The organism is Mycobacterium asiaticum DSM 44297, assembly GCF_000613245.1.
Classification (GTDB): domain Bacteria; phylum Actinomycetota; class Actinomycetes; order Mycobacteriales; family Mycobacteriaceae; genus Mycobacterium; species Mycobacterium asiaticum.
The window spans coordinates 360,014-417,684 of sequence record NZ_HG964937.1 but is presented as its reverse complement, the minus strand read 5'-3'; the positions used below and the strand labels follow the sequence as shown (position 1 = coordinate 417,684).

Genomic DNA, 57,671 nt, shown 5'->3' with positions numbered 1-57,671 from the left:
GATCGCTTTGCGGAGCGGGTGTTTCGCGATACTCGGGGGCAGGTGGCGGTGATTCTTGTGGCGGGTCAACCACCACTTCTTCGATCTCCGCGGACATGATCGGACTCGGCATCTGCCACGGCGGGGGCGCCGGACGACGGACCGGCGCGACCTTCGTTTCGTCCTCCGCTTCGGCAGGGCCGTCCGGAACATCAGACGCCGCAGGCTCCTCGGCCGTTACAACGGTGGCGGCCTCGGCGCGTTCGTCGTCGCCTACCGCCTGGGCTGACTCCGCGAGATCAGCTACGGCGTCCGACGAAGGATCGACCGGCTCGTCCACCGCGCTGACGAAATCGGAGGACAGCCAGTTCGGTGCCTCAGCGTCCGGTTCGTCGAAAGCCTCCGAGTCCTCGACCGATATCGATTCGATCTCCGTCGGTTCCGGTGGCGCCGAAACTTGTGCTCTCTTGGCGGCCATCTGCTCGAGCAGGGCCGCGGCGCGGGCCTCGATCTCATCGAGTTCACCGGCCCCGGATGGTTGCTCCGACACGGCTGTAGACGATTCCGCCGCGGCCACAACGGGCTTCGGCTGCACCACCGACTCAGTCTCATCAACCGCCGGTGGGGCTGTCGGCGGCGGTTCCGCCGGAACCTCAAGACCCCAATCCTGCGTCGTCGAAGTCGCCGACGGTTCGGGCTCAGCCACAAAAGATTCCGACTCCCCGGCCGGCTCAGCCTCGACGGGCGGTGGCGTTGCAATCGACGACGGTTCCGATGGAGCCTCAAAGCTCCAATCCCGCGCAGTGGAAACCTCTACAGGCTTCGACTCGACCGTCGGCTCACTATCGTCCACCGGCGACTGTTCAGCCCACTCTGCCGAAAAAGATTCGGCCGCTGGCGAAGTCGGCGACAAAGCTGATGGCAGCTCAAAGCTCCAATCCCGCGCGGTCGAAACCTCCACGGGCTCGGACTCGGACACGGGCTCCGACTCGGCGGCAGACTGCGATTGGTCAACCGGCGGCGGAATCCATTCCGGCGAAGCGGACTCGGGCGCTAGTGAAGTCGACAGCGCCTCGTAACTCCAGTCCAGCTCCGGCTCCTCGACCGGCGGTACCACCCACTCGGGGGACAGCGGGTCCGGCGCCGCGTGAGCCGCTGGTTGGGGCTCGGGTTCGTCAATCGGTGGCCCAATCGACTCGATCGAGGTCGACGGTTCCGGGGGAGTTTCGACGTCCGACGCGATAGGCGCGGGTTCCGCCGGAAATTCTTCGGGCTCCCCCGGCGCCTGGGGCTCCGCCGCCACCCGCGGCGGCTCCGCTACCGGAGGCAGGCCAACGCGCGGCGGCGGGAAGGGGGGCTGGGTTGCCCGCGGCCCGGGCGCCGGGTGCGGACCGGCATCGAGTTGCTGCAGCCGCCTGATCCGGTCGAAAGGCACCGCGACCCGTCTCGGTCGACCCTCCTCGGGAGCGTCGGACTGGGGCGGTGACTGCTGCGACGCTGGGGCCACAACGGTCGCGTCCTCGTCTTTTTGTGGCCCGTGGCCGTTGGCGGCCCGGTCGGGCGCGTCGGCTTCACCGATCTCCGGATCGGTGTCCGCCTGCTTGCCGCGCCCAAGATGGACACGGCGCCGCTTTTTCTCACCCGGCAACCAGGGCGGACGTGCCATCGACCCGCGTTCCTCCTCGGCAGGCGTCTGCTTCGGCGGCTGTTTGGCCAATGTCGTCCCCCCTCTCATCACCGTGGGTTACCTTGTCCAATCCTACGTAGCGCCACATCCTTAATCCGCAGATCGCGGCTCCTTTGCGGACGGCCGCGCGCGGCGGCGGCTTCTGGCCGCAGCGACCGCCCCAGCTACCCCGGCCGCCATTACGCACAGCGATGTCACTCCCAGGACGATGACGCGGGCCCGCTGACTGCCCGGATCGAGAACCGGCCGCCCGGCGATGGGTTTTGCCGCGTCTGGGTTGGGCACCTGGTTGGCCGGCGGAAGGCGATAGGTCAACGCCGCGATCGGGTCCACCACGCCGTACCCGGTGGCTTCGTTGGGACCCGCACCGGGCGTGTGGGCGGTCCGTTTTATCAGGTCAATCACCTGCGCGGCATTCAGCTCGGGGAAGCGGGACCTGAGAAGCGCCACCACCCCGGACACGAACGGCGCCGCGAAGCTGGTCCCGTTGATCGGTGCCAGACCTTGCTGGCTCATCACGGCATTGACCAGGCCGGGCCCGGCAGAATCCAGCGAGACGATCCGTTCGCCCGGGGCGGCGACGCCCACCCACGGTCCGCGCAGGCTGAAGTCGGCCGGCTCACCAGACGTCGTCAATGCGCCTACCGTCAGCACGTAGTTGTCGAACCAGGCCGGGCTGGCGACGGTCCGCACCGAGTCCCACCCGCTCGTCAACGGCATGTTCGGGTCGGGCATGGCGTTCTGCGTTTTGCACAAGCCCTGGCTGTTGAAGTTGCCTGCCGCGGCCACGACCACCACGTTGTTCTCAAAGGCGTAGCGAACCGCCCGGCCCAGCGCAACGTCGTCGAGGCCCGCCCCGACCGGGCTGCACGCCACCTCGGACAGGTTGATCACGGTCGCGCCCAGGCTGACCGCGCGGGTGATGGCGTAGGCCAGGGTCAACGTGTTCCCGTAGCCCGGCGAGGTGGCATTCGGGTCGTTGGTCTGCCCCGACCCGCCCTCCTTGACGCCATAGACGGTGCTGTTCTGCCGAATCGACAGGATGGTCGCCTCGGGGGCCACGCCCGAGAAACCGTCCGCGGGACTGGCCGCGCCGGCGATGAGCCCCGCCACCAGAGTTCCGTGCGCGTCGCAGTCCTGCAGGCCGTCGGTATTCGACACGTAATCCCCGCCGCCCTCAAGCGACGGCAACCTTGGATGCCGGTTCACCCCGGTATCGATCACTGCGACCTTTTGTCCGGCCCCGCGCGAGAATCGCCACGCGTCGGAGAAGTTGAGCATGGCTTCGGCACTGGGCTGCAGGGTGAAATCGGTACCCGGGAGCACGCCGGTGGGCACACCGCAGATCGCCTTGAGATCCGTCGGTTCGACCGGACCCAGCGGGCCGTTCGGTGGCGGTCCCGGTTCCACCACCGGCGGGCGGATCGCCCAGGCTGGTGCCGGGTTCAGCGCCGCCAGCAACATTGCCGCGACCAGCGCCCCGGTTCGCCGCCACAACCGCATCAGATTCCCAATCGCTGGTAGACGCCCACCACCCACAGCGCTAACGGGATCAGCGAGCCGACGGCCACGTAGTCCAGGTAGGACAACAGCGTCCCCCACCGACGCCTTGGCGCGTCATCGGAGGACCCGCTCAGCCCGGCGAGCGCCGCGCAAACCGCAACGACCAACAGGACGCCGAGCGCCACCACCGGCATCAGCCCCGGGCCCTGTTGCGCCGCCAAACAGACAACCATCAGGACGGCGACAGATGGGACCGCCACCGCGCCACGCTCGAACCAGGTGTCAACGTTTCGGCTACGCAGCGCCAAGACGGCCGCGCACGCCAGGGCAAACGCGAAGACCGGCCAACCGAGCACGGCACGGCTGTGCGAAAGCAGGGTCACGTAAACCGTTACGGCGGCGGCCAATCCGAACAGCAGCGCCGCGCGAGTGATCGCCGCGCGTTTCGCTTTGGTCCAAACCTCTTCCGCCGTCGGCATCGCAGTGCCCGAATCCGCGTCCCGCTTCTTGCTCGACGCACCGGGCTCGAAGGGATTCTCGAAATCCCACTCCTCCCGGTTGTTTTCGACGACGACGGTCGGTGTCTCGAACCGGCCCAGCCGGGCCGTCAGACGCGGCACCAGCAGGCAGGCAAGTAGGGACCCAACCGCCGCGACGACGAACACGATGTCAGCACGCACCCGCAGCGCCCGGGCCAGCATCGCGACGCCGACCAGGCCGAACAGCACGACACCGGCCAGGTAGGCCCAGCGTCCCGCGCCGACCACCCGACCGTAGACCGCGCACGATGTCAACACGGTCACGCACGCGGCGGCCAGTCCGTAGTGGCCGTATGGGCCCAGGACCGCCAAAGCGACTCCAGCCGTGAGTGGAATCGCTGCCCAGCCAAGTGCAGCGGCGACGTCGTCGAGCCCGTACGAGCGGTGTGCCATGGCAGCCCCGCCGACGAGCGCCAGCACCACCGCGCCGGCCAACCCGACAATCACATAGTGGTTGGCCGCACCCACCCGACCGACCACGCAGTAGACCAGGGCAAGCGCGATCAGGTGAACCCCTGCGAACGCCATCCAGCGAGCCGAAACCGCATCCCAGGCGGCGTACGCGGCCTTGTTCAACCGCCCGACGGCGTCCACCACGTCGTCGTACAACGTGGGCGGTGACAACGCCCGCTGCGACGTCAACCGCAGCAGTTCACCGTTGGCCACCCCCGCTTCACGCAGTGTCCGATCGGGCGGCAACACCGTGTCGTCGGTGAACCGGCTGAGCACCCAAAATGTCCGCCGCTCATCCTTGGCGGCCGTCTCACCGCCCCGCTCGTTGTTCCGGGACCGCACCAACCGCGCCAGGTCCGGGACGAAACTCGACACCGGAACATCTAGCGGCAGTGCGATATCCAACTGGGTGCGCCCGCCGAAGACTGACACCTGGATCTGCTCGGGCGCCGCCGAGATGACGCGGACACGACGCAGTTCGTTGACCCCGGTCACAGATCTGCCATCCTCGACAGCTGGATCACTCCACTCTTGGCGGTCCGGGACACCAGCATGCCACGGCCCGGCGGCATCTCCGTAGCCTTGTAACCGAACAGTGCCCCTTCGTCTTTCGTCCCGCTCATCACCAGGCCGTTGCACGAGAGGTCCTTGAGCCGTCCGATGAACTGATCCATCATGGCCCGGCCCGCGCCGCCGATGCGACGCGTGACGATCACCCGCAGTCCCACATCGCGCGCCTGGGGCAGGAATTCGACCAGCGGGCTCAGCGGGCTGCTCATCGACCCCCCCGCGATCAGATCGTAGTCGTCGATCATCACGTAGATGTCCGGCCCGGACCACCACGACCGGTCCTTCAGCTGCTGCTGGGTGACGTCACTGGGTGGCAGTCGATCCCGCAGGGTCGCGGCGAGCGCCGTCATCAACTCCGCACAGGACTGCGAGGCGGTGGCATATCCACCCAGATAGTCGTTGGCCACCACGCCCAGCATGGAGCGGCGATAGTCGACCAGGACGATCTTGCATTCCTCGGGTGTGGCGTTCTCCATCAACCCGGCCGCGATGTTCCGCAACAAGCCGGTCTTGCCGCACTCGCCGTCACCGAACGCCACCAGATGCGGCTGCGCCTCGAAATCCAATACGACAGGCACCAATTCGGCCTCGTTGATGCCGATGGCCACCCGCGACCTGTTCAGCATTCCGGCGTTGCGGGCCACCCGGACCACCGCATTGCGATCCACATTGTGCGGCAACATCCGGACCCGCGGGGCCTGCCGGTTTCCGTAGCGCGCGCGCACCGAGTTGACCGCGGCCGCAACACCTTCCGGCAGGTCGTCGACCGTCGAACTGGAATCCAGGCGCGGCAGCGCGATCAGGATGTGCAGCCGCTCATGGCTGATCCCGCGACCGGGACGACCGACCGGTACCAGTTCGTTGTACTTGCGCCCCACGTCGCTGTCCAGCGCGTCACCCAGCTTCAGCTCGATGCGCGTGCCCAGCATGTCCTTGACGGCGGCGCGAATCTCCATCCAGCGCGACGCCGAGATCACCAGGTGCACACCGTACGAAAGACCCTGAATCGCCAACGAATTCAACGAAGGCTCGAGCATCTCGAAGTCACTTCTGATCGACGCCCAGCCGTCAATCACCAGGAACAGGTCACCGAACTTGTCCTGGCTCAACGGATCCTTGGCAGCCACCTCGGGGGGCAGGGTGGCCAGTTGCGCTTTGCGTGCCCGGAAGTCGCGCATCGATTCGATGCCCAGGTCGCGGAAGCGCACCTCGCGGGACCGCAGCACTCCCGACACTTCCGCCACCGTCCGGCGGATCGCGTCGGCATCCATCCGGCCGGCCACCCCGCCCACATGCGGCAGATTGGCCAGGCTGGCCAGCGTGCCGCCACCGAAGTCCAGGCAGAAGAACTGCACCTGTTCGGGAGTGTGAGTGGCGGCCGCGGACATGATCAGCGTGCGCAGCGCGGTGGACTTGCCCGACTGGGGGCCGCCGACCACCGCGACATTGCCCTGCGCCGCCGACAGGTCCACGATGAGGACGTCGCGACGCTGGTCGTAGGGGCGGTCCACCACACCCATCGGCATCCACAGCCGGCCGTCGAGATTGGACGGTGCCGACCAGTTCACATCCGGCAGTAGCTGATTGACGGCGGGGCTCTCGTCCAGCGGCGGCAACCACACCTCGTGGGCCGGCCGGCCGTGCCCCCGAAGCCGCGACACCACCACATCGAGCAACGTCGTCTTGGTCGGTGTGGGCGGCACCCCTTCGGCGGACTCGGCGGCTCGGTCCACCGCGGTAGCGACGGGAACGGCGTCCTTCTTCACCGGGGTGGCCGTGAACAGCTTCGGTGCCAGTGCGCCCGGCTGCCTGCGGCCGCTTTGCGCGGTCCGGCGCGGCCGGACATACTCCCCGGAGACGTAGCAGGTGTTGAACCGAATCGGCTCGCCCGCATCGCATTTCAAGAATGCCGAACCGGGGACGCTGGGCAGGTGGTACGCATCGGGCACGCCCAGCACGCTGCGCGACTCACCGGCCGAGAAGGTCTTGAGCCCGATCCGGTAGGACAGGTGCGAATCCAGACCCCGCAGCTTGCCCTCTTCCAGCCGCTGCGACGCCAGCAGCAGATGCACGTGCAGCGACCTGCCCAGCCGACCGATCATCACGAACAACTCCGCGAAATCGGGCTTCTGCGAGAGCAGTTCGGAGAACTCGTCGACGATGATGAACAACGCCGGCAGCGGGGACAGATCGGCGCCGTTGGCCCGGGCACGTTCGTACTCGTTGACGTTGGGGAAGTTGCCCGCTGATCGAAGCAGCTCCTGGCGCCGGTTCAGCTCCCCGGCCAGCGCGTCACGCATCCGGTCGACCAGGATCAGCTCGTCTTCCAGGTTGGTGATGATCGCCGCGATATGCGGCACCCCTTCGAGTCCGAGGAATGTTGCGCCACCTTTGAAGTCGACCAGCACCATGTTAAGCACGTCGGGCGAGTGCGAGGTGACCATCGACAGCACCAGTGTGCGCAGGAATTCCGACTTCCCCGACCCGGTGGCGCCGATGCACAATCCGTGCGGGCCCATGCCCGCTTCGGCGGATTCCTTGATGTCCAGCTCAAGCGGCTGCCCGTTGGGCGTGTACCCGATCGGCACCCGCAGCCGTTCCCGCGGTGAGCGTTTCCGCCACACCTGTTCGGGAACGATCTCAGCGGCGTCGGGAATCTTCAACAGGGTCATCAAACCTGGGTCGGTGGCACGGGAGTCGGCTTCCAGGCTGACGATGTGCGCGGCGCTCGCCAAGCGGTAACGACCGATACGACGGGCCGTCGCCTCGGCTTCGGCGACCGTGATGGTGTCCGGCGTCGCGAACCGCTCGACGCCGACCGCGGTGCGCGCGCCGACATGCTCACCATCCGCATCACCCTCGACCACCAGCTGCAACCCGCGCCGGTTTGCCGCCGACTCAGACCCGTTCAGGTCCAGCAGCGTCACGCTGTCCAACCCCGCATCGGTCACCAGGCGTTCCGTCCCGGTGACGTAGCCGTCGTCGAGCACCACCACGAGCTGTTTGAGGCCCTTGGCCGGTTCGGCGTTGCGGCTGAACCGGCCCCGCTCCGCCAGGTCCGCGGCCAGCGACTGCTCCAGCAACTCCAACCCTGGAAACAGCAGGCGCAGCGAACCCATGCCGTCGCGGACCGTGGCGTGCTGGGCGTGTGGCAACCACTTCACCCAGCTCCAGTTCTCCCCGTCCGGGTTGGCGGTGACCACGGCGACCTGTACATGATCCGGTCCGTGGAAGGCACACAGCTCGAGGACCATGGACCGGACCAGCTGGCGGGCCAGCTTTCGGTCGCCCTCAAAGGTGATCGCGGGGAATGCCCGCAGCGACACCGCCGTGGGCAGCGCGTGCACCACGGAATGCGTCTTGACGAACCGCCGTAGCGCCACCGTCGACACCGGTTCGAGGTCCTCGGGCGGGCCCGTCTCCGGCGCCAGCAGGCGGGTGGCCAGCCGGTGGGTGCCGATGCCGACCCGCACATGGCAGAAGTCGTTGTCGGTGGGCCGGCGTTCCCACATGCGACGGGTGCCGACCACGTCGGCCAGGGCCCGCGGGTCCGGGTGGCTCCATTCCAGCGCCGTGCGCTGCCCTGCACCGGTCAGGTCGGCGTCGTCGCGCAGGTTGGCCAGATAGCTGAAGTAGTCCTTGCGTTCCTCGTTGAGTTCGGCTGCCGCCTTGCCGGAGCGGGCCCCGCCGCCCATGAACATGCCCGCCATCGACATGACCATCATCATCGGGAAGATCAGGAACATGGGGTTCTTCATCAGATCCCGGCCGCCGACGGTGACCATCAGCGCGATCATCCCGATCACGGCAACGATCATCACGAACGGCAGCAGCCTCATCAGCAGGTTGCCCGGGATCACCCGGGGCACCTCGGGCGGCGGCTGCAGGTTGACCTCACCGCCCGGCATGCGCGGCGGCGACACCCGCAGTCGGCGCACAAAACCCTGCGTACTCAACCGGTCATCCCCCGAACTCCAAACAGGCGACTAATTGGGCCTGAATGCCTGGGTAATGTCACCAGCGAATGACACAAACCTGCAGGAGGCCGATAGCGATGACTCTACCGCCGTCGCTGTCTGAATTAGACGCCGAATCCGAGGCCGAGCCGACGCTCAGCCGGGTCACGCTGGCGGTGGGTGACCTGCGGCTCGACGTCGGCCTTCCGGCTAACACCAGCATTGCCACGTTCATCGACGACGTCATCGACATCGCCAACGAGCAAATCGCCACGCACCCGGGGCACGAGGAAGTAGCCTTCGACACCACCGAGGGAAAGTGGACCCTGGCGCGGCTGGGCGATGAGCCGATCGATCCCAGCCGCTCGCTCAGCGAAGCCAATGTCTACGACGGCGACCTGCTGGCCATCCGCGCGATCGACCAACCGCTACGCCCGATGCTGTTCGACGACATTGAGGACGCGGACGAGAACCCGGCTCCCACTTGGCTTTCCCGCGATCCGCGGCTGTTCACCTGCTTCGGGGTGGCGCTGGCCGCGGCCCTGGCCGTCGCATTCCTGCTGCCGCGCAGGACAACCCAGATCTATGTGCCCGCAACAGCACTGGGCACCGGGATCCTCGCCGTCATCGCGGCGTGCGTGATCGCTCATCGTTCGACAGGGGCTCGTCGTTCGGAGTGGTTGGCGGCAGCGGCCATTCCGCTGCTGTTCAGCGGCGCCCTCTACGTGGTGCCGGACGCGTTCGGCGCCAAGTCGCTGCCCATGGCGTTCGCACTGGCCGGGCTGGCGTCGCTGTTGATCCTGCTGGTCACCGGCCGCGGCAGGGCGCTGCACACCGCGGTGATCTCGCTCGCCGTGATCGGCGGCGCGGCCGCCGTTGTCGACCTGCTGTGGAATCCGCCGCCACGCGCGATCGGCGCGGTCCTGGCGACCGTCTCGGTGATCGTGGTCTACCTGTCGCCCCGAGTGACGATCCTGCTGGCTAAGCTGCCGGTACCGAGGGTGCCGACAGCGGGCGAACCACTCGACGACATCGAAACGCAAGGCGGAACCACCGTTGAGGGCGTCAACGCGGTGGGCAAGCAGGTGATCCCCACCGAAGAAGGCATGACGGTCCGGGTTCGCCGGGCCAGCCAGTATCTGACCGGCATCCTGACCGCGGCCGCCGTCACCGCAACGGCCGGCTGCTATCTCGCGGTCGACGTCAGTGGCCGGTTCTATTGGCAAGGCACAGTTTTCGCGGCCGCGGTGGCCACGGTGCTGTGCCTGCGCGGCCGCAGCCATCACGACCTGGTGCAGTCCGCCACCCTGGTCGCCGGCGGACTCTCGATTGCGCTGCTGTCGATCCTGAAAATGGCGGTCGGCCTGAACGATTGGGAGTTCCCCGCGGTGCTGGCCCTTGTCGTGCTGATGGTGCTGGTGATCACCTGCGGGATCATTGCCCCGCGGCTGGAGTTCTCGCCGGTGATGCGCCGGCAGGTCGAGATCCTGGAATACCTCGCCATCGTGCTGATCTTCCCGCTGTGCTGCTGGATTATCCGGCTGTACGCGATGTTTCGCGAGCTCCGGATCTGACGCATCAGGACCTGGGCTGTTCGACCTTCGACCCGCGCGGATCGGCGGCCATGCCGTCATGGGCGACCAGCGCCGCCTCCTGGGACAGCTCCGGTCCCGCCGGCAACAGCGAGACGACCGGCCAAGGTGCCAGCTGCGGAACCTCCGCGTCACCGCGGGGCTCGCGGACACCGGTCACACCCAACGCGGCCGCGGTGGGCAGATCTTTGATGTGGTAACGGATTCCGGCGTCCGAGACATAGAACAGCTGCCCCATCGCCCTGCTGTCCGACTCGGCTCCGGTGGCCTGCACGTACTCGCCGGTGCCCGGCTTGAGGTAAACCGAATCGACGCCGGGACCGTTGCCGTCACCGGTCGCCAGCGCGACCGGTTGCGCTCCGGCCGGAATCGGCAAGCGGTGCCCGACCAGCAACCGGACCGTTGCCTGAGCGGCGGTGTTCGCGCGTTCCCAGGCCATGCACACCACGCGGTCCGGTTCGGGATTGACGATCTGGGGCGACACCCTCGGGTAGTGGTCGATCGGCAGCGTGTGCACGATCGGGACCCGGCTGACCAGTGACGGCGAGACCTCGCGCGCGCCGGATGCGACGTCGTTCGGGTTGCTGTAGCGAATGATGTCCGCGGCGGCCGACGAGACCGGCTGCAGCCCGGTCGGCAGCACCACGTATTGCTGCTCGCCGCGCGAGTCGACGGTCTTCACGATCGATCCCACCGGATACGCCGAGAAGACCGGGTTGGTGGCCCCGGCGGCGTCGATGCTCACCGAGCGGATCGGTGGCACCAGTGCAAACGCGTTGAGTAGTGCGGTCGAGATCGGGCGGGTCTGCGCGTCCTGCAGGTGCAAGGCGTTGATGACTGCCGAGTCCCGGGGGTCGATCAGCGCGCGCACGCCGTCGAAGACCAGATAGACGGCGTCGCCGGATCGGACCAGTAGCATCTGTACGTCCGAGGCTGCGCGGATGTCTTCGCCGAGCGTTAGGCCACCCGCGACGACGGTCGTCTGCACGCTGGCGGTCCCGACGCTGCGGGCCACATCCGGTGTCTGCACGTCGTCACACACCGTCCACCTCGAAGCGCGCATGTCAGCGCCGCCGCGAATGCTGTTGGGAGCGCCGATGATTCCGACCATCGCGCCGCGGGGCAGCTGGTTGAGCCACTTGTCGCTGACCGACTTCGGCGCATCGGGTTTCCCAGTGATCAACCGCGCCGACGCCAAATTCAGCACCGGATGCAGCCGGTCACCGATGCGCACGTAGAGACCGCCGTTGGAGGTACTGAGCAGAATCTGCGCGTCACCGATGTTCGGCGAGGGCTTGAAGAACGCGAGCACACCGGCCGCACCGGTGATCAGGACGGCGACCACCAGGCCGACGAGCAGCGAGCGCATCTGACCACGCATGGGGTCGTGGATCATCCGCGAGTCGGCGCGGATCAGCGCGTGCTCGAGCCGACGGATCAGGAACCGATAGCCGTTGACTTGCGCGCGAGTTGTCACTTGCGCGGGCATGAATCACCCCCATCAGCGCCGGTGAAGCACCGCGCCTGGGTAGCGTATAACAGCGCCACCAGACAAAGGCGCGGTAATTCCTGCGCCCGCGTGAATAGGATTCGAGTGTGCCGCGTCGTACCGCGACGCCCCCGACCAGGGGCGCGTCATCGGAGCCGAACCAGCTGCGGTCGACGATCGAGATCGGCGCGCAGCGACTGCTGCCGCTCGCGGACCTGCTGGTGTTGCAACTGCTGGTGACCGCGGGCGCGGTGGCCGCGCCCATTCTGGGATTCCGCGGCTGGCAGGGCGGCATTGTCGGGCTCGCGATCGCGTGCGTGTTGGTGGTCCGCTTCCGCGGCACGACGCTGCCGCGATTGATCGGGCTGCGGACCGGCTTCTGGTGGCAGCGTCGGAGACGGGCCCGCAAGATCATTCCGGCCGAGCCGTTCGACGTGCCGATGGCTGACGGCAATCTGATCGGATTTCGTTGGGACGGTGGCACGTTGATGTCGCTGCTGAAGATTGAAGAAAATCCGCAAGCCATGACGGTCATGGAGCCGGGCATGACGGTGTCCGGCGAGACCGTGCCGGTGCAGGCCCTGGTCGACTGCCTGCAGCAGTTCGACATCACCCTGGATTCGATCGACATTCTGTCCCAGGGCGCGCGCTCGCAAGGGCACAGCCAGGTGGCGGCGGTGTACGACGCGGTACTGGGTCCGCTGCCCGCAATCGCGCAGCGCAATGTGTGGATTGCCATCCGATTCGACCCGTCCAGGTGCGCGGAAGCGGTGCGCCGCCGCGGCGGTGGGCGCAACGGGATTCTGCGGGCGGCCACGACCGCAACGCGCCGGGTGGCCAACCGGTTGACCGAGGGCGGCCTGCGCACCCGAGTGCTGACGGCCAGCGAAATCGGCCAGGCCACAAACCAATTGACCGACGGGGTGGATCTGAGCACCGTTGAGGAGACGTGGCGCACCTGCCGTGAGGGCCGGTTCCGGCTGCGCAGCTTCGCCATCAAACCGCGCATGCTCACGACTGCGGGCCTCGGTCTGCTGTGGACCATTCCCAGCTACTCCACCACCATGTCTCTGTCATTGCGCCGCGACCGTCCCCGCGGGCCCATTCAGGTTCGTGGGTTGGCCCGGTTCGACACCCACGGTCGGGCCCGGATCCAGCTGCGCGGCCTCATCCACCTACGGGGCTTGCAGTACTCGGCGCTGGCCGCGAGCCTGCCGGTGCCGGCCCCGCCGCGTCGGGTGGACAAGTGGGCCTATTCGAGCGGAACCACCTACGCGGACAGGGACTTTGAACAGCTGGAGGTGCCGGCCTCGGGCTGCGGCCAGGTGGTCGGTGCCGACGACCACGGTCGCGCGGTCGCGCTGAGCTTGTTCGGCCCCCAGATCCGGCGGGTGGAGATCGCTGGGACGTTGCACCTCGCGCAGCAGGTGGTGTTGCGTTCGCTGGCGTTGGGCGCGCATGTGCTGGTGCACAGCCGGCGCCCGGCGAAATGGCGCACCATGGTGGACGAGGTGGACGACCACGACCTGCTGTGGGTCGCCGACTTCAACCGGGGGTCCATGCAGGCCGGAGCGGACCGCAACTACTCGGTCGAGATGTTCGACGGAGTGCCCGAGCAAGCGGTGCGCGTCGGGGTGACCACCATAGTGGTGCTGCCGCCGCGGTCGGCAGTCACCGCAAACGCCGACGTCGCGCTGGAATCACTCGACGTCGACACCGACACCGTCAAGGTCAGCACTCGAACCGGGTCGTCGGTGATCACGATGGTCGCCACCGACGAGGAGATGCGCTACCTGAAAGCGTCCTTCGCTGACTCGGACTAGGGATTCGGACCAGAGCCCGACATTAGAAGCGCACAACATAGGAGTGATGATGGCCTACCCGTCCGGTTTCGAGGGCTACTACCCGGCGGATCAGACCGGCGCGCACAACGGCTACTCGGCGTGGACTCCCGGCGATGCCAAACCTGCGCACCGCCACCTGACCCTGGCGGTCGTGTTGTTGGGGCTAGGTGCTTACCTGGTCAGCTTCGGACCGATGTTCAATACCGGCGGGATCGACTGGGACGTTCGCTTCGCGGTCCTCGCGGGGCTGCTGGCCGCCTTCGGGCTGCTCCCCCGGCAAACGGCCGCTCCCAAAATCGTTGCGGTGCTCGCCGCGATCGGATTCCTGGACGCCTTGTCGCGAGGAATTGTGGTGCCCGACGGCATCGAGCCCGGGTGGGCGCTATGGGTGCTGATCGTGCTCAACGCATTGCAGACCGCCGCGGCGGTCGGCGCCGCGCTGACCCAGCCGAGCGCCACCGACGAACAGCAAGCCTGGTACGCGGCGTACGCCGAGCAATATGCGCAGGCAGCGGCCCAGTATTACGGGCAGTACACCGCATCGGAACAGGCCGACACCGGGTACGGCGGCGCTACCGCGCAGGCCCAGCAGCCGGCGCAGACCAGACCCGCAGCGGCGCCTCAAGAGGCCAGTTACGCCGAATTCGTCGGCGGGCAGTCCCCCGCGCCGGCCGACCCGGTACCCGGGCAACAGAGCGCCCAGCTTCCGACCGGCCTACCGCAGGTGGGGCAGCACGGTGCGCCCGCCGCGCAGCCCACCGACACCGGCCATCCGCCGCAGCACACGTCGGCGCCGCACTGACCGGGCCGCCGGCTCAACCAATGGAGAGCTGCGCGATCAGCGTGTTGATCGTCGCGGCGACATCGTCGGGAATCGGACGCTCTGCCTCCGCATCGGCCAGCAACGACGCGGGCAACCCCGCCGCGGCCGCGGCTTCCTCCAGGCTCAGCTCCGCGCGATGCCCGCGCGCCGTACAGCCGCTGACCCAGCGTGGCCGTGCGGCGATCGGGCGGCGCGTGCCATCACCTCGTTGTACGCGCGACGCACACTGCTCAGGGCCAGCACGATCGACGGCGTGCCTTTGGCATTGCGCGCCGCACTGGCCGCCACATTTTCGAGTTTGCGGAGGTCGGCCAGGATGCTGGTGACCCGCGGCGTGAAATTGGGATCGGACGGCTCTCCCAGCAAGCTCATGGCCGCGCTGATGCTGTGCATGGCGAGCTCTACCGCTTCGGCCATCAGTGGGGCTCGGACGGTGTCGGTGAGCGACTCGGTGGTCTCGTCGCCGGCCGGCGCCGCCGCGACACCAGGAGCTGCCGGGGTTCCGCTGCGGATTCGGGCGATCGTGCCGGGAGGCCACTGCAGCGCCTCCTCGAGCTTGGCGAGCGTCGCCCGGCGCGGCCAGCTACGCCCCTTCTCGAATGCGATCAGCGTGCCGGCATTGATGATCTTGTCCTTGGCCAGGCCGCGCTGAGTGATCTGAAGCTCGTTGCGCCGGTTGGCAACCGCCCGCCCAGCGCGTGCCACGCCAGGGTCCAACTCGGCGTCCCACCATTGATCTTCGTCGGATTCGGGTAGGTCGATGACGCTGGTGACGTCGCCGGATGTATCCCGCGGCACGGCCGGCGTCCCAGCCGGCGTCAAAGAGACCTCGATGCCTTCCGGATCGCCGAGATGAAGAGTGGTGGGCCCGGTGATCAGCACCGAGCTCCGACGCACGCCGTCGAGGTACATGCCGTTCGTGCTGGTGTCGATCGCCTGCCAGGCGTCGTGCCCGGGTTCGAGGCGCACATGTGCCCGGGAGATGCGCTCGTCCGCCAGTCGCACGGCGGCCGAGCTGTCCCGGCCGATGACGGCAACGCCGCCGTGCGGGTCCAGGGTGTGGACCTTGTCGCCGAGTCGCACCGCCATCGCGGGTACCGAGGGCGTCTCAGGTGTCACTGCGTCACTCCCCCGCGCTCAGACCCCCGGATGTCGAGCATCTCCGCTACAGCCTTCCTCGAACCGCGGTTATTGATGCTACATCTTTGTTGGTTCATAACCGCGCACCCCAGGTCACGGATTCGCAGCACTATGCGCCTGACGATCACTCGATACTTGCTACCGGTCTTCTGACCTGGGAGTTTGAGGATGGCCCCACTCCACCGTTCGAGCATTTCCGTAGCTGCTACGTTTTACTTGTTGCATCCGCTGCGGATCTTTGGTTAAAGTCGTCGCATCGGAGGCGCGTCGGCGCCCGAAGTGGAGGGGAAGGCGATGACTGCCACTGCTGCGCAGCTGTTCACACGGCTGGATGAGTACGTTCCGGTGTGTGCCGCCGACCCCGAACGGTGGACGACCAGCGAACCCGACGACGAAGCCAAAGCGCTGTGCCAGGCGTGCCCCCGACGCTGGCTGTGCGCACGCGAAGCATGCCAGGACCCCAACGTCGAAGGGCTGTGGGCCGGCGTCGTGATTCCCGAGTCCGGGCGCCCGCGAGAATTCGCGATACGGCGACTGCGCGCGCTGGCGGAACGCGGCGGGTATCACGTACCGCCGCGCCGGCGGGGCCGACCGCCCAAGGTGATGCCTTGACGGTTCACGGGATGGGGGCCGAACCGATCTGGCACACCAGCAGGTCGCCGTGGCGCACCTGCAGGGTGAACATGGACGCCCCGCCGTCCGCGCGGAAGACGTCCACTGTCCACACCGGTCCGTTACGGGTGAATCTCGCGACGGCATCCACTGGCAAAGGGCGTATCAACCCGTCGCCTTTGATCTCGTCGATCTCGGCGGCCAGGACTCCCTCATGAGGCTCCGGGCACGACAGGGCTTCCACGTTCGCCAGCCGCCGCGCATTTCGTTCGCGCATCCACACCCGCACGGTGTTCGTGGCGACGGCATAGGCCTGCTCATCCGACATCGCCTCACTGGCCGCCATTGGCCGCAGGGTGGCACCGCCATGGTCTTCACCGCGGTCGCGGCCCGCGATCGCGACGAGCAGCACCGACACGGATGCCAGGGCCGCAAAACCCCACGCGCCCAACCGAATCCACCCACGGGCGGGCCTGACGGAATTGCCGGCCACGATCACACCAGCGGCGGCGAGTCGGCGTCACACACCTTCAGCTCGCCGCCCTCCTGCACCAGCGTGTACTCATCGGAGAAGTAGCCGCCGTGTTGTTGCGCCTCCTGCACCAAACGCGTCTGACGTTCGGTGATCGGGTGCACCCGCAGCATGAAGCGGCCCCACACCCGCTCCCCTTCGTCGCGAAATCCGACGACCGCCTCGACGTGGATGATCCCCTGGACGGTGCTGTTCTGCTCGACGCCTTCGATCTCGTCCGCGACGTTCTTGCCGGGGCTCGCGCAGGCCAGCGCCCGTAATGTCGCACCATCGCCGTGGTTCTCCGCGTCATACCAGCGTTTGAGCACCTCGAAGGCCTGTTGCTGGCGAGGCGACGGGTCCGGCGCGGCCAACATGGCCGCTCGTGGCGGCGGGGGCGCCGATCGCCACCCGACGGCGAACACCACCACCGCGGCCGCCGAACACAGCGCCGTGAGGGCCGCCAGTACCCGCACCGGCCACCGCCGCGGCCCATCGGAAAGTTTTGCCGCATCGGTACGCTCCGACAATCGGCCGTCGGAGTGGCAGTCGATCACCAGCGTGTGCCACGGTGTTCCGCCCGCGGCGCCCTGCGCGCGGTAATCGTTGAGCTTGTCGATTACCTCATCGGGCACGTCCAACCGCGCCGGCGCCGACGCGGGCGATGTCACCGTCGCGACGACCGGCACCGCGGCCGACGGGTCGAACTCGACTCGAAGATGCGTCCAGCCCACCGGAGCCCGGCTCAAGAGCGTCGTCACGGCGTCCTCGACCAAGCGCCGACCACCCGAACCCACCCGGCAAGACTAGCCAGGGGGGCGCAGCCAGATCATCGTGTTGCGGTCGCGGTCGCGTTGCAGCAGGCCGGTGCCGACCTTCCAGATCGCGACGTGCGCGTCGTCGGGGGTCTGCCACATCGTCTGGCAGGTCGTCATGTTGACCGCCGCATAACGTTCGCCGAGCATGCCGATGCCGCTGACGATGGTGGTGCCGTCGGAGGCGACGTAGGTTCCGTCGGGGAAGGTTCCGTGCAGGTCCAAACCGCTGCAGGTGGCGCCGGCCTGGCCGGTCAGCAGGTCGAACTGTTGCCAGCGACGTTCGCTGGGCTCGCCCAGCCCGACGTAGATTTTGGAGCCGATGGTGCGGACGTCGGTGACCGGTTTCGGCGCCGCGAACTGCGTCACCGGAGCGCCGGCCGCCGTGTAGACCGCGATGTTGCCGTCCACCGACACCGCCGGCATGGGCGGATTGTCCAGGAAGGTGACCACCGACCGTCCCATCGGCCGCTGCGCCGCCAACCGCCCCCTGGTGTCGTAGAACAGAACGCCGGTCTCGCCGGTCTGGGAGTTCCGGTAGGCGTAGGCGAAGCCCTCGTTGTAGACGACCGCGCGATGCAGCGTCAGGCCGGCCGGAGCCGTCGGCGTCCGGTCCGCTCCGTCGGTCACCGAGAAAACCCGGTTCGGATCGCCGCCGGTTGACACCGCCAACGTCGGCGCGGGGATGTCGTTGGCCACCCGATAGTCCATCGGCGTGAAGAATCCGTCGCCCGGGACCGACCAAGTGCGCTCGCCGTGCGATCCGACGCCGAAGACGCCCTGGCCCTCCACCGCCGCAATCAGCCAGGTCTGACCGAAGTGAGTGCCCGCCGGATGCGCCTCGGGGCGGCCCGGAAAGGCGGCGAAACCCACGTCGGTGGGACCGGTGGAACTCAGCGACCCGTGGGCCAGGTCTAGCACCCACGCCGTCAGCCGCGCGCCGGTTTTCAGGCACACCGCCACTCCCGGCCCGTTACCGAAACACTCCGCGTCGTAGCTGTACCCAGGCAGGGACACCGGGTCGAACAGGCGCACGCCGGTCCTGGTGTCGACCCCGTAGACCCACGCCTGCTGCGGCCGGCACGAGGTTGTACAGAAGTTGTCGACGAATTGGGACAGGAAGTAGGCCTTTTCGCCATTGGTGGCGAACAGCTCACCCAGCGGCGCATAGTCGGGCAGACCCACATCGGTCGGGCGGACCTGCCAGCCCGCCACCGGTTGCCGATCCAGCGGGAACCCCACCAACAAGTCCTTCGGGGTACCGATCGGCGGCTGCCACGGTTGCCCGGCGTCGCGCCCGTGGTGCCTGCCGCCCAGCAAGCCCGTCCGCCACCCCGCTACACCGCCGGCCAAAAGCACCACCGTCAGCAGTACCGCCCCAATCCACCACCACCGACGTCGAGGCGGTGTGGATTGCTGGGGCTCGACCCATCGATACCCGCCCTGGGGAGCCCCTCCACCACCCGCTACCACGCACACCCCCACATCCGGTCGATGCAACACGGCCAGGCTAGTCAGCCGACCAGCCCAGGCTGCCCGACCGCGGGCAATTATCCGTGCGCAATACCCAAAACCGTGTCTTAGGCTGAACGGAACGGGTCGTCGCGACCGGGTGGTTTGGGTCGCGGATGTGCGCTCGGGGGAGGAACGACATGAGCACAGACGATCGCACCCTTGCGGATCTGACTGCGCAGATGAACGGCTGGAAGTCGGGCACGGGCACCGAACTGTTGCTGGAAGACACGCACGCGGCGGCATTCCTGGACCGCGTTCAAGCGGCCAAAGCCGATTTGCAGCAACAACTCACCGGAGCCAATGGTCTGCAAGCCTGGCTATCGGGCGCGGACGTCGGCACCTACGTCTCGGCGACGACCACGCGGCAACACCTCGAGGAAGACATCGCCGAATTCATCGAGGCGGTCAGCAACTACATCCACTACCTCGACGCTCTTACGCAAACCGCCGCTGCCGCCTGTCAAAGCATCCGCAATGCCGACCAGCCTCATTCCTGAGCTGCCGACACCGCCGGACTCCGACATTGGCTACCTATGAGGATCTCGAAGCCGCGGTAGCGGCAATCCAGCAAGCCCATCCGCACTGGCAACCGCCCCAACTCGTACAGACGGCCCTGAACATGGCGGGGCTGTCGCCGATCGTCCCCAACAGCGTCTTTGACAGCCTGCGCACGTCGGCCCCGCCCGGTGTGTTCGACGCGAACGGTCAGATCGCCAACCCGCAGCCGGGTACCCCGCAGCCTGTACTGCCGCGCCCCGGCACGACCACCCTGCCCCCACCGATGAACATCCCGGGTCCGGCAACTGGCCAGCCGGTCGACAGGAATCTGGCGGCGCCGAAAAACGACTTGGATTCGTTGCGGGCGACCGGGCATCCCTGCAAGAACAAGAGCGTTCCGCACGACCAGATTCGTACCTTTATCGACGGCTACAACGGCATCATCGGAGCCACCGGCAGCGGACCGGCCAATTCACACTGGAACGCAAGTATCGACCGCGCGAAAACTGGTCTGCAAAAAGCGCTGGCGGGTCTCAGTAGTGGAATCCGCGGCCAATTCGCCGATGCGCTGAACCTGAACCTGCAGCGGTCTTTTCAAGTGCTGGACGATATGAGCAACCATGCGGCGACGATGGAGCAATTGTTCGACGCATTCTTTGACGACCTCGCCACAACGAGAAGCAATTACGAGCAATACCTGCCGCTTTACAACCAGGCGGTTGCCCACCCCGACGAACCGTCGAGCAAGGAGACACTGAATCAGCTGAACGACCTCGTGCTCGGCATCATGGACGTCTATCGAGGTCCGATTGACGGGATTGCGCAAAGCCATCCCAGCGTCGACAGCGCGGTACCCGAGGTCGGTCCGCCGATGTCCGGCCCGGCAGGGCTGGCCGGCGGTCCTTTGGCCGGATCGGGCGGCGGCGCGCCGGAAGTGCTGCCGCAGGGCGGGCTGAATACCGGGCGGGCACCGGATCCGCCGGCACCGACCGCCGTCCAGCCGGACGGTCGGCAGTCCATACCAAATGTCCCGGCCGACGGTGGCGCGGGCCAGGTGCCCGGCGACGGTGCCGGTCAGGGCAGCGGCACCGGCGGCGGGCAGGGTGCTGATCCCGCGGCGAAACCATCGGCTGACGCGGCGAAGGCGGGCGGCAGAGAGGGAACCGGGTTGCACACCGCGCCGCTGGGCCTCGGCTCGAAGGGGCGTTCAGCAGCGCCCAAGACCGGTGGCGGCGGCGCCGGTCGCGGCGGCGGCGGACGAGGGTCGGTCGGCGCCAAGCCACCGGCCGCGGTCGCGGCGCCTCCCAAAGTAGGCGGCAGTCCGGTGCCGGTCTCCCGCGCCGGAATCAGCGGGCCCGGCGGGGCAGGTGCCCCAGGCGCTCCGGTGGCCGGCCACTCCGGAAGCACCGCGGATAAGGCACACAAAGCCAGCAAGGCGCTGCGGCTACCCAAGCACGGGGAAGAGGTCGCAGGTGAAGCCGAGGGGGTGGTGCCGGTGATCGGCGACGTCCCGCGTCGGGCCGCCCCCGCCGATCAGAAGAAGACGTAGCCGTCGCGACAATGGTGCTGTGCGCGTCAACACCGTGAGCCTGCAACGTCTGGGCCGCATCGAGGTGCGGGAACTGCGGGTGATCAGCGAATACCTGGGACGCGACTTTCTGCCGTTTCCGCTCATCCCCACCTTGGCCCACCGATTCGCGGACTTGGGCGCGTACCGCGACTACGCGAGGACGGTTCCCGATCGCTTCAAGCACGGCGATCTGGCGGTCTTCGGGAAGTGGTTCGCCACCTACGCCGAAGCGGACCTTCGGGTGGAATGCCAAGTGCACCACTTCCCCGCCGATAGCCCAAGCACCCGGCTACTCGCCCACCGCACCGGCGAACTCGGCTTCCTGGCCGAGCAGCAAGCCGACGACGTCGTCGACATGTTCACGTTGTCGGCCTACGACCTGGGACCAGCGGTCGCCGGGACGGTCGAGCTGACCAATCCGGGCACCCGGCCGAGGATTGTGATCCCGGAATACGTCCCGCAAGCATTGCGCGGCCGCGCGACGACCGCCTCCGACCCGACCTGGGGTGTGGGCGCCCCGGTGTCGGTATCGAAGGATGCGGTGATCGCTTACGGCACGGTCCAGAGCCATTGCCGGCCGGCGCGCACCTGGGGACTGGACCAGGACAAGGATGCAGTCGTGTGGGTGCGCCTGCGCGACGACGGCGACTACATCTACGCACCGGGCTACCGGTCGGCGACGCCGATGAGTCGCCGCGACCTCAGCGGGCGGATCGACGAATTGATCGCGGCGGACGTCGCGTCGCTTCGAGAGTCTCGCGGGAACTAGCGCGGGGAAATACCAGCGAGCGCGGCGTGAATGTGCCACAGCGAAGCGGACGCCTCACCAACCGCGGCGATCGCCCCGGTGATGGCGGCCAGGATGCTGGCCGCCGAGGCGACGCCCATCGCCACGCCGGCGACCGCGAGTCCCGCCGCTGCCGCGGCGGCGGCACCGGCGCTGCGCGCGTTGCCGATCACGACGGCATCGTCCCCGCCGCGCGGGAGCAACGCCAGTTCCCGCATCGCGCTGGCGAAGTCGGTGACCTGCACGACGAGGTGCTCCCCCAGCACGGTGATTGCGTCACCGAGTCCGAGCCGGCGAACTGCAACGCTGTCCGAGGCGTCCTCGAGCGCAATTTTAAGATCGGCAATGTTGTGGTCGAGCAGCCTGCCTACGATTTCCACCTCGTCCCGCATTCCCAACCCCTATTCTGCTGCGGCGCACACTGTTCGAGCGGGGACGGTTGCCCCCTTCCCATTAGGTTAGCGACCGGACCGGATGAAAATGCGCACCAATATCGCTGCTCGACAACCGATCCCGATTTTGCTGCGGCGCTCGCCTAAGATGACTTTCGTCAATTGAAATCAAACAGGGGGCGTGCTGGTGTGCACCGACAAGCGTGGCGGTAAATCATCGAAGTGGCGCGGTATCGCGGCAGGCCTCACGGTATTGACAGTCGCCACAGCCGCCTGCGGTGGGCCGCGCACCACCACAACCACGACCGCGCCCACCTCAAACCCTCAGTCGCACAGTGCAACTACCAACCCGGCCATCGGTCCGCAGGAAGTACTGCCGTTCCGGTCGCTGGACCAGCCGGGTGGGGTGGCGGTCGACAACTCGGGGGCGGTCTACGTCACCAACGGAGGTGACAACCCGCAGGTTCTGAAACTGCCGGCAGGTGCCAACGGTCCAAGCAAATTGCCCTTCGGTGATGTCAGGACGCCGAACTACCTCGCGGTGGACGGCGCCGGGGCCGTCTACGTCAGCGACTACAACGGCAACCGGGTGCTCAAACTGGCGACTGGCGCCAGTTCGCCAATAACGTTGCCGCTCAACAAACTCTCCCTACCCTCGGGTGTGGCGGTGGACGCCGAAGGCAGTGTCTACGTCGCCGCCTACGACCGCGTGCTCAAGCTGCCGGCCGGTGCGGGCAGCGCAACCGAGTTGCCGTTCCCGGGCATCCGCGGCCCGCTCGGGATCGCAGTCGACGCCGCCGGCGCCGTGTACGTCACGTCAGTCGCCAACCGGGTGCTCAAACTGCCCGCGGGAGCGGCGGAACCGGTTGACCTGCCGTTCACCGGCCTGCTCAATCCCTATGGTGTCGCGGTGGACGGGGCCGGCGCAGTCTATGTGGCGGACTCCAGCCACAACCGGGTGCTCAAACTGGCGCCCGGAGCCAATGCACAAACCGAGCTGCCGTTCTCCGGACTCAACCGCCCACGCAGCATCGCGTTGGACGCGACGGGTCACCTCTACGTCGTCGACGAACTCAACAACCGGGTGCTCAAGTTCTCGGGCTAGGCGGGAACCCAGTCGCCGGAGTTCGCGAAGCTGGCCAGGTTCGGCGTCTTCCAATCGCCCTGCGCGGCCAGCGCTCGCTCCAGCGCGGCGGCCTGATCGCTCTGGGCGTCGTTCACTGTGACGAGTCCGGCGATGATGGCGCTGACGCTGGCCAGGAATCCGGCCGCAGTCGTGAGGATGAATGCCAGGGCGGCGGGAAGACCGACCACGGTGGCGGCCGAGACGATGGCGCCGACGATGGACAGCACCAGCACCGATATACCGGGGATGATCGTGTACCCCGCCACGTCGAGCGCGCTGGCGACGGCATCCAGCGAACCCTCGATCGCTTGTGCGGCGGTGCTGAGCCCTTCGACCGACTTCTGTTGGTTGCCCACGGCCACTTCGTAGGCGTTGGCCGCCGAACCTGCCCAATGCACTTGAGCGCGAATGCCATTGGCCTCGTCTTCGAGCGAGTCGGACATCTTGAGCGCACCGGAGCCGATCGTCGACCAGCCCTGTTTGTGATCGCGTAGGACGTCCGACATCGACACCGTATCGGCGACCTTCTTGACCTGAGGGATGATCTGGTTGCGCAACATCGCGATCACCACCGCCCCCGCGGTGGCAATCTCCTCGTCCAGATCCAGGATTCGGGCGAGCCGGCTGCCGGCCGCCTCGTCGATCACCCGCTCCAGCTCGTCGGTGCGCTCGACAAGCTTGCGGTAGTACTCCTGAACTTCGTCACCGATGCCCATGCCGCCCCCTCTTGACCGTGGATCGCCGCGTCAACGTGGAATATCCGTGGCGGCAAAGTTATTCGCCACGGCGACCAGCGTGGCCCCCATACCGTTCATCGACGTCTCGCCCACCTTCGCGCGGTCGTGAACCGCGTCGCAGAACTTGTTGTACGCATCCAGGAAATCCTGAATCAGGGTGTACGGGTCGTAGCTCATCTCACCGACCGCGGGACTGCCGAAGGGACTGTTGATCTTGGACGCTGCTGCAGTATTGGCGAAACCCGCCAGCGCCGTGGCGCTGTCCGTCCACAGTTTTGCGTCTTTACGCAGCCACTCAATATCGACTTTCAGATCGGGCGGCATTACCTGTCTCTCTCTTGCATGTCGGACATCACCGAGCACGACGTGGCCCTCACAGTGCGGCTTCTCCCATGAACTGCAGGGCAGCAATACCTTCGCGCGTCAACTTGCCCAGCTCGGCCAGGAGCGCCTGCTTGGCGCTTTCCAGAGCCGATCCCGCGGCGGACTGCTCGTCTTTGGCGCGCTGCAGCGCGGCGGCGAACTCGGTCATGATCCGCGCGGCGGCGGCCTGCTCGGCCCACGCCGCGTTGATCTGGCAATCGACCAGCCAGGGCCCGTCCAGCTGCACCGCTATCGTCCGCGGCGCTGTGGAAGATTCCGCGGCTTTGCGGGCCGCCGCCTCCGACGCCAGTTCCGCGGACAGCCGGTCGGCCCGGTCGCATGCCGAATAGACGTCCGCGCGGAAACGCTCCAATGGTCGGGGCGGGTCCCGGTAGTCGTCCAGCGAACCGAGCAAGTCCTGCAACGATGCCGCAGGCTGCGCCGGTTGCCGGTCAGCGGCTGCCCTGGCGTCTTCGTACTGGATGTCCATTGCCGCGCGATACGCGGCGAAGACCGCGGCCGGCAACATCTCGGCCGATAGCCGCTCGGCCCAGTCGGTACGCAGGTCCAGCCGCACCGGCGTGTGCTGCTCATCGATGTACAACCCGACCATTCCGGTGCCGTCCCGGCCTACTGCCGGTCCCTGGGCTGGGCCGGTACGCAACCGCAGATCGTGCAAGGTTCCGTTCAGCGCCGTCGCCGCGTCCGGATCCAGCCCAATGCTCGCCGCGGCCTCTGGCGATATCGCAGTGAAGCCCGGGAACTGTTGTGTATCAACGTATGTCGACGGCGCGGCGGCAGCCGGTTCGGCCGGTTCGCCGGCATCGGCATCCGCATCGGCCCATGCCCTGGCCGTCGCAGGGTCGACGCCCTGGGCCAGATATTCCTCATAGGTGCCCATGGCGCGTCAGGCTCGTGAGCCCGGGTTTTCAGCGAATCCGCGGATCACCGGTTGCGCACGGCTACCCCGCGCCGGCCTCGCGTGTTTCGGCTCCAGTGGAGTCGACGCCATAACCTAAACCCCCAAGGTGGTGCACTGTGCAATCAGCCTATCCGCGGCTCCAGCGATAAATAGCACTTATTCCGCACTGCGGCTCGACCGCACTACCCCGCGACCGCAGCGAACAGGCTGACCGCCGGCACGGGCCGCACGGTAACCTCGTTCTCAGAGTTCACAGGGATCTCGAGGCCTCTGTGCACCGCAGCGAAGAGGAGACCGTGTATGGCCGGCCCCAGCGAGCAGGCTGACGTCACCCGCGCCGACCGCTTCATCAAGACGGCCGTCGAGATCCTGGGCGAAACCGGCCGGACCGACTTCACCGTGCAGGAAGTGGTGGCCCGTTCCAAGACCTCGCTGCGTGCCTTTTACCAACACTTCAGCAGCAAGGATGAACTGCTGCTGGCCTTGTTCGAGCGAACGATGGTGCAAGCGGCGCAGTCCTGGCGCGCCGAGACGGCCGGACTCGACAGCACCGCGGCGCTGAAATTGGTTCTCGATCGCATCAGCGCCCAGCCGGAGTCGACCACCCAGGACAGTCTCAACAGGGCGCTGAGCCTCTACAACCAGCACCTGGCTGAGACCCGGCCACGCGAGTACGCGCGAGTCCTCTCTCCCCTGCACCGGTTGTTGCGCGACATCGTCGGGCAGGGCATCACCGAGGGGGTGTTCAATCCCGGCCTGGACGTCGGCGCCGCAGCGGCGATTGTCATGCAGACGATGGTCGGTGCACTGCGATTGCATTGGCTGGGCACCGAATTGAATGGAACACCGATCGACGCCGGCCAGCTCTACGACTTCTGCACCCGCGCCCTCGGCATCCGCGACACCGACGATGAAACACCCGAGCCATCGCTGGCCGAACTGTTTGCCCAGATCGGCATGCGCCCCGCCAGCTTTCACGGCGCAGAGTTCGCCATGACGATGCCGGTCAGTCCCCAGGTGGTCAACACCTCCGGTGCACTGCAGGGCGGGCTGATTGCGACGCTCGCCGACGTCGCCGGCGGACAGCTCGGGCTGGAGTACCTGCAGCCGGGCACCGCCATGACCACCGCGGACCTGTCCATCCGCTACCTGCGGCCGATCCGGCAGGGTTCGGCGTTGGCGGTACCCAAGGTGCTGCGCGCCGGTCGCCGGTCGCTGGTGATGCAGATCGACATTTTCGGCGACAGCGACAGCGAACTGGCGGCCACGGCGACGGTGAACTTTGCGATCGTCGGCCGCCCCGCCGACGAACCCGACGGCCCGCCCGCCGGCTAGGTACAAAAGCGTTCGGCCAGCAGAGCTTGCTCCGCCGTTCACAAATGGTGGTAACGTCATTACCACCTTTAGAGATCCAGCCTCACAGGAGAATCGCCATGCCGTCTCGCGAGCTTTCCTTCCCGGTGTTCGACGCCGACAACCACATGTACGAGCCGCAGGAAGCGCTCACCAAGTTCCTCCCCGACCACCGCAAGCACGTCATCGACTACGTGCAGGTGCGCGGCCGCACCAAGATCGTGGTGCGCGGCCACATCAGCGACTACATTCCCAATCCCACCTTCGAGGTGGTGGCCCGCCCGGGCGCCCAGGAGGACTACTTTCGCAACGGTTCGCAAGGCAAGAGCTACCGCGAGATCCTCGGCGAGCCGATGAAGGCCATCCCCGCCTTCCGCGAGCCGGGGGCACGGCTGGAAGTGATGGACGAGCTGGGCATCGACTACGCGCTGATGTTCCCGACGCTGGCCAGCCTGGTCGAAGAGCGCATGAAGGACGACCCGGAGATGACGCACGACGTCATCCACGCGCTGAACCAGTGGATGTACGAGCAGTGGTCGTTCAACTACCAAGAGCGCATCTTCGCGACCCCGGTGATCACCCTGCCCATCGTCGACCGGGCGCTCGAGGAATTGCAGTGGTGCCTCGAGCGCGGCGCCCGCACGGTGCTGGTACGCCCGGCACCGGTGCCCGGTTACCGCGGCAGCCGCTCCTTCGGCTTCGAGGAGTTCGACCCATTCTGGCAGGCCTGCGTGCGCGCCGAGATTCCGGTTTCGATGCACGCCTCGGACAGCGGTTACTCCGAGCTGCTCAACATCTGGGAGCCCGGCGACGAGTTCCTGCCGTTCAAGCCAACCGCCTTCCGCAGCCTGGCCTTAGGTCATCGGCCGGTCGAGGACGCCTTCGGCGCATTGGTCTGCCACGGCGCGCTGACGCGCAACCCCGATCTGCGGATCCTGTCGATCGAGAACGGTGCCGACTGGGTGCCTCATCTCTTCAAGGGCCTCAAAGGCGTCTACAAGAAGATGCCGCAGGCGTTCGCCGAGGACCCGATCGAGACGTTCAAGCGTTGCGTCTACATCAGCCCATTCTGGGAGGACCGCTTCACCGAGATCGTCAAGATGGTCGGCACCGATCGGGTGGTCTTCGGCTCCGACTGGCCCCACCCGGAGGGCCTGAAGGACCCGATCTCATTCGTCGACGAACTCAAGGACTTTGATCAGGAAGACGTCGAAAAGATCATGGGCGGCAACCTGATGAAGTTGATGAAGGTCGAACCCGCGAAGAAGCCGGTTTCCGCGTAGCCGCCATCTACGGAGCGCTCGGCCCGAACCCGGATCGATCGGGTTCGGGCCGATCTTTTCGATTCGCCCAAATCGGCCGCTGGCGTCTGCTATACAAAGCGCATCACATTGTCTTTCGGCGCATACGGGGCATCCAGTGGGGGGTTATCCGGCGCCATCAAGGTGGGGGTGCACGATGAACTTGGGGTCAGCCAACTTCTCCAGGACCGTTTCGTTGAGCAGTGACTTGGCCTCTCAGTTGGACGGACCGAGCAGCACGCTGCGGGCGACCACGGTTCGCAGCGCCTCGGCGGTGGTCGTTCGCGCCGGCGGCGAGGTCGATGCCTCCAACGAGCACACCTGGCAGGGTCTGGTCACTGAGGCCGCAACCGCGGCCAGGCAGGCCGGCCTGCTCGTCGTCGACGTCAACGGCCTGGATTTCATGGGCTGCTGCGCGTTCACCGTGCTGGCCGACGAAGCGGAGCGCTGCCGCGAACGCGGCATAACCCTGCGCATGGTGAGTCAGAACCCCGGCGTCGCGCGCATCGTCGACGCGTGCGCATTCGGCAATGTGTTGTCCGTGCACCCCACCACGGAATCCGCGCTGACAACCGCCTGAGCCAAGGCCTCACATATTTCGTGCGTGGCACATGTCCCGCGCATTGATAACCTGTTTAGCATCGCTTGACGTAGCCGTCAGCGCGCCAAACTCGTTATTGATGCGGTCCGTGGGAGGTACGGCCAACATGGCGGCCGAAAAGGACTGGGACAACACGGTGGGCGCGGCTGAGGACGTGCGGCGCATCTTCGAGAACATCCCGGCGTTGGTGGTCGGCCTGGAAGGGCCCGAACACCGATTCGTCGCGGTCAATGCCGCGTTTCGTGAGTTGAGTCCGTTGCTGGTCAGCGTGGGCAAAACGGTCAAAGAGATCTACCCCGAGCTGGAGAGTCAGCAGATCCTCGAGATGTTTGATCGGGTGTATCAAACCGGGGAGTCGCAGTCGGGATCCGAGTGGCGGTTGCAGGTCGACCTGCAGGGTTCCGGCATCGAGGAACGGTTCTTCGACTTCTTGGTGACCGCGCGACGCGGGGACGATGGGTCCATCGAGGGTGTGCAGCTGGTCTTCGACGAGGTCACCGCCCGCGTTCAGGCGCGGCTGGCCACCGAGGCACGGGTGAAGGAGCTCTCGGAGCGCTACCGCAACGTGCGCGATTCGGCGACCGTCATGCAGCAGGCGCTGTTGGCCGCGTCCGTCCCGGTGGTTCCTGGGGCCGACATCGCCGCCGAATACGTCGTCGCTGCCGAAGACACCGCCGCCGGCGGCGATTGGTTCGACGCCCTGGCGCTCGGCGACCGCCTGGTGTTGATCGTCGGGGACGTCGTCGGTCACGGTGTCGAAGCCGCCGCGGTGATGTCGCAGCTGCGCACCGCGCTGCGGATGCAGATCATGGCCGGGTACTCGATCGTCGAGGCGCTTGAGGCGCTGGACCGCTTCCACGAGCACGTGCCGGGCTCGAAATCGGCGACCCTTTGCGTGGGCTCCATGGATTACGCGACGGGTGAATTGCAATATTGCACCGCCGGGCACCCGCCCCCGCTGGTGGTCTCGGCCAGTGCGGAGTCGCGGTACCTGACACCGTCCGGCGGTGGCCCACTGGGCAGTGGCGTCGGCTTCCCGCTGCGCACCGAATCACTCGAGATCGGTGACACGGTGCTGTTTTACAGCGACGGATTGATCGAGCGCCCGGGCCGGCCACTGGGAGCCAGCACCGCCGAGTTCGCCGACTTGGCCGCCAGCATCGTGGCCGGCACCGGCGGCTTCGTCATCGACACACCCACGCGTCCCGTCGACCGACTCTGTTCGGAGACGCTCGAATTGCTGCTGCGCTCCACCGGGTACAACGACGACGTGACACTGCTGGCAGCTCAGCGCCGAACACCGACGCCACCCCTGCACATCACCGCGGACGGAACCGTTCACGCCGCCCGGCAGATCCGCGCTCAACTGCGAAAGTGGTTGTCCCAGATCGGCGCCGAAGACACCGACATCTCCGACATCGTGCACGCCGTCTCCGAATTCGTGGAGAACGCCGTGGAGCACGGCTACAGCGAAGAGGTCACCGGCGGGGTGGTGGTCGAGGCGAACCTGAGCGGCGATGGCAAGCTGCGGGCGTCGGTCGTCGACCGAGGGCAGTGGAAAGACCACCGCGAGGGTGCCCGGGGCCGCGGGCGCGGCCTGGCGATGGCCGAGGCACTGGTGACGGAATCGCACGTCAGCCATGGTCCCGACGGCACCACGGCCTCGCTCACACACCGGCTCAGCCGCCCGGCCAATTTCATCAGCGACCCGGTCATCAGTCGGGTCACCATCCGGCGCGAACTCGACGACGAATTCGTCTCACTGGTCGACGGTGGTCGCATCATCGTGCGCGGCGAGGTTGATTCGCACACCGCATCTACCCTGGACCGCCAGATCGCGGTGGAAAGTCGTTCGGGCATAGCGTCTTTGACCATCGACCTGAGTGCGGTCACGCATTTGGGCTCGGCGGGCGTGAGCGCCCTGGCCGCCGCGCGCGACCGCGCCCGCAAACAGGGCGGTGATTGCGTGCTGCTGGCGCCACCGGGCAGCCCCGCCCACCATGTCCTGTCGCTGGTCCAGATACCGGTCAACGGCGGCGATCCCGGGGACGTCCTCGTCGCCGATTAGGCGGATTCAGCGCGTTCGGCCGTGTCGCACCTGATTGAACGGCACCCCGCGGTCGGCGGCGTACTCGCGCGGGAAGTTCAGTACCCGTTCGCCGATGACATTGCGGGCCATCTCCGTGGTGCCGCCACCGATCGCGACCGACTGCCGGGACAGAAACCGGAAGCCGGTTTGCAGCCCCTCGCCGATTTCGCCCACCACACCTGCCGCGCCGGCGATCGCAAGTGCGGTGTCCACCTCCACCATGGTTGTCTCGGCGTGGAACAGCCTGATCAGCGTGCCACCGGCCGGGGGTAGCGAACCATCCCGCACACTGCGGGACACGTGGTCGATCAGCTGCTCGGCGACCGCACGATGCACCAGCGCGCGGCCGGCCATCTCCTGCGCGCGCTCGTTGTCGGCCTGATGAGTCCTGGCCAGCAGATCCGCATAGTCCACCGGTGTGGTGTGACCGCCCTCGCTGCCCGAACCGCTGGCGAACTCCGAGCCCTGACCGACGGCGCGGCGCTCGTGGTACAACTGCCGAGACGCGACCGCCCAGCCGTTGTTCACCTCACCCACCACCGCGTCGTCACCGACATCCACGCCGTCAAGGAACTCCTCGCAGAACTCCGCGCCACCATTCACCTGAGTGATGCGCCGCAACGTGATTCCCGGGTGCCCGATGGGGATCAGAAACATCGTCAGGCCGTCGTGCTTGGGCACATCCCAGTCGGTTCGAGCCAGGCACAACCCGTAGTCCGCGGCGAAAGCGCTTGTGCTCCATGTCTTGGCCCCGTCGATCACCCAACGGTCACCCTTACGTTCGGCGCGCGTGATCACACCGGCCAGGTCCGAACCGCCGCTTGGTTCGGACAGCAACTGGACCAGAATCTCGTCGCCCCGCAACGCGGCGGCGATGTGTTGCTTCTTCTGCTCCTCACTGCCGGTGTCCAGCAATGTGGCGCAACAGATGGTGAAAGTGGGGACATTGAGGATCAGCGGCATCTCGTAGCCGACCGACTCGAGATTGAATGCCTGCTGGTATTGGTAATCCAGTCCCAACCCGCCGTATTCGCGCGGGAAGCAGATGCCGGCGAACCCGCCCGAGTAGAGCCGCTTCTGCAATTCCCGCGCCCGTTGCCAGGACTGTTCGGAATCCCGCGGCATGGCCGGCGGGGACTCGGGGTCGATGCGCGGCATGTTGTCCGCCAGCCAGGCTCTGGCTCGGGCGGCGAATTCGGCCACCGACTCGGCTGTCATTTGGCTGCCGCCTGGTACACCCGGATGTTGTGCTCCTCGGGTGTGCCGAACATGGAGCGGTACAACGTAATTCGACGCAAGTACAAATGCAGGTCGTGTTCCCAGGTGACGCCGATGCCACCGTGCATCTGCACGCAACGTTGCACGATTTGGCCGGCCAGCTCGCCCACGTAGGACTTGGCGATGCTGGCCGACAGACCCGCTTCGGGTGCGCGGGCGGACACGTCGGCCACCGCTGCGGCAGTCGTCGCCCGGCATGCTTCCAGCCACATTTTCATGTCCGCGAACCCGTGCTTGAGCGCCTGATACGACGCCAGGGGGCGGCCGAAACTGTGCCGGTCCAGTGCCCACTGCACGGTGAAGTCGAAGACAGTCTGCAGGATGCCGACCACCTCGGCGCACTGCAGCACCTGAGCGACCTGGCTTTGCCGATCGATCAGCGCGGGTGTCTCCTCGACGCCGCCTACGGCCGCTGAGCCGTCGACCACCACGCCGTCGAATTCGACCCGCGCGTACTGCTTGACCAGATCGATCGACGACTGCGTCGCGATCCTTACTCCGGGGGCGTCTGCGGGCACCAGGAACTGGCGGACCCCCGTCGCCGCCCGTGCGACCACCAGCAACACCGAACTCTGAGCCCCGGCTTCGACCCGATCTTTGACCCCGTCGATGCGATAGCCCGACCCGGACTCGACGGCGGTGACGGCCGCCGCGAGGGGCGCCCAGCCCCGGCCCGGTTCCGACACCGCCCACGAGGCCACGGTGTTCCCGCACATCAGTGCCTCGATCAGTTCCCCGTGGGCCTCTCGCCCTGCGCAGTCCACCAGGCCCGCCAGGACGGTGCTGACGGGGTAGAGGGGCCCGGGGGCGACGGTTTTGCCGAGCAGCTCGGCGACGGCGGCCAAGTCCGCGAATCCGTCGCCCGAGGCACTTCCCCCGCCCAGTTCCTCGGGAACCAGCAGCGCGGTCCAGCCGAGTTCAGTGGCCCGCCGCCACCACGCGGGCTCGAAGGAGAGGCCCGCTGCGTGCAGGTTCCGGACGTGCCGCAGCGACGCTTCTTTTGCCAGAAATGCTTGGGTAGTGGAGGTAAAGAGTATCTTTTCGGGAGAGTCGACAGCGGTCATGATGCCGGCCGGATTTCGCTTGACCATCTTTCGCCGCCGCGAAGAAGGTCGGGTAGAAGAATTTGGTGGCTGATCATCGCCAGATCGGTCCTCGTCGGAAGTCGCGGAAGACTCTGATGTTAGCAATGGGTAATACCGTAAGAGATACCGGAGTTCACTCGATAATGACGAGCGGCAATGGCTGAGACAGACGACGACGCGGTCACGTCCAAAGCTGAAGCGCTGGCGCTGGCTTTGGAGGCAGAGGCGCAGGCCGCCGAGGCGGAGGCGCTGGCTGCCGCGGCGCGCGCCAAGGCTCGAGCCGCCCGGCTTCGCCGCGAAGCGCTCGCCGTGAGCGGTGGTGAAGAGGACACGGAATACGACGAGTACGCAGACGATTATGAAGACTACGAAGACGAGGAAGACGAGGAAGACGAGGACTCGGAGTACTACGAGGATGCCGAGGACGCCGAGTATTACCAGGACGCCGAGGACTACGACGAATCGGCGAACTACAACGAATCCGCACCAGTTGTAGCGGGTCCGCTGTCCCGGCGGGAGCGGATGCGCAATTCGTTCGGCATGCCTAAGTTGTCGACGATCGCAAAGTTGGCCGCCGTGCTTGTCATCTGCGCCTTCATCGGGACCAGTGGTTACTTTGTGTGGCAGCACCACCAGGCCAACGAGCGTGAGGAGAAGGCCGCGGCCTTCATCGCCGGCGCCAAGAAGGGCGTGGTGAACATGACCTCGCTCGACTTCAAGAAGGCCAAGGACGACGTCCAGCGCGTCATCGACAGTTCCACCGGCGAGTTCCGGGACGATTTCCAGCAGCGCGCCGCCGATTTCACCAAAGTGGTCGAACAGTCCAAGGTGGTCACCGAGGGCACCGTGAACGCCGCGGCCGTCGAGTCCATGGACGGACGCTCGGCACTGGTCCTGGTTTCGGCGACCTCGCGGGTCACCAATTCCACCGGCGCCAAGGAGGAACCGCGGACCTGGCGGCTGCGGGTGACCGTGACTGAAGAGGACGGGCAATACAAGATGTCGAAAGTGGAGTTCGTACCGTGAGCGACAACGTCCGCGGCGAACTGGACAAGGACGAACTGGACAACGAACTGGACGGGCAAGACAGGACCGCAGTTATCGATGCGACGGGGGCGCACCCCGAGGACGAGGTCCACGACGACCCGTTCGTCCAAGCCGAGCCAGCCGACCCGGAGCCGGCTGCCGATTTCGCGGACGATCCGGACGGCGACGCGACCGCGGCGGTTGCGACCCCCACGGCGGCCGCCGACTCGGGGGCTCGAGAGCGCAACTGGCGGCGCGACTTCTGGCGCCGCCAGATCACGATCAAGCCCGTTCCTGCGATCCTGACCCTGCTCTTACTGATCAGCGGCGGCGTGACGATTTGGCTGTATTTCAAGTACCACGAGCCGGATCAGGCGACCAGCCCCGGTGTTGCCCGCGCGGCGGTCAATGCGGCATCGGACGGCACCGTTGCGGTGCTGTCTTACTCGGCCGACAGTCTGGACAAGGATTTCGCCAACGCCCGCTCGCACCTGTCCGGGGATTTCTTGTCCTACTACGACCAGTTCACCCAGCAGATCGTTGCCCCGGCCGCCAAACAGAAGTCACTGAAAACCAACGCGCACGTCATGCGTGCCGCGGTGCAGGAACTACACCCCGACTCCGCGGTCGTGCTGGTCTTCGTCGATCAGAGCACCACCACCAAAGACAACCCGGACCCGTCCATGTCTGCCAGCAGCGTGCTGGTGAATTTGGCGCTGGTCGACGGCAAGTGGCTGATCACCAAGTTCACTCCCATTTAGCCGCGGGCCAGGCGGTGAACACCCGCCGCAGCGACTGCGCATGCAGCGCCCGGTTTTCTTGCGAGACAATCCAATCCGGCACCGCGGAGTCGAAGCCGTGGAATGTTGCTGCCACCACGTGCAATTCGGTGTGCACGAAGGCGTGCAACAGCCGATTCGCGTAGTCGATGGCTTCGTCGCGGCACGGATCGATCTCCGAACAGCTGATGTAGGTGGGCGGCAGTCCTTCCAGATTGGGGCGGTGCGCCGGGACGTGGTGGCCGCTGGCCGTGGTGTGCCCGAGGTAGTGCCCCCAGGCCCGGCTCACGGCCGGGCCATTGAGGCCGGGCGTGCGCTGGAATTCGCGACGCGACGGGGTGGCGTCGGCGTCCAGCATGGGCTGATGCAAGATCTGCATCAGGATCTGGGGACCTTCCGTGTCGAACATGCGCTGCGCCAGGCATGCCACCAGGGCGGCGCCGGCATCGCGGCCCATCACCGCGATGCGGTCGGTATCCGCCTGCAGTTCGGCGCTGTTGGCGATGACGTCGCGCAGCGCCGCCTCGACGTCATCCAGCGCGGCCGGACATGAATGCTCGGGCGCGAGTCGATAGTCCACCGACACCACCAAGCACTTCGCGTCGCGGGCCAGATCGACGCAGTGCGCGTGGTCGGTGTCGAGGTTCCCGGTGACGAAGCCCCCGCCGTGGGCATACAGCACCACCGGCGCGGCGGATCCGGTGCGGCCGCGATACAAACGCAGCTCGAGCCGGTCGCCGTCGGGCCCGGTGATGGACCGCGATTCGACCACGACCCCGTCGGTGTCGGCTTCGGCGGCACGCTCGGCGGCCACGCGGTTGGCGTGCTCACGCTCGGCGGGCAGGGTTTCGGCCCGGAACTCGACGACCCCCAACTCCTCAGCAGCGGCGCGCAGCGACGGGTCGAGGCGTCCCAGACCTTGCGGCCGCGTGAGATTCGTTTGTGTCATGCCCATTAAGGTAGACGGTCGGTCTGCTCCCCGGGCAGGGCCCGCACGGTCGACGGCAAACCATAGAGCGCGGTCGCGTTGCCGCGCATGATTCGCTCCCGCTGGTCGCGGGGGAACCGGTTGATCGCATACTCCGGGGCGTCGTAGCTCCAGTGCGGGTAGTCGGTCGAGAACATCAGGTTGTCGCCGAGGTCCATCATTTCGAGGTAGTCGCGGAACTGGACCGTGCCGGCGTCCTCGAGTGGCTGAGTGGTGAACCGCACGTGCTCGCGCACATACTCCGACGGCGGACGCCGCACATGCGGCAGGTCGCCGCGCCGCGCCGCCCAAATCCGGTCCATCCGGGACATCACCGGCATCGCCCAAGTGAAGCCGCCTTCGATGAACACCATCCGCAACTGCGGATGACGGTCGAAGGCCCCATCGAACACCAGGCTCATCAGATGGGACACGTACAACAGCGGCCAGGACGCGAAGAAGTCGTGCCAGTGCGCGGGGTTGCCCACCGGGTAGAGCGGGATCAGCTCAAAGGGCGTCTGCCCCATCAGATGTGTGGCCACGGGCAGGCCGTTGCGCGCCGCCGCCTCATACAGCGGATCGAAATGCGGGCTCCCAAAGGGGATTCCGCGCGTCTGCGGGGTGATCAGCACCTGGGACATGTAGGGGTGACCGGCCCAGCGCTCGATTTCGCGGGCCGCCTGCTCGGGCGTCTGCGCGCTGACACTGATCGACCCGCGCCAGCGACCGTGCCCGTTGTGCTTGTCCAGCCAGACATCGGCAAGCCAGTCGTTGTACGTCGACTTCAACACATGCTCGGCCTGCGGCAACTGCGCATCACACATTGGCTCCAGCGAGGCGATGCTGACCCCGGCTTCAACGAGCAATTGCTGGGCAGCGAAATCCGGATCACTGCCCGCGACACGCCCGTTGGGTGGATGGGCGTCCATACGTAACGACATCGTTTTGTACGAGTCGGGGGTGTCGTAGAAGTGTGGCACCGGGCTCACCGCGTTGCCGGTCGGCCAGATCTTGTCCACCCATTCCGGCGGTGCGTAGGACTTGAGCACGTCCGCCGAGACCGGCAACGGATGCACATCGGTGTCGACGATGGTGACCGCGATTTCCCTTGGACCATCTGGCCGTCCCTGCTGCGGGTCGAGCCGTTCCATGACCGTCATGGCACACTTCCTTCGTTAACCGACAATCCATAGAGCTCGCTGGCGTTGCGCCACAACACCTTTGCCCGCTGCTCGACGTTCATGCCGTCCACCGTGTCCGCGGCGGACATCGTCGACCAGTGCGGGTAGCCCGACCCGTACATCACCAGATCGGCTTTGCCGGAGAAGTCGAACCACTGCGGCACGCGTCCGGTATCGACCGGCCCGTCGAAAGCAGAAGAACAGAACCGGACATGGTCGGGCAGATATTCACTGGGATAGCGGTCCACCCAAGGAGTCTGATCGCGCATCGAGAGCCAAAACGTGTCCAGCCGCCACATCAACGGGGTCAGGATGTCGTATCCGCCGTCGGCGAAGACGAACTTGAGCCCCGGATGACGGCCGAAGACACCTTCGACGATCAGGGTGGCCAGGTGCACGAAGTAATTCAGCGGCATGAACGCCGCGTAGCCCGGGTAGGTGTGCGCATGTCCGGCGAACGTCGGCGGATGATCCACTCCGTTGCCGCCGTTGATGTGCACCGCCACCGGCAGCCCGTGCGCGGCGGCCGCCTCCCAGATGGGTTCGAACACCGGCTTGCCGAACGGCTCACGGGACTGCATCGGCACCCCCACCTGGACGAGCCTGGGATGAGCGGCGAGGCGCTCGATCTCGGCGACCGCGCCCTTGGGATCCTCCGGATTGACCCGGATGGTGCCAAGGAAGCGGTTGCCGGTGTCCGGTTCGAGCCACCGGTCGAGCAGCCAGTCGTTTACCGCGGCGCAGATCCGGCTGTTGAGCAGGTAGTCGGCGATGTTGCCGCGGGTGAGCGGGTTCAGGATCGCATAGCTCGCGCCGTTCTCCTCGAACAGGTGCCGGCTGACCGTCTCGGGGTCCGATCCCGGGTAACCGTCGCCATACAGATCGGCGTGATAGTCCCCTCCGGGCGCCTGGTACCACTGCTGTTCGACGTCGGGGATGGACCGCAGCTGGTGCGCGGCGGGGAGGTAGCGCCGGATTTCGGCGTTGTACCGGAAGTGCGGTTGCACGTTCGTATCTATGAAGGCATCGATTTTCGACTCGCTCATGCGGTCACATACACTTCCCCGTCGGTGACATCGACCTGATAGGTGCGCACCCGCCGGCTCGGGTCCGCCACGTTGCGCCCCGTGGTGATGTCGAATTCCCAGTTGTGCCAAGGGCATCGGACGATCTGGCCGTCGCGCACCCGGCGCAGCCCATCGGGTTCACCCGGTGCGAACTCGTTGGTGCCGCCCACCGGGCCAAGACACAGGGGCGCTCCTTCATGCGAGCAGTAGTTGACAATGGCGTAGAGCGAACCACGGACGTTGTATACGCCCACGCCGAACTTTCCGGCGTCGACCAACTTCATCGTGCCAGGTGGTAGTTCGTCGAGTGAACACACAAACCGGCGGAGCATCGCAGATCACCGCCTCTCGCCCGCGCCCGTGGGCCGCCTATGGCTAGGTTGCTATTTATATTATGATAGCGACATTCCACTTTCCGGCCCGCCCGTCGCGGGCAGAATCGGTTGCTCAGGGAGGAGCGCGGATGACGCTCAGCACCGACCATCAGGATCTCGAGGGTGAGCCCGTCGAGCTTGACCTAACCGGCGAGACCAGTCCGTATCCGTTCTTCAAGCAGATGCGCCGGACCGACCCGGTGTGGCATGGCTCATTCATGGACACCGAGCTGATGCCCGAGGAACTACGACCGAGCGACGAGTGGGTGTTGTTCAACTACGACGCCGTATTCCAGGGCTTTCGGGACGACCGCATCTTCACCTCCGCCAATTACGACAACACGATCGGATTGGTCATGGGCCACACCATCCTGGCGATGGGCGGTAAGGAGCACCACGACCACCGCAGCCTGGTGGCCAAGGCATTCCGTGCCACCGCCCTGGAACGCTGGGAGCCTTCGGTTATCGGGCCGGTCTGCGACCAGTTGATCGACGAGATCAAGGACGAGGGTCACGCCGACTTGGTGAAGGCGCTGACATTCGAGTTCCCCACCCGCATCATCTCCGAACTCCTCGGACTGCCTCGCGAAGACCTCGATCTGTTCCGCCGGCTGTCGCTGGATCTGATCTCGATTCCGACCGACATCATGGCCGGACTGACCGCCGCCACGGAGTTGCACGGGTATTTCCTCGACCAGGTGGAACAACGCCGCCGCAAGCCCACCAACGACATCATCGGCGATTTGTGTACCGCCGAGATCGACGGCGAGCGACTCACCGACGAGGCCATCATCGCCTTCCTGCGCCTGCTGTTGCCCGCCGGGCTGGAAACCACCTACCGGTCTTCGGGCAACTTGTTGTATCTACTGCTGACACATCCCGAGCAGCTGGAGATGGTGCGGCGCGACCGGTCGTTGATACCGGTCGCGATCGAGGAGGGCCTGCGGGTAGAGACGCCGCTGACCATGGTCATGCGGACCACTACGACCGAACTCGAGATGGGCGGCAAGACAATTCCGGCCGGAGCCCAGGTCGACATGTGCATGGGATCGGCGAACCGCGACGAGACGCGTTGGCCCGACGCCGACCGCTTCGACATTCTGCGCCCGCGACAGGCGCACATTGCCTTCGCCGGCGGCATCCACATGTGCCTGGGCATGCATCTGGCCCGGATGGAGACGCGGGTCATGCTGAACAGCCTGTTGGACCGGCTTGACAACCTGGCATTCGCCCCCGACGACGGGACCGGGGGGGAATCCAAGATCGTCGGGCTGATCTTCCGCTCCCCCAACAAACTTCCCGTCACGTTCAGCCCAGCAGCATGAAAAGCCGGGCGGCGATCCTGCACGGTATCGGCGGACCGTGGTCGGTCGAAGATTTCGAGTTGGACCCGCCGCGCGCCGGCGAAGTTCTCGTAGAGATGGCCGCCGCCGGGTTGTGCCACTCCGACGATCACATTCTCAAGGGCGACATGTCAGCGCCCAACGAGGTGATGGAAGCCCTCGGCCTGCCCAGCATGTTCCCGATGATCGGTGGACACGAAGGCTCCGGGGTGGTCCGCGAAGTAGGGCCCGGCGTAACGGATTTCGTGCCGGGTGACCACGTGGTGATGTCGTTCGTCGCGGTGTGCGGACAGTGCCGCTGGTGTGCATCGGGCATGGAATACCTGTGCGACACCGGCATGGGCACCATGGTCCCGGGAATGCCCACCGACGGGACCTTTCGCCATCACACCTCCGCCGGCAAGCCGCTCGGCCATCTGGCCAAGGTCGGCGCGTTCGCCAGACACACTGTGGCATCGGTCAATTCGCTAATCAAGATCGAACGGGACATACCGTTGGTGCCCGCCGCGTTGTTGTCCTGCGCGATCCCGACAGGTTACGGGTCGGCGGCCAACCGGGCGAATGTGCGCGGCGGCGACACCGTCGTCGTCATCGGCGCCGGCGGGATCGGTACCGGCGCCATTCAGGGCGCCCGGATCAACGGGGCCGCGCAGATCATCGCCGTGGATCCGGTTGAGTTCAAACAGAAATCGGCGTTGGGTTTCGGCGCGACCCACAGCGTCGCGTCGACGGCGGAGGCCCTGGATCTAGTCCGTGGCCTCACCTATGGCGTGATGGCGGACTCGGTGGTGGTTTCGCCTTCGCTGATCACCCCCGACGACGTGCGCGATGCGGTGCAGCTGACCCGAAAGGGCGGGACGTGCGTGCTGACCGGCATGACGTCACAGCTGACGCACAAGGTCAACCTCAACCTGCAGGACTTCATCCTGTCGAATAAGACGCTGGCGGGCACCATCTTCGGCTCCTGCAACGGAAAGGCCGACATCGCGCGGCTGGCCAGGCTCTACCAGACCGGCCAGCTCCAACTGGACGAGATGATCACTCGCCGTTACCGCCTCGACGAGATCAACGATGCCTACGCCGACCTGCTCAACGGCGAAATCATCAGGGGAATAATCGATTACAGCATCGACTAGCTCTCCCCCCATCACGTGACGCAACCCGGCGGGGCCTCGCGCGCGTCGGCGAGCGGTGTGCCTTCCGGGATGATGTACATGACCTCCAGCACTACCGGCGTTGCCCCGAGGTTCCGGCCGTCGTGCACATGGTCGGCGCCGCTTGGTTCGACGAACGATTCCCCAGCACGGTAGATGCCGTCGAGCGAGCAATCACTGCCGTAGTGATACAACGTGCCCTCCTTCACCGCCGCGATCACGGTTCCTCGGTGCCAATGCCAGCCGATACGCCCACCCGGTTCGATCGTGGCATCGCGGACGACGAATGCCCTGCCATGGTCTGAGCTCTGCGCCACGATGGAGTAGTCGACACTCGAACTCGACGAGGGCTGCAGCAGCGGAAACCCGAGCCACGCCATCAAAGCAAACAGGGCCAATACGCACACAGAACTCCTTCGCAACGGCGGCCCACCTCGATTTCTGTGATCTCGCCCATAGGCGATCCCTATTGGGTCGGTATCACCGTACCGTATCAGGATACCAACATAAGTAATCGAGAGGATCGGGTTGTGGAATCCTGGCCTGCTGCCCTGCCGGCACTGCGCGACGCCCTGCAGGGTCCCGCCTGCACACGTGACACACCGGGATATGCGGCCGAAGTGCCTGTTTTCAACACTGCGGTGCAACACCGGCCCGCGATTGCAGTCGGTGCGGCCACGGCCGCCGACGTGGTGGCTGCCGTGTCATTCGCCAGCCGGCACGACTTAGACATCGCCGTCCTCAACACCGGGCACGGACCCTCGGTCGAGGCCGACCACTCGACGCTGATGATCACAACCAGAAGAATGCGTGGGATCGCCATCGACAGTTCTCGGCGCACAGCACGAGTCGAGGCCGGAGTGCGTTTCGACCAATTGGTACGAGCCGCAGCAAGATATGGCCTTGCGCCCTTGCCGGGTTCCGCACCCGGAGTCGGCGTGGTGGGCTATACCCTCAGCGGCGGGGCCAGCTCGACCATAGGTCGCAAGTTCGGCTGGGCCGCCGACCATGTTCGCCGCATCGACGTGGTGACCGCCGACGGTGAACTGCGCGAAGTGTCGCCTCGTAGGGAAGCAGACCTGTTCGGCGCGTTGCTGGGCGGCAGGAGCAATTTCGGCGTCGTCACGGCGATGGAGTTCAATCTGTTCCCGGTGACTCGGCTATATGCCGGCGCGATCTTCTACTCCGGCGCACACATCGAGAAGGTCATGGACGTCTACCGGACACTGACAGCGACCGCCCCGGACGAACTCACCACCAGCTTGGCGGTGCTGAATCTGCCACCATTGCCCGGTCTTCCGCCGTTCATGCAGGGACGTCTGACCCTCTCCGTGCGGGTCTCATACCTCGGCGACGCGAATTCGGGGGGCGTGGCGATTGAGCCGTTACGGCAGGCGGCGCCGGTGCTGGCCGACACGGTGGCCGAGATTCCGTACAGCGAGTTCGGCTCGATCAGCAACGATCCCACCGATCCGGCGGCCGCAGTGGAGCAGTTCGGCCTGTTGCGCGAACTGGCGCCGGAGACGGTTTCGGCGGTCGTCGATGTCATCGGCCCGCGATCCGCAAGCTCGATCAATATCGTCGACTTCCGCCATCTGGGAGGCGCTTTCAGCAAACCGGCACCGGTTCTGAATTCGGTAGGCGCACGCGACGCCGCCTTCGCTGTGTTCGGCCTGACCGTCGTGCCGCCCGGTCACAATGTCGTCGACTACGCGCAAGCGGGTGGCGCACTCTTCGAAGCCCTGCGGCCCTGGCTCTACGACGGGGCCAGTCCCAGCTTTCAAGGCCCGAAAGACACTACTGAGGAACGCACCCGTCAGGCTTACGAACCGGATGTCTACGGCCGGCTAAGGAGCGTGAAAACGAAGTACGATCCGCACAACCGGTTTCGCCTCAACCACAACATCCCGCCGTACATCGGCTACCAGTAGTTTGCTAACCATCGGTATTGCCGTACCATACGGTAATGACACTTCCACGGCGGACCCGCCGGGCGGGTGGTGCCCGCCGGGCCGAGGTGGCTGAAGTGGCCGCGACCGTGCTGGCGGAGCGAGGCTATGAGAACACTCGCTTCGCCGACGTCGCGGCGGCCAGTGGAGCGGCGATAAGCACGCTGCAGAACTACTTCGGTTCACGCGAGGATATGCTGATCGAGGCGATCCGGCATGCCACCGAAGTCGAGGTGCTTGCGCTGGAGGCAGTCGCGGCGGCCGAGCGGGACCCATGGCATCGACTGGTTGCGATGATTGACCGAAATCTCAACACGCCGCTTCGCAATCATCAACTGCTCATTGAAGTTTGGCGTTCGAGTATGCGCGACGGCGAATTGCGCGATTACAGCCAGCAGGGGTGGGCACGTTACCGCGCGCCATTCCTGCAAGCTGTGATCGAGGGCACCGAAGCGGGGGTCTTCGCGCCTACGGTGAGCGCGGAGGACGTCATCGATCTGCTGCTCATCTGGCTCGCCGGCGCCATGGTTCCGCGCACGCTGCAGTTCCCTGCGCCTTCGGCCGACGGGTTCCGCACCGCCTTACTACGCCAAGTCACGTCAATGCTGGGGCGGGCCGGCTACCGAGAGGGCGGTTAGTCGGAGACGTTGACCTGAGCGTCCTTGCCCTGTTGCTTCTGCCGGTGCAATTCCTGCAGCCTCTTCAACCTTGCCAACTTCTCCACCTGCCCGTAGGCATCAATCGGGCTGTGCAGCGACAGTCCTCCATCGGCATGGACGATTTGCCCAGTGACCCAAGCCATTTCGAGTACACCCACGATTGCCTCGGCCACGTCACCCGGGTCACCGAGGCGACGTAACGCCGTTCGTTTGGACATTCCCTCGACCCAAGCCGGCCACTTCTCGGCGTCGGGGAGCATCGGCGTCCGGGTGACACCCGGCCCGACCGCGTTGACTCGGATGCCGTTGATCCCCCATTCCACGGCCGCTACTTTCACCAGCATGTCCAGACCGGCCTTCGATACGCAATAGGCACCCATGTCCCGATCTGCCAACGTGCCGCTGATGCTGGACACCACGACGATAGAGCCCTCGAGTTCGGCGTCGATCATGGCTTGGGCGGCCGCTCGGATGGTGAACCAGGTGCCGGTGAGGTTGACCGCCAGCACCCGTTCCCATTCTTCGGGCGGCAGCTTCAGGAGCAGACCAGAGGACCCAATACCGGCGGATGTCACGACCCGCGTGGGGACGCCGTGCTCGCGGATGGTCTGCTCCATCGCGGCCGACACGGCGTCGAAATCGCTGATATCGCAGTCGATGTCACCACCTTTCAGGTCCCATACCACCACGTCGTAGCCGGCCTCACGTAGGAGCGACGCGGTCGACGATCCAATTCCCGAGGCGCCACCGGTCACCAGAGCGGTGCTCATGCTGCGGGCCCGATCGCATCGACCAGTTCGAAGATCGACCTCAGCTGATCCGTCGTGGCGCCAAATTCCGGCCAGAAGCGCAGCGACCGTTCGACGTCGGTACAGACCGCGGCGTGATGAACACCCAGCACAATTCCCCTTCCGGTAGTGCCCCTAGTATTACCGCCTCAGCGGGGATAGCCGAGTCGCGACCCCAATTCGTTCCGGGCGTGCTGCGACTGGGTTGGCTTGTGCTTACCGGACGAGCTGGTCGAGAGCCTCATCGCCGCGGGGGCGGCCAGCAGTTCTACGTCAACGCGCTCGAGCAGTTGACCATGGCTGACTCCATCACCAGTGGCCAGCACGACCGCCACATCCGATTCGACCTTGGGATCACCGGAACGCCTGCCGGAAGGCATGTGCTGCTGCCCGTGCCCGACCGTGCCGAGCAACCGGTGCTACGTCGCGCCACCGACGCCCGTGTCGCGCGGGCGGGCCCGCGCGGCTGCGCGTCACCAGCGGCGGCCTCCTACGCGCCGCAGCGCGCGATGGGTTGTGGTCAACTTCGGAACGGCTGCCAACCACGAGTTCGCCGCTGGGTCGACGCTCTGTGTGACGTACTCCGGGACAGCGGTCTGACCCGCTAGATCGCCACCTTGGCCGCTGTGCGTTCCCACAACTCCGCGGCCAGCTTCGGGTCGTAGGCGCGGCGGTTCGCTTTGGCGACTTTGTGTTTGGCGTAGTACTCGCCCGGCCGCCAGTCGGTACCGGGGGTGCTGGAGGCAAGCCAGACCAATTGTTCGGCACCCTGCTCGGCGCTCGCGGTGAACCTGGCGATCACCGGGACGTTGTTCTTCATGAACAGCAGGAACCGCGAACCGGACGCCTCCCCGAAATTGGAGTTGACGTAGCCGGGATGGAACGTCGCGGTCGATATTCCGCGTTCGTGGTATCGACGGTGCAGCTCTTTGGTAAAGAGGATGATCGCCAACTTGGTGAGCGCATAGGCAAAGCTGGGCCGGCGCCCCTCGGTGTGTTCGAGATCGGCGACTTTGACCCTCGGCACCAGCTTGTGGGAGTTGCTGGTGGTGTTGACCACGGTGGCACGGGAGTCGACGAGCACATCCAGCAACTGCGTGGTGAGCAGAAATGGCGCCAGGTAGTTGACCTGATAGGTCTTCTCCAGGCCATCGGCCGTGATCTCCGGCTGCTTGCACATGCCGCCCGCGTTGTTGGCCAGCACGTCGATGCGCGGGTATTCCGACTTGATCTTGTCCGCCAGCGCCCGCACCTGGGCCAGGTCGGCGAAGTCCGCCACGAAGTAATCCGCGCCGATTTCGTTGGCCACCGCGGTCGTCTTGCTCTGCGAGCGACCGACCACGACGACGTTTGCACCTTCTCGACTGAGCCGCCGGGCTGCGGCGGCGCCGATGCCGTCGCTGGAACCGGTGATGACAATCGTCCTGCGTGTCATATCGATGGCATCCTTTGACACTGACTGACCGTGGGCAGAAGACAGCTTAAACTCACGTCAGCGAGTAGCGGACTGGCAGGTGCTTGAGGCCACCGACGAAGGTCGTTGCGACCAACTCCGGATCACCATCCAGCTCAATGGATTTCAGGCGGGGCAGGAGTTCGTTGAAAAAGCTGGTGACCTCCATGCGGGCCAGCGCGGCGCCCATGCAGAAGTGCACGCCGTAGCCGAAGGCGACGTGCTTGTTGGGGTCACGACCGACGTCGAAGCGGAACGGGTCCTCGAAGATGTCCTCGTCGCGGTTGGCCGACGCATAGGACAGCAGCACCGAATCGCCCTCGGCGATCGGTATACCGCGAACCTCGACGTCCTTGGCGGCGGTGCGCATGAACTGCTTGACGGGCGTGACCCAACGGATCATCTCCTCGGTCGCTTGCGGCATCCGGTCGAGGTTTTCGCGCAGCCAGTGCAGCTGGTCAGGATTCTCGATGAGGGCCTGCAGGCCGCCGGCGATGGTCGCGCTGGTGGTGTCGTGCCCGGCAGTGGCGACGATCAGGTAGTAGGACACCGTGTCGATGTCCGACAACGGCTCACCGTCGATGCGGGCGTTGGCGATCGCCGAGGCGAGATCATCGGTGGGACTTTCGCGACGCGATGTGGTCAATTCGTTGAAATAGCCGAACATCTCCAGCAGCGACGCGATCTGTTCCTCAGCGGTGGTCCCGCGCTTGAACTCGCTATCGTCAGCGCCGAACAACTCCTGCGTCCAGCGCAGCATCCGGGCGAAGTCGGCTTCCGGCACGCCGAGCAACGACATGATGACGTAGAGCGGAAAGTTCACCGCGACCTGCTGAACGAAATCGCAGGCCGGTCCGACCTCCACCATCTTGTCGACGTAGATCTTGGCCAACTCGTCCACTCGGAGCTTCATCGCGCGCATAGCCTTGGGGCGGAACCAGTCCGAGCCGATAGCACGCACCACGCGATGCTGTGGGTCATCGAGGTGGATCAGCGTCCGGACCCCGAGCGCCGCGGCCTGTTCGTCGCCCTCGGTGGTCGCTAGCACCGGCCGCGGCCAGTTGGTGAACACCGTGTTCTCCCGCTCGATGGCCATGACATCCGCGTGCTTGGTGATCGCCCAGAACGGGCGATAGCGCGGTACGTCCACCCATGACACCGGGGCGTTGGCGCGCAGGTGGGCCAGCGCCGCGTGCAGCCGCCGCTCGTCGGTGAAGGCCTGCGGATCGGCCAGGACCCGCGCGGCCTCGTCCATGGTCGGAGCGCTCACAGCCGAGGTCCCTTCATCAACGAAACTCCTTGAGTGCGGTGCGAATACAGTCCTGCGACGCGGCATAGAAGATTGGCAACACCCGATCGGCCACACCCGCACAACGATCGCGTAGCGCCGCGCCGACCTCCTCGATCGGGGCGACCACCGCGAAGGTGCCGAGCATCTCGTCGTCGATGAGCGACCCCATGGTGTCCCACTCGCCCAGTTTGGACAGACGGTGCAACTCGTCGTGCAAGTCGCCCCAACCGTGCAAGTCGAGCACCTTGCGGTAGGCCGGCGTGGACCCGTAGAACGCGATCTGTTTGCGGGCGGCGGTCATGGCTTTGCCCAGTTCCTCGTCGTTTGTTCCGGTCGCGACCATCACTTCGGCCGATATCTCGAAATCATCGCGGTCGCGCCCGGCGTGCTGCAGGCCGCGCAGCAGCACCGGCGTCGTCACTTCGACGAGGTACCGCCGGGAAACCATTGGGTGACCCAGGTGACCGTCGGCGATCTCCCCGCAGATCTCGGTCATCGCCTCACCGACGGCGGCCAGGAAGACCCGCGGCGTCGGGTAGGGGTGCGGTTCGGGGGTGAACATCGGCGTCATGATCTTGTGGGTGTAGAACTCCCCCTCGAACCGAAGTTTGGTGCCGTCGCGCCACGCCGACCAGATCTCGTGCAGGGCCGCGACGAATTCGCGCATCCGCCGCGCCGGGTGGCTCCAGGGCATGCTGAAGCGCTTCTCGATGTGGGCCTGGATCTGGGTTCCGAGGCCCAGGATGAACCGGCCGTCGGAGTAGGCCTGTAGGTCCCAGCCCAGGTTGGCGACGGTCATCGGGTTGCGCGCGAAGGCCACCGCGATGTTGGTGCCCAGTTCGATTCGCGAGGTGTGCTCGGCGGCCAGCGCCAGCGGCAAGAAGGGGTCATGGCTGGTCTCAGCCGTCCAGCCGCCGTCGCAGCCCTGCTGTTCCAGAGCGATGGCCGCGTCGATGACGCGGTCCAGTCTGTTCGGTATGCCGCCGTCGATCTTGAGGGCCCCGCGCGACATAGGGCAAAAGCTACAGTAAGCAATTCGGTAGGGTCAACGTCAGCCAACTCCGCAGCGCCGCCCGGCCGCGCTACAGTAAGCACTTCGGTAGCTGTCGACCGGCGAGTGAGGACTACAGAGCATGCCTGAGGCCCCCAAGAAGCCCGCCGAATGGGCGGAGACGCTCGAGGACCTCGACCGGCGTCGCCGGCACTCCCTGGCGATGGGCGGGCCCGAGCGCCTGGACAAGCACCGCGGCAAGGGCAAGCTGGACGCGCGTGCTCGCATCGAGCGACTACTGGACCCGGGCACGTTCCGAGAGATCGGCACGCTGGTCGGCGGCGAGGTCGCCGCGGACGCGATCGTCACGGGCTCGGGGTTGATCAACGGTGTACCGGTGATGGTGGGTGCCGAGGATTTCACTACGCTGGCCGGAAGCATCGGGCCCGGCGGCAATTCGAAACGCTACCGGATCGCCGAACTGGCTCTGCGCGACCGGATTCCGCTCGTAATGCTGCTTGACGGAGCGGGCTTTCGCCCGACCGGCGGGCATTACGGGCGCAGTCCCACCGACCTGCTGGCCCAGACGCAGTGCTCGGGCCGGGTTCCGACCGTCGCCGCCGTGCTCGGCCCGTCGGCGGGGCACGGCGCCCTGGTTGCCCCGGTGTGCGACTTCCGGATCATGAGCCGGCAGGGCACCATCTTCACCGCCGGGCCGCCCGTGGTGAAAGAGTCCACCGGCGAAGAGATTTCGAAGGAGGACCTGGGCGGACCGGACGTCGCGCTGCCCAGCGGGGTGATCCACAACGTCGCCGAGGACGACGAATCCGCACTCGACGACATCCGACGCTACCTGTCGTACTTCCCGCCGAGCGCATGGTCTTATCCGCCGTCGCTGGCGGCGGACGAGACCACGCAGCCACGGCCCACCCCCGAACTGCTGAACATCGTCTCCCGCGACAATCGCCACGTCTACGACATGCGTGCGGTGCTCGACGTCGTCTTCGACCGGCCGGATTGGTTCGAAGTGCAGCCGGCCTTCGGCCGGGCGATCATCTGCGCGCTGGCCCATCTCGGCGGAAACCCCGTCGCCGTCGTCGCCAACCAGCCGCGGGTGCTGGCGGGGTCCATCGACTCCGATGCCGCGGACAAGGCCGCGCACTTTATCCTGGTCGCAGATTCCTTCCACTTGCCGATCGTGTTCCTGGCCGACAACCCCGGCATGCTGCCTGGTAGCCGCTCCGAACGCCAGGGCGTGCTGCGCAGTGGGGGGCGGATGTTCGCCGCGCAGACCGCAGCGACCACCATCAAGTTGCACGTCACCCTGCGCAAGGCCTACGGGTTCGGCTCGATGGTGATGTCTTTGCTCGGATTCGACCATCAGTCGGCCACATTCGCCTACCCGGGCGCGACGATGGGCGCCATGAGTGCCGCTGCGCTCAGCCGCGCATCCAACGCTGGTGAGGATTTGTCGGCGAAGTTGCGTGACGCCGAGTTGCAGGCGTCCTACCGGTCGGCCGAACACATGGGGTTCGACGAGTTGATCGATCCGGGCGAGACCCGGGACGCACTGCTGGCCGCACTGCAGCGGGCGCTGTCGGCCCGGCAGGCGATGGCGGAGCCCGTAACCCGCACGGTGATCCTGCCGTAGCTAGCTTGCGCGAACGCTACGCGCGGTAGGCCCGCACCACCGGTTCCAGCTCGTCGGGTGTGGCGCCGTGCAGGATCACCGCGTCGGCACCGTAGTCGAATTCGCGCCGGATCCGCTGCGCGCACTGCTGCGGCGTTCCGGTTGCCGAGGGCTCCAGCCATTCGTCGGGGATCAGTTTGGCGATGTGCTCGATCTGCTCGGGCGTGGCCTTGTGGTCGATTCCGCCGGCGATCGAGGTGACCACGGAATCCTCGCGGAACCGTTGCAGCACAGCAGGATCCCAGTTGTTGGTCTTGACCAGCAGATCGCCGTAGCCCTGCAGGTAGGTCGCCAGCCGCGCGACGGTCTTTTTCAGCCGCAACTGCTCGGGCAGATGGTCGCCCACCGTGGCGAAGCATGACCAAACCCGGACGCTGGCGGGATCGCGGCCAGCCTTTTCCGCGGCGGACTTCACCGTGGCGACGGCCCGCTGCAGCGTCTCCGGAGTGAAATAGGTGTGCAGGATGACGTCATCGAACGCCCGGCCACCCAACGCCAGCGTGTTGGGGCCGAAGGCCACCAGCGCCAGCCGGATGTCCTCGTCGAAATCCCGGTCGAGAAACAGAACGGGGTATTTACCCATTGGCCCGTCGTGGTTGAAAATCACCTCGCCGTGCCACAACCGGCGCATCACCTGGGCCCAGTCCTCCATCTGCGCCGTGGTCACCGCAGGGATCCCGAATGCCCCGTAGATCGCGGCGATGCCACGCCCAATCCCGAGGGTGAAGCGCCCGCCCGAGAGTCGGTGCATCGTGGTAGCCCACGATCCGGTGATCAACGGGTGCCGGGTATTGTGATTTGTTGCGGCAGTGGCGATCTGCATGCGGTTGGTCACCGCGCACGCCGCCCCGACGAGCGACGACGCCTCCTTGACGTTCCAGCGTTCGGAGATGAACGCGGTACCGAAACCGAGCTCCTCACCGCGGCGCGCCTCGTCCATCAACGTGGCCGGGCCCTCACCACCCGCTCCGGCGAGCAGGTAGTAACCCAATTCGTCGAGAACGCTCAACCCCACACTCCTTGCTGGTAGCCACAGTTCCATACCTCGGTGATCCGGCCGTCCAGGACGCGGAACACCTCGATGCTTGCCACATTGGTCTCGGCGCCATCGGCGGTGATAGCCGAGTCGTAGACGATCGCGACGTGCTCGTCGTCGGCGACGACAATATTCAGGTCGAAACGCAGCGAGTCGCACAGCCGCCACATGTCTGCGACTCGCTGCACCGCTTCGGCGTGGGTCAGCGCGTGTGCCCCACCGGACTCATGCCGGATGACGGTGTCGCCCAACAATTCCTCGGCCAACTCGAGGTTGCGTTCGTTCCATACCACTAGGTTGTAGAGTTCGACCACCTCGCGGGCGGTGCGGACGGCAGCCATCACTCCGACACTGTTGTCAGATCCGGCGGCACGCCCGCACCGCTGCTGACTTCTCGCAGGAACCGCTCGGAAACCCGGCGCACCCGGCCGGACAGGACGTGACTGACATGCCCACCGGCATACCAGTACAGCTGGCCACCCCACTTCTCCTGCAGCACCAGCGCCGGCTCCAGCATCGCCATCCGATCGTGCCGGGCCGCAACGATGAGCCGCCGATGCGGCGGTGGCGCCGGGTCCGCCTGCAGCGGATCAATCACCGTCGTGAGCTGAGCCACCACCTCGGATTGCAGAAGTTTGCGGTAGTCGCTACGTGAGGAGCCCGACCGTCCCAGGTGCCGGGCGATCATCCCGTTGAGCCCCAGGATGGGCGTGTACAGCGCCACGGCGTCCACGTCGCGCTCGAAGTGGGACACCAGCGCGGCCACCGGGCTGCCCATCGAAACCCCGGCAACCACAACGGCAGTCGCCCGGCGTCGCACCCAACGCACGACAGCGCGGATCTCCGACACCGACCGCATCATGCCCGCGACGTTGCCCAGCGGATCCATGTCCGGATAGCTCGGCCAATGACCGCGCCGGCTGCCGTGACCCGGCTGAATCGGCATCGCAACATTGAAACCCAAGCCCCGGTGGATCCGGTCGATCCGCGACATCAGCATGTCCTCGGCACCGCCCTGACCGGCGCCGTGAATCCACACCAGCCACGGCCGCGGCCCGTCGCGATGCCGACACAGGTGCACCGCCGCCCGGGCCGGACCACCGAAACCTTCGTCGGCCAGGGAACGCGGCAAGGCGGGATCGTGCTCGAACGTCATGCGCTCGTAGGACAATCCGGCGATGCGCCGCCGCCTGATGGCGTGCACCCGCAGCGGCGCCGGCTCGGCGTGTGCGCGCTCGATGCCGAGCTCCGACAGTTCCTCGGCGGCCGGCAGACACTCACTCAGCGACCGCACCTTCTTCGGCACTCCACCGCCCAGCACCGAGAAACCGGTTAGCACGAGCTCGTCCAGGAATACCTCACCGAACTGCCGCGCATTGCGCGGCGCCGCCGGAACCAGCCCGGTCGATTCGCTGAAGTCGGCCCGGAAACCGGAGATGGTGCGCGGCAACACCATGCCCAACTCACGGGTGATGCCCAGCCCCCGCATGGCCCACGACATACCGATCACCTACCTCAGCTTGAACCCGATGTACCCGGTGGCCGCGATCTCATCGCAGCGCCGCCGATATTCCGGTATTCCGCCGGTATAGCCCATGTACATCCGCTTCTTGCCGGGGACATTGCCACCGTTGTACCAGGAGTTGCAGCTGGGATGAACGAGCACGGTGGGCGCCACCAGGGCGGTGGCATGCTCGATCCATTCTCGCTGCGCGCTGTCCAGCGCCTCGATGGTGCGCATCCCGTTGGCGCGCAGATAGGCGATGCAGTCGCCGATCCACTCCACATGTTGTTCGAGTGCCGCCACGAAATTCGTCGCCGCGCTCGGACTGCCCGGCCCCTGCACCGTGAACAGGTTCGGGAAGCCAGCCACCGCCAGCCCCAGCAAGGACAACGGGCCTTCGGTCGCCCAGAACTCCGCCAGGCTCAGACCCTCCCGACCGCGAACGTCCATGCGGCTCAACGCTCCGGTCATCGCATCGAACCCGGTGGCGTAGACGATCGCGTCGAGGTCGTACTCGTTGGCGGCGGTGCGGACGCCGCCGGACGTCACGGCGTCGATCGGGTCGGTCCGCAGATCGACGAGGGTGACGTTGTCTCGATTGAACGTCTCGTAAAACCCCTGATCGATGATCGGACGCTTACACGCGAACGGGTGCTGCGGCACCAACGCGGCCGCCGTCCGCGGGTCCTTGACGATCCGGGCCACCGCCTCGCCGTACAGCTGGGCGGCCATCCGGTTGGCCTCGATGTCGAAGAAGACGTCGCTCCAGTTCAGCGCGCCCAGCACTCCGTTCTCCTCGATGGCGCGCAACCGCTCCTCACGGGTTGCCGACTTCAGCGGTGGGCTGGCCAGCATCTCGAGCAGCACCGAGAACGCGCTCAACCGAGCCGCGCCGATCGGATGTTCCCGCTGCGCGGCCCGGATCTCGCCGTAGCGAGCTTTCATCTCTTCCAGCTCGCCGGGCGCGAACCGGTGCACGCGCCACGGCAGCGTGTAGGGTGCAGATCGCTGAAACACGAACAGCTGCTTGGCTTCTTGCGCCACGACCGGAATGAGTTGCACTCCGGTCGATCCCGTCCCGATAACGCCGACCCGCAGCCCGGTCAGGTCGAAGCCGGCCCTGGGCCAGCGACTGGTGTACAGCGACGTGCCGCCGAAGGAACCCATGCCGGGGAGATCGGGTTCCAGCGGCACGGACAGGATCCCGGATGCGGCGACGACAAACGCGGCGGTCAAGGTCCGCCCCGCCGCGGTACGCACAGCCCACGTCGAGCGGTCTTCGTCGAAGGCCATCGCGACCACTTCGGTGTCGAAGGTGATGTCGCGACGCAGGTCGAGGCGGTCGGCGACGAAGTTCAGGTAGCCCTCGATCTCGGGCTGGGCGGGCATCGACTCGGTCCAAATCCATTCCTGCTGAATCTCTTCGGAGAAGCTATAGGAGTATTCGATGCTCTCGATGTCGCACCGCGCGCCCGGATAGCGGTTGTACAGCCAGGTGCCGCCGACATTCTCGGCCTTCTCCAACACCCGGCTACGCAGGCCGAGCTGACGCAGTCGATGCAGCATGTACAGGCCGGAGAATCCGGCGCCGATCACGATGACGTCAAAGTCAGGTTCCATACCCGGTCACCCCCAGGACGAGCCCTGATGCCATGAAGCTCCTTGCCGCGCGGTGTGCCGAACTGCTGAAATCTATACTGTAATGGACTTAGTATCAGCCGGACGGAGGCATCGGCAAGTGAAAGTCCCGTTCACCTGGAAGGTCACCGGGTGGTTCATGATCGGATGGTCACCCGAGTTTCCCGTCGGTGAGGTGCGGCCACTGCGGTACTTCGGCGAGGACCTGCTCGCCTATCGCGACGAGTCCGGCGAGCTGCACGTGCTCGAAGCTCACTGCAAACACCTCGGCGCGCATCTCGGCCATGGCGGCAAGGTGGTCGGCGACTGCGTGCAATGCCCGTTCCACGGTTGGCGCTGGGGTCCCGACGGCACCAACCGCTACATCCCCTACCAGCCGGATCGGCCCAATCGGGCGTTGAAGCTGCGGGTCTTCCCGGTGACCGAGCAATACGACTGCGTGTTCGCCTGGCACCACCCGCACGGTGAGCCGCCACAGTGGCAGATGCCGGATATTTTCCACAAGTTCCCGCAGTTCGAGACCGATCCGGGGGCCTACTACCGCGCGTATCCGGAGTTCTCCCGGCGGGCTGAGCGCGAACCCGTGCACCCGCAGATCGTGGCGGAGAACGCCCCGGACAGCGCGCATTTCGAGTATGTGCACCACGCGACGGTGACCCCGCGGGTGCTGGAATGGAAGATCGAAGACCACGAGTGGCAGTTCCTTGCCGGCTGGCCGAACGCGCACAGTGACGACCCCGAGGATCTGGCGTTGCGGTTCCACAGCCATTTGTTCGGCCTCGGCGGGGCGATCAGTGTCTTCGAGGGTGCCCAGAACCACCGGCTGATCTTCACCTGCACACCCGTCGACGATGAATGTTCGGACCTGTTCTATTCGATCTGGTGGCCCCGCCTGCCCGGCGACACCGCTGCTGTGCCTGAGGGGAAACTGCGCGAGACCATCGAACGACAGTTTCTGTCCACGGTATTCGACGACCTGGAGATTTGGCGTTACCAGAAGTACGTCGAACATCCGGCGTTGTCCAAAACCGACGCGAAAGGTTATATGGCGCTGCGCAAGTGGGCCACCCAGTTCTACGACGTGCCGGCATGAGGCCCGCACTCGCCGACGTCGCTGCACCCGGCCACACCGCCATCGTCACCCAGGAGTGCCAGGGAGCGGTGATGGGACCTGATGCCGGATTGGCGTTGCTGGCCGAGGAAGCACGCCGGGTAGCACTGCCCAACATCGTGCGTCTGCTGCCGGCGGCACGGGCCGCCAGGGTGCACGTCGTGCACTGCCTGGTGCGGCGCCGGCCGGACGGCCTCGGCTCCAACCACAACGCCAGGATTTTCGCCATGAGTGGTGGCGTCGACATCGCTCCTGGGACGTCCGGGGCGGCACTGCTGCCCGAAATGGGGCCGGAGCCAAGTGACTTGGTGTTGTCGCGCTGGCATGGTGTCGGGCCGATGGGCGGGACCGACCTCGACGCGGTGCTGCGCAACCTCGGTGTGTCCACCATTGTCGTGGTCGGTGTCTCGCTGAACATCGCGATCCCCAACCTGGTGATGGACGCCGTCAACGCCGCCTACCGCGTCGTCGTCCCGCGCGACGCCGTCGCCGGCATCCCGGCCGACTACGGGAACGCGGTAATCGCGAACACGCTGTCGCTGTTGGCCACCATCACCACCACTGATCAACTGCTCGAGGCATGGGCAGAAGGGACGCCATGACCGACACTACGAGCGACACCCGCGGCGGGTTTCCGGACATCCGGCCGTTGGATCAGCCGCCCGGGCTGGAGCGCTTCGTTACCGCGCTGCGCCGCCTGCAGGATCTGACCGTCTCCACCAAACCGGACCTGGCAGCCTGGGATGCGGCCACCGAATGTATCGAGAATGCCTGCGCGGTAGTGGAACAGCATCTGGTGCCCGAGATCGAGGCACCGGCAGGGCGCGTCCTCGAGATACCGGGACTGGGCCATCCGCTGCTGCCGCCGTGGACCCTGACCTATGCCGGGCCCGACGGTGTCACCATGGACGGCCACTTCACCCAGTCGCACGTCGGCGGCAACCACGCGGTGCACGGCGGCATGATCCCGCTGTTCTACGACTGGCTGTTCGGCATGGTGGTCACGGGCGCCGACATCCGTCCTACCCGCACCGCCTACCTGCATGTCGACTACCGCAAGATCACTCCGATCGAGGAGCCGCTGACCGCGAGTGGCCGGATCGAGCGAATCGAGGGCCGGAAGGTTTTCATCGCGGCGTCTATGAAAAGCTCTGACGGTGCGGCCCTCAGCCAAGCGTCCGGGTTGATGGTTCGCCTGCTACCCCACCAACCGTAGTCTCGCGAGGAGTCCTGTGCCCGAATTCACCGTTCCCGCGGTCGCGGCGGCCGTCGCCGCCGCGGTACCCGACCGCGAACTCGTCGTCCAGGGCGACCGGCGCTTCACCTACGCCCAGATCATCGAGCGGTCCAACCGGCTGGCCGCCTTCCTGCACGCACGGGGGCTGGGCTGTCACACCGAGCGCTCCGAGCTGCCGGGCCACGAGGTCGGCCAGGACCTGCTCGGGCTCTACGCCTACAACGGCAACGAATTCGTCGAGGCACTGCTCGGCAGTTTCGCGGCGCGCGTCGCACCGTTCAACGTCAACTACCGCTATGTCAAGAACGAGCTGCACTACCTGCTGGCGGACTCGGGAGCCACCGCGCTGCTCTACCACGCGGTGTTCGCGCCGCGGGTGGCCGAGGTGCTTCCTCAGCTACCGAAGTTGCGCGTGCTGATCCAGATCGCGGACGACTCGGGAAACGAGTTACTGGACGGCGCAGTCGATTACGAGAGCATCATGGCCGGTGCCTACGAGCCGCCGCCGGTGCAGCACTCCCCCGACGACTTGTATGTCCTCTACACCGGTGGCACCACCGGCATGCCCAAGGGCGTGCTGTGGCGCCAGGCCGACATCTTCATGACGTCCTTCGGCGGCCGCGATCTGGTGGGCGGACAGTTCGTAACTTCCGTCGACGAGATCGTGGCCCGGGTGACCGCAGGCCCCGGCACCAAACTGATGGTGCTGCCGCCGCTGATTCACGGTGCCGCCCAGTGGAGTGTGATGACCGCGCTGACCACCGGGCAGACCATCGTATTTCCCTCCGTCGTCGACCATCTGGACGCCGAGGACGTGGTACGCACCATCGAGCGCGAAGGCGTGGCGGTGGTGACGGTAGTCGGTGACGCGATTGCTCGACCGCTGGTCGCCGCGATCGAGAAGGGGATCGCCGACGTCTCATCGTTGTTCGTCGTCGCCAACGGCGGGGCGCTGCTGACCCCCTACGTCAAGCAACGCCTTATCGATGTGCTGCCCAACGCGATGGTGATCGACGGGGTCGGATCCTCGGAGACGGGTGCCCAGATGAGTCATCTGTCGACATCGGGCTCGGTGTCGACCGGAAACTTCACCGCCGGGCCGGACACTTTTGTTGCCGCCGAAGACCTTTCGTCGATCCTGACACCGGGTCACGACGGGATCGGCTGGTTGGCGCAACGCGGCTACGTCCCGCTGGGTTACAAGGGCGATGCGGCGAAGACGGCGGCGACCTTCCCGGTGATCGATGGCGTGCGGTATGCGGTGCCCGGCGACCGGGCCCGTCACCACGAGGCCGGCCACATC

The 57,671-nt window shown here is 66.2% G+C and carries 51 protein-coding genes and 1 pseudogene (2 of these 52 running past the window's edge); 23 read left to right on the top strand and 29 right to left on the bottom strand.

The window, feature by feature from the left end; all coding sequences use genetic code 11:
• The 4 genes and pseudogenes from BN972_RS30825 to BN972_RS12460 form a co-directional block, all read right to left on the bottom strand.
• Positions 1 to 247, bottom strand: a pseudogene (locus tag BN972_RS30825) (nucleotide-binding protein) (its annotated part extends 1,166 nt beyond the left edge of the window); the annotation flags it as partial.
• A 1,509-nt stretch (positions 248 to 1,756) separates the two neighbouring features.
• Positions 1,757 to 3,169 carry a type VII secretion-associated serine protease mycosin gene (gene mycP, locus BN972_RS12470; RefSeq protein ID WP_036358167.1) on the bottom strand — a complete coding sequence of 471 codons (1,413 nt, stop codon included), beginning with the start codon at positions 3,167 to 3,169 and terminating at the stop codon, positions 1,757 to 1,759.
• Complete coding sequence (gene eccD, locus BN972_RS12465) at positions 3,169 to 4,656, bottom strand: type VII secretion integral membrane protein EccD (protein WP_036358163.1); 1,488 nt, start codon at positions 4,654 to 4,656, stop codon at positions 3,169 to 3,171. The genes mycP and eccD (BN972_RS12465) overlap by 1 nt, the downstream gene beginning before the upstream one ends.
• Complete coding sequence (locus BN972_RS12460; RefSeq protein ID WP_036358160.1) at positions 4,653 to 8,687, bottom strand: type VII secretion protein EccC; 4,035 nt, start codon at positions 8,685 to 8,687, stop codon at positions 4,653 to 4,655. Before BN972_RS12460 ends, eccD (BN972_RS12465) begins: the two co-directional genes overlap by 4 nt.
• 98 nt (positions 8,688 to 8,785) lie before the next feature.
• Between BN972_RS12460 and eccD (BN972_RS12455) the strand changes: the two genes are divergently transcribed.
• Positions 8,786 to 10,261 (top strand): type VII secretion integral membrane protein EccD, encoded by a 1,476-nt coding sequence (eccD, locus tag BN972_RS12455; protein WP_036358157.1) that lies wholly within the window; start codon positions 8,786 to 8,788, stop codon positions 10,259 to 10,261.
• Positions 10,262 to 10,265: 4 nt separating this feature from the next.
• Here eccD (BN972_RS12455) and eccB read toward each other — a convergent pair whose 3' ends face one another.
• A complete protein-coding gene (gene eccB / locus BN972_RS12450) occupies positions 10,266 to 11,768 on the bottom strand; it encodes a type VII secretion protein EccB (protein ID WP_036358154.1) in 1,503 nt (500 codons plus the stop codon).
• A 107-nt stretch (positions 11,769 to 11,875) separates the two neighbouring features.
• Here eccB and eccE point away from each other — a divergent pair, with 107 nt between their 5' ends.
• The gene (gene eccE / locus BN972_RS12445) at positions 11,876 to 13,591 is read left to right on the top strand and encodes a type VII secretion protein EccE (RefSeq protein ID WP_235192441.1); all 1,716 of its coding nucleotides are present in this window, start codon (positions 11,876 to 11,878) and stop codon (positions 13,589 to 13,591) included.
• A gap of 49 nt (positions 13,592 to 13,640) precedes the next feature.
• Complete coding sequence (locus BN972_RS27720) at positions 13,641 to 14,414, top strand: DUF5336 domain-containing protein (RefSeq protein ID WP_142277124.1); 774 nt, start codon at positions 13,641 to 13,643, stop codon at positions 14,412 to 14,414.
• A 144-nt stretch (positions 14,415 to 14,558) separates the two neighbouring features.
• Here BN972_RS27720 and BN972_RS30355 read toward each other — a convergent pair whose 3' ends face one another.
• Positions 14,559 to 15,554: an FHA domain-containing protein gene (locus BN972_RS30355; RefSeq protein WP_235192440.1), complete on the bottom strand. Its 996-nt coding sequence runs from the start codon at positions 15,552 to 15,554 to the stop codon at positions 14,559 to 14,561.
• Positions 15,555 to 15,869: 315 nt separating this feature from the next.
• Here BN972_RS30355 and BN972_RS12430 point away from each other — a divergent pair, with 315 nt between their 5' ends.
• On the top strand, positions 15,870 to 16,187 hold the full coding sequence (locus BN972_RS12430) for a WhiB family transcriptional regulator (protein ID WP_051545408.1): 318 nt from the start codon (positions 15,870 to 15,872) through the stop codon (positions 16,185 to 16,187).
• A 4-nt stretch (positions 16,188 to 16,191) separates the two neighbouring features.
• Here BN972_RS12430 and BN972_RS12425 read toward each other — a convergent pair whose 3' ends face one another.
• The 3 genes from BN972_RS12425 to BN972_RS12415 are packed head-to-tail and all read right to left on the bottom strand — an operon-like array spanning position 16,192 to position 19,013.
• A complete protein-coding gene (locus BN972_RS12425; RefSeq protein WP_142277122.1) occupies positions 16,192 to 16,680 on the bottom strand; it encodes a hypothetical protein in 489 nt (162 codons plus the stop codon).
• Positions 16,681 to 16,682: 2 nt separating this feature from the next.
• On the bottom strand, positions 16,683 to 17,495 hold the full coding sequence (locus BN972_RS12420) for a death domain-containing protein (RefSeq protein ID WP_051545406.1): 813 nt from the start codon (positions 17,493 to 17,495) through the stop codon (positions 16,683 to 16,685).
• Between the two features lie 9 nt (positions 17,496 to 17,504).
• Positions 17,505 to 19,013 (bottom strand): SET domain-containing protein, encoded by a 1,509-nt coding sequence (locus BN972_RS12415; protein ID WP_142277121.1) that lies wholly within the window; start codon positions 19,011 to 19,013, stop codon positions 17,505 to 17,507.
• Between the two features lie 152 nt (positions 19,014 to 19,165).
• Between BN972_RS12415 and BN972_RS12410 the strand changes: the two genes are divergently transcribed.
• Genes BN972_RS12410 through BN972_RS27715 form a run of 3 tightly spaced genes read left to right on the top strand, consistent with a single transcriptional unit; the run spans position 19,166 to position 21,865 of the window.
• Complete coding sequence (locus tag BN972_RS12410) at positions 19,166 to 19,525, top strand: hypothetical protein (RefSeq protein WP_036358142.1); 360 nt, start codon at positions 19,166 to 19,168, stop codon at positions 19,523 to 19,525.
• A gap of 26 nt (positions 19,526 to 19,551) precedes the next feature.
• Positions 19,552 to 21,075 carry a hypothetical protein gene (locus BN972_RS12405; protein ID WP_036358139.1) on the top strand — a complete coding sequence of 508 codons (1,524 nt, stop codon included), beginning with the start codon at positions 19,552 to 19,554 and terminating at the stop codon, positions 21,073 to 21,075.
• Positions 21,076 to 21,094: 19 nt separating this feature from the next.
• Positions 21,095 to 21,865: an ESX secretion-associated protein EspG gene (locus tag BN972_RS27715; RefSeq protein ID WP_051545404.1), complete on the top strand. Its 771-nt coding sequence runs from the start codon at positions 21,095 to 21,097 to the stop codon at positions 21,863 to 21,865.
• Here BN972_RS27715 and BN972_RS12395 read toward each other — a convergent pair.
• A complete protein-coding gene (locus BN972_RS12395; protein ID WP_036358136.1) occupies positions 21,862 to 22,275 on the bottom strand; it encodes a hypothetical protein in 414 nt (137 codons plus the stop codon). The two genes, BN972_RS27715 and BN972_RS12395, sit on opposite strands and share 4 nt — an antisense overlap.
• A gap of 253 nt (positions 22,276 to 22,528) precedes the next feature.
• On the opposite strand from BN972_RS12395, the gene BN972_RS12390 reads away from it, so the two are divergent.
• The gene (locus BN972_RS12390; RefSeq protein WP_158086320.1) at positions 22,529 to 23,380 is read left to right on the top strand and encodes an NHL repeat-containing protein; all 852 of its coding nucleotides are present in this window, start codon (positions 22,529 to 22,531) and stop codon (positions 23,378 to 23,380) included.
• Here BN972_RS12390 and BN972_RS12385 read toward each other — a convergent pair.
• From BN972_RS12385 to BN972_RS12375, 3 genes are read right to left on the bottom strand one after another with little or no spacing between them, the layout of a single operon-like run.
• Positions 23,377 to 24,117 carry a hypothetical protein gene (locus tag BN972_RS12385; protein WP_036358133.1) on the bottom strand — a complete coding sequence of 247 codons (741 nt, stop codon included), beginning with the start codon at positions 24,115 to 24,117 and terminating at the stop codon, positions 23,377 to 23,379. The genes BN972_RS12390 and BN972_RS12385 overlap by 4 nt on opposite strands.
• 30 nt (positions 24,118 to 24,147) lie before the next feature.
• The gene (locus tag BN972_RS12380; RefSeq protein WP_036358129.1) at positions 24,148 to 24,462 is read right to left on the bottom strand and encodes a hypothetical protein; all 315 of its coding nucleotides are present in this window, start codon (positions 24,460 to 24,462) and stop codon (positions 24,148 to 24,150) included.
• Between the two features lie 49 nt (positions 24,463 to 24,511).
• Positions 24,512 to 25,402 carry a hypothetical protein gene (locus BN972_RS12375; protein WP_036358126.1) on the bottom strand — a complete coding sequence of 297 codons (891 nt, stop codon included), beginning with the start codon at positions 25,400 to 25,402 and terminating at the stop codon, positions 24,512 to 24,514.
• A 321-nt stretch (positions 25,403 to 25,723) separates the two neighbouring features.
• On the opposite strand from BN972_RS12375, the gene BN972_RS12370 reads away from it, so the two are divergent.
• From BN972_RS12370 to BN972_RS12355, 4 genes are all read left to right on the top strand, one after another.
• Positions 25,724 to 26,758, top strand: a complete 1,035-nt coding sequence (locus tag BN972_RS12370) for a hotdog fold thioesterase (RefSeq protein WP_036358123.1) — start codon at positions 25,724 to 25,726, stop codon at positions 26,756 to 26,758.
• A 98-nt stretch (positions 26,759 to 26,856) separates the two neighbouring features.
• Entirely contained in the window at positions 26,857 to 28,059 is a 1,203-nt protein-coding gene (locus tag BN972_RS12365; RefSeq protein ID WP_036358119.1) for an amidohydrolase family protein, read from the top strand.
• A gap of 175 nt (positions 28,060 to 28,234) precedes the next feature.
• The gene (locus tag BN972_RS12360; protein WP_036358116.1) at positions 28,235 to 28,657 is read left to right on the top strand and encodes an anti-sigma factor antagonist; all 423 of its coding nucleotides are present in this window, start codon (positions 28,235 to 28,237) and stop codon (positions 28,655 to 28,657) included.
• Between the two features lie 127 nt (positions 28,658 to 28,784).
• The gene (locus BN972_RS12355) at positions 28,785 to 30,746 is read left to right on the top strand and encodes a SpoIIE family protein phosphatase (RefSeq protein ID WP_036358114.1); all 1,962 of its coding nucleotides are present in this window, start codon (positions 28,785 to 28,787) and stop codon (positions 30,744 to 30,746) included.
• A 6-nt stretch (positions 30,747 to 30,752) separates the two neighbouring features.
• On the opposite strand, the gene BN972_RS12350 is transcribed toward BN972_RS12355, so the two are convergent.
• Both BN972_RS12350 and BN972_RS12345 read right to left on the bottom strand, forming a co-directional pair.
• A complete protein-coding gene (locus BN972_RS12350) occupies positions 30,753 to 31,985 on the bottom strand; it encodes an acyl-CoA dehydrogenase family protein (protein ID WP_036358111.1) in 1,233 nt (410 codons plus the stop codon).
• On the bottom strand, positions 31,982 to 33,109 hold the full coding sequence (locus BN972_RS12345) for an acyl-CoA dehydrogenase family protein (protein ID WP_080696942.1): 1,128 nt from the start codon (positions 33,107 to 33,109) through the stop codon (positions 31,982 to 31,984). The genes BN972_RS12350 and BN972_RS12345 overlap by 4 nt, the downstream gene beginning before the upstream one ends.
• Positions 33,110 to 33,286: 177 nt before the next feature.
• Here BN972_RS12345 and BN972_RS12340 point away from each other — a divergent pair, with 177 nt between their 5' ends.
• A complete protein-coding gene (locus BN972_RS12340; RefSeq protein ID WP_036358106.1) occupies positions 33,287 to 34,156 on the top strand; it encodes a hypothetical protein in 870 nt (289 codons plus the stop codon).
• Positions 34,157 to 34,230: 74 nt separating this feature from the next.
• Complete coding sequence (locus BN972_RS12335) at positions 34,231 to 34,917, top strand: hypothetical protein (RefSeq protein ID WP_080696941.1); 687 nt, start codon at positions 34,231 to 34,233, stop codon at positions 34,915 to 34,917.
• On the opposite strand, the gene BN972_RS12330 is transcribed toward BN972_RS12335, so the two are convergent.
• Genes BN972_RS12330 through BN972_RS12315 form a run of 4 tightly spaced genes read right to left on the bottom strand, consistent with a single transcriptional unit; the run spans position 34,904 to position 38,482 of the window.
• Complete coding sequence (locus BN972_RS12330) at positions 34,904 to 35,884, bottom strand: alpha/beta hydrolase (RefSeq protein WP_036360719.1); 981 nt, start codon at positions 35,882 to 35,884, stop codon at positions 34,904 to 34,906. The genes BN972_RS12335 and BN972_RS12330 overlap by 14 nt on opposite strands.
• Positions 35,885 to 35,889: 5 nt before the next feature.
• Positions 35,890 to 37,062: an amidohydrolase family protein gene (locus BN972_RS12325; protein ID WP_036358103.1), complete on the bottom strand. Its 1,173-nt coding sequence runs from the start codon at positions 37,060 to 37,062 to the stop codon at positions 35,890 to 35,892.
• Positions 37,059 to 38,129, bottom strand: coding sequence for an amidohydrolase family protein (locus BN972_RS12320; RefSeq protein ID WP_036358100.1), 1,071 nt, complete (start codon positions 38,127 to 38,129; stop codon positions 37,059 to 37,061). Before BN972_RS12320 ends, BN972_RS12325 begins: the two co-directional genes overlap by 4 nt.
• Complete coding sequence (locus BN972_RS12315) at positions 38,126 to 38,482, bottom strand: Rieske (2Fe-2S) protein (protein ID WP_036358097.1); 357 nt, start codon at positions 38,480 to 38,482, stop codon at positions 38,126 to 38,128. The genes BN972_RS12320 and BN972_RS12315 overlap by 4 nt, the downstream gene beginning before the upstream one ends.
• 131 nt (positions 38,483 to 38,613) lie before the next feature.
• Here BN972_RS12315 and BN972_RS12310 point away from each other — a divergent pair, with 131 nt between their 5' ends.
• A complete protein-coding gene (locus BN972_RS12310) occupies positions 38,614 to 39,849 on the top strand; it encodes a cytochrome P450 (protein WP_036358094.1) in 1,236 nt (411 codons plus the stop codon).
• On the top strand, positions 39,846 to 41,003 hold the full coding sequence (locus BN972_RS12305) for a Zn-dependent alcohol dehydrogenase (protein ID WP_036358091.1): 1,158 nt from the start codon (positions 39,846 to 39,848) through the stop codon (positions 41,001 to 41,003). Before BN972_RS12310 ends, BN972_RS12305 begins: the two co-directional genes overlap by 4 nt.
• 11 nt (positions 41,004 to 41,014) lie before the next feature.
• Here BN972_RS12305 and BN972_RS12300 read toward each other — a convergent pair whose 3' ends face one another.
• On the bottom strand, positions 41,015 to 41,419 hold the full coding sequence (locus tag BN972_RS12300; RefSeq protein ID WP_200869727.1) for a cupin domain-containing protein: 405 nt from the start codon (positions 41,417 to 41,419) through the stop codon (positions 41,015 to 41,017).
• Positions 41,420 to 41,551: 132 nt separating this feature from the next.
• On the opposite strand from BN972_RS12300, the gene BN972_RS12295 reads away from it, so the two are divergent.
• Positions 41,552 to 42,952 carry an FAD-binding oxidoreductase gene (locus BN972_RS12295; protein ID WP_051545399.1) on the top strand — a complete coding sequence of 467 codons (1,401 nt, stop codon included), beginning with the start codon at positions 41,552 to 41,554 and terminating at the stop codon, positions 42,950 to 42,952.
• Between the two features lie 95 nt (positions 42,953 to 43,047).
• Positions 43,048 to 43,608 (top strand): TetR/AcrR family transcriptional regulator, encoded by a 561-nt coding sequence (locus BN972_RS12290; protein ID WP_158086319.1) that lies wholly within the window; start codon positions 43,048 to 43,050, stop codon positions 43,606 to 43,608.
• On the opposite strand, the gene BN972_RS12285 is transcribed toward BN972_RS12290, so the two are convergent.
• The 5 genes from BN972_RS12285 to BN972_RS12265 all read right to left on the bottom strand — a co-directional run bounded on the left by BN972_RS12285 (position 43,605) and on the right by BN972_RS12265 (position 48,173).
• Positions 43,605 to 44,399 carry an SDR family NAD(P)-dependent oxidoreductase gene (locus BN972_RS12285; RefSeq protein ID WP_036358080.1) on the bottom strand — a complete coding sequence of 265 codons (795 nt, stop codon included), beginning with the start codon at positions 44,397 to 44,399 and terminating at the stop codon, positions 43,605 to 43,607. The two genes, BN972_RS12290 and BN972_RS12285, sit on opposite strands and share 4 nt — an antisense overlap.
• A 167-nt stretch (positions 44,400 to 44,566) precedes the next feature.
• Entirely contained in the window at positions 44,567 to 44,797 is a 231-nt protein-coding gene (locus BN972_RS12280) for a hypothetical protein (protein ID WP_142277120.1), read from the bottom strand.
• 224 nt (positions 44,798 to 45,021) lie between these two features.
• Positions 45,022 to 45,852 carry an SDR family NAD(P)-dependent oxidoreductase gene (locus tag BN972_RS12275; protein ID WP_036358076.1) on the bottom strand — a complete coding sequence of 277 codons (831 nt, stop codon included), beginning with the start codon at positions 45,850 to 45,852 and terminating at the stop codon, positions 45,022 to 45,024.
• 52 nt (positions 45,853 to 45,904) lie between these two features.
• Entirely contained in the window at positions 45,905 to 47,125 is a 1,221-nt protein-coding gene (locus tag BN972_RS12270) for a cytochrome P450 (protein WP_036358075.1), read from the bottom strand.
• 31 nt (positions 47,126 to 47,156) lie between these two features.
• A complete protein-coding gene (locus BN972_RS12265; protein ID WP_036358073.1) occupies positions 47,157 to 48,173 on the bottom strand; it encodes an LLM class F420-dependent oxidoreductase in 1,017 nt (338 codons plus the stop codon).
• A gap of 121 nt (positions 48,174 to 48,294) precedes the next feature.
• On the opposite strand from BN972_RS12265, the gene BN972_RS12260 reads away from it, so the two are divergent.
• Positions 48,295 to 49,803 (top strand): acyl-CoA carboxylase subunit beta, encoded by a 1,509-nt coding sequence (locus BN972_RS12260; protein WP_036358072.1) that lies wholly within the window; start codon positions 48,295 to 48,297, stop codon positions 49,801 to 49,803.
• Positions 49,804 to 49,819: 16 nt separating this feature from the next.
• On the opposite strand, the gene BN972_RS12255 is transcribed toward BN972_RS12260, so the two are convergent.
• The 4 genes from BN972_RS12255 to BN972_RS12240 are packed head-to-tail and all read right to left on the bottom strand — an operon-like array spanning position 49,820 to position 54,002.
• Positions 49,820 to 50,884, bottom strand: a complete 1,065-nt coding sequence (locus BN972_RS12255; RefSeq protein ID WP_036358070.1) for a TIGR03857 family LLM class F420-dependent oxidoreductase — start codon at positions 50,882 to 50,884, stop codon at positions 49,820 to 49,822.
• Positions 50,848 to 51,219: a nuclear transport factor 2 family protein gene (locus BN972_RS12250; RefSeq protein WP_036358068.1), complete on the bottom strand. Its 372-nt coding sequence runs from the start codon at positions 51,217 to 51,219 to the stop codon at positions 50,848 to 50,850. Before BN972_RS12250 ends, BN972_RS12255 begins: the two co-directional genes overlap by 37 nt.
• Positions 51,219 to 52,379 carry an alpha/beta fold hydrolase gene (locus BN972_RS12245; protein WP_036358066.1) on the bottom strand — a complete coding sequence of 387 codons (1,161 nt, stop codon included), beginning with the start codon at positions 52,377 to 52,379 and terminating at the stop codon, positions 51,219 to 51,221. Before BN972_RS12245 ends, BN972_RS12250 begins: the two co-directional genes overlap by 1 nt.
• Before the next feature lie 9 nt (positions 52,380 to 52,388).
• A complete protein-coding gene (locus BN972_RS12240) occupies positions 52,389 to 54,002 on the bottom strand; it encodes a flavin-containing monooxygenase (RefSeq protein ID WP_036358064.1) in 1,614 nt (537 codons plus the stop codon).
• A 118-nt stretch (positions 54,003 to 54,120) separates the two neighbouring features.
• Here BN972_RS12240 and BN972_RS12235 point away from each other — a divergent pair, with 118 nt between their 5' ends.
• The 4 genes in view from BN972_RS12235 to BN972_RS12220 are tightly spaced (at most 16 nt apart) and all read left to right on the top strand, a layout consistent with a single transcriptional unit that may run on beyond the window.
• Entirely contained in the window at positions 54,121 to 55,113 is a 993-nt protein-coding gene (locus BN972_RS12235; protein ID WP_036358062.1) for a Rieske 2Fe-2S domain-containing protein, read from the top strand.
• Positions 55,110 to 55,733, top strand: a complete 624-nt coding sequence (locus BN972_RS12230; protein WP_036358060.1) for a cysteine hydrolase — start codon at positions 55,110 to 55,112, stop codon at positions 55,731 to 55,733. Before BN972_RS12235 ends, BN972_RS12230 begins: the two co-directional genes overlap by 4 nt.
• Positions 55,730 to 56,347 (top strand): PaaI family thioesterase, encoded by a 618-nt coding sequence (locus tag BN972_RS12225; RefSeq protein ID WP_036358057.1) that lies wholly within the window; start codon positions 55,730 to 55,732, stop codon positions 56,345 to 56,347. Before BN972_RS12230 ends, BN972_RS12225 begins: the two co-directional genes overlap by 4 nt.
• Before the next feature lie 16 nt (positions 56,348 to 56,363).
• Positions 56,364 to 57,671, top strand: partial view of an acyl-CoA synthetase gene (locus tag BN972_RS12220; protein ID WP_036358055.1) — the 5' portion only. The gene runs 330 nt beyond the window's last position; only the first 1,308 of its 1,638 coding nucleotides appear in the window; its start codon is at positions 56,364 to 56,366; its stop codon lies off the right edge, out of view.

Coding starts and splice junctions, on each gene's coding strand:
- eccD (WP_036358157.1), top strand. CDS start 8,786: ATGACTCTACCGCCGTCGCTGTCTGAATTAGACGCCGAATCCGAGGCC.
- BN972_RS12285 (WP_036358080.1), bottom strand. CDS start 44,399: ATGAGCACCGCTCTGGTGACCGGTGGCGCCTCGGGAATTGGATCGTCG.
- BN972_RS12370 (WP_036358123.1), top strand. CDS start 25,724: ATGGCCGGCCCCAGCGAGCAGGCTGACGTCACCCGCGCCGACCGCTTC.
- BN972_RS12350 (WP_036358111.1), bottom strand. CDS start 31,985: ATGACAGCCGAGTCGGTGGCCGAATTCGCCGCCCGAGCCAGAGCCTGG.
- BN972_RS12265 (WP_036358073.1), bottom strand. CDS start 48,173: ATGTCGCGCGGGGCCCTCAAGATCGACGGCGGCATACCGAACAGACTG.
- BN972_RS12250 (WP_036358068.1), bottom strand. CDS start 51,219: ATGGCTGCCGTCCGCACCGCCCGCGAGGTGGTCGAACTCTACAACCTA.
- BN972_RS12260 (WP_036358072.1), top strand. CDS start 48,295: ATGCCTGAGGCCCCCAAGAAGCCCGCCGAATGGGCGGAGACGCTCGAG.
- BN972_RS12315 (WP_036358097.1), bottom strand. CDS start 38,482: ATGCTCCGCCGGTTTGTGTGTTCACTCGACGAACTACCACCTGGCACG.
- BN972_RS12430 (WP_051545408.1), top strand. CDS start 15,870: ATGACTGCCACTGCTGCGCAGCTGTTCACACGGCTGGATGAGTACGTT.
- BN972_RS12365 (WP_036358119.1), top strand. CDS start 26,857: ATGCCGTCTCGCGAGCTTTCCTTCCCGGTGTTCGACGCCGACAACCAC.
- BN972_RS12255 (WP_036358070.1), bottom strand. CDS start 50,884: ATGGAACTGTGGCTACCAGCAAGGAGTGTGGGGTTGAGCGTTCTCGAC.
- BN972_RS12240 (WP_036358064.1), bottom strand. CDS start 54,002: ATGGAACCTGACTTTGACGTCATCGTGATCGGCGCCGGATTCTCCGGC.
- BN972_RS12345 (WP_080696942.1), bottom strand. CDS start 33,109: ATGACCGCTGTCGACTCTCCCGAAAAGATACTCTTTACCTCCACTACC.
- BN972_RS12395 (WP_036358136.1), bottom strand. CDS start 22,275: ATGCGGGACGAGGTGGAAATCGTAGGCAGGCTGCTCGACCACAACATT.
- mycP (WP_036358167.1), bottom strand. CDS start 3,169: ATGCGGTTGTGGCGGCGAACCGGGGCGCTGGTCGCGGCAATGTTGCTG.
- BN972_RS27720 (WP_142277124.1), top strand. CDS start 13,641: ATGGCCTACCCGTCCGGTTTCGAGGGCTACTACCCGGCGGATCAGACC.
- BN972_RS12310 (WP_036358094.1), top strand. CDS start 38,614: ATGACGCTCAGCACCGACCATCAGGATCTCGAGGGTGAGCCCGTCGAG.
- BN972_RS12225 (WP_036358057.1), top strand. CDS start 55,730: ATGACCGACACTACGAGCGACACCCGCGGCGGGTTTCCGGACATCCGG.
- eccB (WP_036358154.1), bottom strand. CDS start 11,768: ATGCCCGCGCAAGTGACAACTCGCGCGCAAGTCAACGGCTATCGGTTC.
- BN972_RS12270 (WP_036358075.1), bottom strand. CDS start 47,125: ATGGACGAGGCCGCGCGGGTCCTGGCCGATCCGCAGGCCTTCACCGAC.
- BN972_RS12340 (WP_036358106.1), top strand. CDS start 33,287: ATGGCTGAGACAGACGACGACGCGGTCACGTCCAAAGCTGAAGCGCTG.
- BN972_RS12320 (WP_036358100.1), bottom strand. CDS start 38,129: ATGAGCGAGTCGAAAATCGATGCCTTCATAGATACGAACGTGCAACCG.
- BN972_RS12380 (WP_036358129.1), bottom strand. CDS start 24,462: ATGCCGCCCGATCTGAAAGTCGATATTGAGTGGCTGCGTAAAGACGCA.
- BN972_RS12275 (WP_036358076.1), bottom strand. CDS start 45,852: ATGACACGCAGGACGATTGTCATCACCGGTTCCAGCGACGGCATCGGC.
- BN972_RS12280 (WP_142277120.1), bottom strand. CDS start 44,797: ATGCCTTCCGGCAGGCGTTCCGGTGATCCCAAGGTCGAATCGGATGTG.
- BN972_RS12245 (WP_036358066.1), bottom strand. CDS start 52,379: ATGTCGTGGGCCATGCGGGGGCTGGGCATCACCCGTGAGTTGGGCATG.
- BN972_RS12305 (WP_036358091.1), top strand. CDS start 39,846: ATGAAAAGCCGGGCGGCGATCCTGCACGGTATCGGCGGACCGTGGTCG.
- BN972_RS12355 (WP_036358114.1), top strand. CDS start 28,785: ATGGCGGCCGAAAAGGACTGGGACAACACGGTGGGCGCGGCTGAGGAC.
- BN972_RS12360 (WP_036358116.1), top strand. CDS start 28,235: ATGAACTTGGGGTCAGCCAACTTCTCCAGGACCGTTTCGTTGAGCAGT.
- BN972_RS12375 (WP_036358126.1), bottom strand. CDS start 25,402: ATGGGCACCTATGAGGAATATCTGGCCCAGGGCGTCGACCCTGCGACG.
- BN972_RS12410 (WP_036358142.1), top strand. CDS start 19,166: ATGAGCACAGACGATCGCACCCTTGCGGATCTGACTGCGCAGATGAAC.
- BN972_RS12325 (WP_036358103.1), bottom strand. CDS start 37,062: ATGACGGTCATGGAACGGCTCGACCCGCAGCAGGGACGGCCAGATGGT.
- BN972_RS12330 (WP_036360719.1), bottom strand. CDS start 35,884: ATGACACAAACGAATCTCACGCGGCCGCAAGGTCTGGGACGCCTCGAC.
- BN972_RS12385 (WP_036358133.1), bottom strand. CDS start 24,117: ATGGGCATCGGTGACGAAGTTCAGGAGTACTACCGCAAGCTTGTCGAG.
- BN972_RS12230 (WP_036358060.1), top strand. CDS start 55,110: ATGAGGCCCGCACTCGCCGACGTCGCTGCACCCGGCCACACCGCCATC.